This is a genomic window from bacterium, from assembly GCA_035529855.1.
Taxonomy (GTDB): Bacteria; RBG-13-66-14; B26-G2; order WVWN01; family WVWN01; genus WVWN01.
This window is the reverse complement of sequence record DATKVX010000042.1, coordinates 57,002-106,648: the sequence shown is the minus strand read 5'-3', so window position 1 is coordinate 106,648 and position 49,647 is coordinate 57,002. Positions and strand designations below refer to the sequence as shown.

The following is a 49,647-nucleotide window of genomic DNA, read 5'->3' as shown; positions in this document are numbered from 1 at the left end:
ATCATTATCGGTGGGCCGCAGGTTATTACGACGCGGTTCTCGGGAGAGGGGCGCTCTTCCTCCAGGATGGGCGGGACGAATGAGGTCCGCCCTCGCCATTCGGGAATAGGTTCGCCCGGGCACACCGGGTCCAGCGCCAGCGTTACGGTGATGTCGTCGCGCTCCTCGAGCTCGAGCAGCTCGCGTTCGTAGACGAGTTCGCACTCTTCCCGGGCGGCGTAGATGAGCTCTATCTCGTCGAAGTCGCCGCGGTTCTCGAGGCAGGTCCACAGCAGGCCGCGGAGCGGGGCCTGGCCTATACCGCCGCCGATGAACAACAGCTTCTTGCCCTTGAAGTCGTCGTAGGGGAACCAGTTGCCGTACGGGCCGCGGAAGGTTACGAGGTCCCCTTCGTTAAGGTTGTGGAAGGCGCGCGTGACCTTGCCGACCTCTTTGACCGTAATATCCAGGCCGTCGCGGCTCGGCGGCGACGCCAGGCAGAAGGTCGACTCGCCGGCGCCGTAGATGCCGAACTCGCCGAACTGGCCGCAGTTGAAGTCCGGCCGGGAACCGTCGTCGAAAGCGAGTTGGAACGTCTTCGTAGTCGGCGTCTCGTCGTCGACGGCGGCCACGCGGACGAGCCGCGGGACGTATAGACGCTCGGAGTTATTTCCCATGGCGCGCGCCGCCCGGCGGCGTGTTCTTCAGGCCGCCGAAATATTCGACCAGTTCTTTGATGTTAATTTTCACCGGGCAGTACGTTATGCAGCGGCCGCAACCGGTGCAGAGGAGCGGCCCGAACCGCTCCGGGTAATACCAGAACTTGTGGAGGAGTCGCTGCCGGTAGCGCTTGTATTGGCGGTCGCGTGGTTGGTGCGCCGGCATGGCGGTGAAGGTCCTCCCCGTGCAGTGGTCCCACGTACGCAGGCGGCGCCCTGCGACGCTGCCGCCCTCGTCCTGGATGTCGAAGCAGTGGCAAGTCGGGCAGGAGTACGTACATATCCCGCAGCCGATGCAGGTGCTCGCCAGTATCTCCCAGTCGGCGTGCTCGAAGGACTTCTCAAGGCCGGCTCGAGCGCTCTCGAGCAGCGGTTCCTTCTTCGCGGTTCCCGCGTTTTCCCGGAAAGCCTTTATCGCGGCTTCCGCGTCGCCGTCTTCAGCGCCGAAGAGGTCTCCGTAGCGTTCGACCAGCTTGCGGCCTTTCTCGGTCTGGACCTTTACCAGGTAATAACCCTCGAGCGGGTAAGCGACGGCGTCGACGCCGTCCTCGGCGTACGATATCCGGTCGCAGAAGCAGTCCTGCTGCAGGGCCGAGCAGGCGAGCGCGAACAGGGTAGTCCCGGCGCGGCGGCCCAGGTACGGGTCGTCGAGGTAGTCCCACTCGAAGACACGGTCGATGATTCCGAACGCGGCGGCGTCGCACATATTGACGCCGAAGAGGAGGACGTCGCGCGCCTCCGCCTCGGGCCCTTCCGCGCGGATTTTATCGTCTACGCGCTCGTACCGGACCAACGTTTCGTTCTGGGGGAGCGCGAACGCCTTGGCCGACATCGGCGGCTGCTCGTCGACGAACGCGACGTCGCCGAAAGCGGCGGGGCGGCCGTAGACGAGGTTGCCGTTGGCGTCGCGCGTCTTCGCGACGACGTCGTAGTCGGCCCGGGCGCGCTCGAAGAGCTCGGCGACGCGGTCCTTGTTCAATCTGTAATACTCGGCGGCCATCGGCTTACAGGATGAAGTCTTCCTTGTCGTCGCGCTCGTATTGCGTAAGCGCCGGTTGGGTCTCGGCGGTTTCGCCGGAGACGTAGCCGAAGCGCTCGGCGAAGTCGCGCGCGAGAACGTTGTTTAAGACGTCGACCGGGATTCCCACCGGGCACACCCGCGAGCACTCCCCGCACTCTATGCAGCGCCCGCCGAGGTGGACGGCCCGGATGATGTGGTAGTGGAGGTTGTTTTCCGGCGCGACGGATTTATCGAGCCATTGCGGCTTATTGTCTTCCGCGAAGCACTGGTGGCAGTAGCACAGCGGGCAGGCCAGCCGGCAGGCGTAACAGCGTATGCAGAGCGACATCTGACGGCGCCACCAGGCGAGGCGTTCCTCCGCCGACATCGCCTCGACTTCGTCGAGTAAAGGCCACCCCTCGGCGGGGGTGGGCGTGCTAACGCGCTCGCCGACGAAGACGTCTGAGGAGGGGGTGTTCCGCTCGAGGCAGCGGCGGCATTTCTCCTGCCAGAGGGGCTCGTCCAGCGAGGCCAAGTCGGCCTCGCCCTCCGGTAGCTTCCGGGGGTCGACCATCGCCGGGCAGGGAACGCCGACGACTACCAACTTGTCCCGCTCGAGCTGTCCCTCCGCGGCCAGGACGTTGAGCGTACGCACCTCGCACTGTTTGCATATCAAGCCGACGCGGAAGCCGCGCAGCTCCGGCAGGAAGTTCGCGAGGTTGTTGTACGACTTGCGGTCGAAAGTAAGGCGGCTCAGGTCGGAGTCCTTGGTCAGGAAAGCCGGGAACGTGTGGCCGTAGTCCTCCACGTAGCCGACGAAGTAGTCGATCTTGTCGTCGTCGAACAGCTTTTTGACCGCGGCCTGGAGTTCTTCCCTAATCGTCGCCATCCTCTTCGTAGCGGAGCGGCCCGGCCTCGAGCAGTTCCTTCGTTACGGCCCCGACGACGTCGGCCCACTTGCGGCCTTCCGACGCCGATACCCAGGAGACGCGGAAGCGGCGCGGGTCGATGCCGACGTGGTCGAGCAGTTTTTTAAGCGCGATGAACTTACGCCGGGCGTAGTAGTTGCCCTCGATGTAGTGGCAGTCGCCGGGGTGGCAGCCCGAGACGAGTACGCCGTCGGCGCCCTCGCGGAAGGCGCGGAGTATCATAAGGGGGTCGACGCGCCCGGAACACGGCACCCGGATAATGCGAACGTCGCACGGATACGGGATGCGGCTCGTACCCGCCAGGTCCGCGCCGGCGTACGAGCACCAGTTGCACAGGAAGCCGACGATGTTCGGCTCCCACGGCGGCGCCTTCTCGGGTGCTTTTTGCTTTTTTCCCTCAGCCACTGTTCTTCGCCGCCCGCACCCGGTCCAGGTAACCGCCGATTTCGGCGTAGACCTGGTCGTCGCTGAAGCCGTGTTGGTCGATGCAGTTGCCGGGGCACGTCGCGACGCACAGGCCGCAGCCCTCGCATTTGGCCTCGTTTATCTCCGAAACCGGCCGCGTCACTTTCTTGCCGTCGATAGTAATCGTAATTTCGGACTTCTCCGGCGCGCCGAAGGGGCAGACGTTGACGCAGTTCCAACAACCGGTGCAGATGAGCGGGTCCACGACGGCGACCGTGGGGTCGCGGGTGATGACTTCTTTCGAGAGCAGGCCCAATACTTTGGCCGCCGCGGCCGAACCCTGGGCCACCGACTCCGGGATGTCTTTGGGCGCCTGGCAGCATCCCGCCAGGAAGATGCCTCCGGTCGCGGTATCCACCGGCCTGAGCTTGGGGTGGGCTTCGTTGAAGAAGCCGTCCTTATCGGTGGAGATGCCGAGGGCCCGGGCGAGCTCCTCGGCGCCCTTGGCCGGCACTACGGCCGTGGCCAGGACGACCAGGTCCGCGGCCACCTCGACTTGTTCGCCCGAGAGCGTATCCTGACCCTCGACGATTACCTTTCCGCCCTCGTCGTAGACGCGGGAGACGCGGCCGCGCAGGTACTCCGCGCCCTCCTCGACGCACGCCCGCTTCCAGAATTCCTCGTACCCCTTGCCGCCCGCGCGCACGTCGATGTAGAAAAGATATGCCTGGGCGTCGTGGATGCGGTGCTTGAGGATGATGGCGTGCTTGGCGTTGTACATACAGCATATCTTCGAGCAATACTCTTTGTAGTTTTCGTCGCGAGAGCCGACGCAGTGGACGAAGACGACCACCTTCGGCTCCTCGCCGTTCGAAGGCCGTACGATCTTGCCCTCGGTCGGACCGCTGGCCGACGACATGCGCTCGAACTGCAGGCCCGTTATGACGTCCGGGATGGCGCCGTACCGGAACTCGCCCATCTGCGTGTGGTCGAGGAGGTCGTAGCCGGTCGCGACGATTATGGCGCCGACCTCTACTTCTTCGAATTCGTCCTCTTGCTCGAAGTCGATGGCGCCGCGTAGGCAGAACTTCTCGCAGGCGCGGCACTTGCCGGTCTTGAAGAAGACGCAGTTCTCGCGGTCGATGACCGGCTTGTTGGGGACGGCCTGGGGGAACGGGACGTAGATGGCGCTGCGGTTGCCGACGCCGAAGTCGAACTCGCTGGGGATTTTTTTGTAGGGGCACTTGAGCCAGCAGTCGCCGCAGCCGTTGCAGAGCTCGTGGTTTACGTACTTGGCCTTCTTGCGGATGGTTACCTTGAAGTTGCCGACGGCGCCGTCGACCTTTTCCACTTCGCAGTACGTGTAGAGCTTAATAAGCTCGCTGCGCGCCGCGTCCACCATCTTGGGGGTGAGGATGCACTGCGAGCAGTCGAGGGTGGGGAAGGTCTCGTCCAGGCCCGCCATCTTGCCGCCGATGGAGGGCGTCCGCTCGAGCAGGATGGTTTCGACGCCGCCGTCCGCGACGTCGAGCGCGGCCTGGATGCCGGCGATGCCGCCGCCGATGACCAGCGCGCGTTTGGTCACGGGGACCTTGATGGGCTCGAGCGCGACGCTCTGCGCCACGCGCGCCACCATCATGCGTACGGCGTCTACCGCCTTGGCCGTCGCTTCGTCGACGTCGGCGTGCACCCACGAGCACTGCTCGCGGATGTTGGCCATCTGCATGCGGTAGGGGTTTATGCCGGCCTCGGCGGCGACGGCGCGGAAGGTGGGCTCGTGCATCCGGGGAGAGCAGGCGGCGACGACGATGCCGTCCAACTTGTGCTCGCGGGCCGCGTCCAGGATTATCTTCTGGCCCGGGTCCGAGCACATATACTTGTAGTTGGTGGCGTAGACGACGTGGGGGAACTTGGCCGCCGCCTCGGTGACCTTCTCGGTATCGACCGTGGAGGCGATATTGGCGCCGCACCAACAGATGAATACGCCTACGCGGGCCATTATCCTTCGGCGGGTGCCGCCGCTTGGGCGCGGCCGGCGGTTATCTTTTTAATTAAAGGCGACGTGTCTACCATGATTTTACCGAAGCCGAGCTCGCCCACCGAGTAACCCATGCACAAACCCATCAGTTGGGTAAAGTAGACGGCGGGAACGCGGCCTTCCAGGCCGAGCTTCTTCAGAATAGCCGGCTGCCGCAGGTCGAGGTTGGACTGGCACATCGGGCACGCGACGACGACGGCGTCGGCTCCGGCTTTAAGCGCCGACGCGAGGATCTTGCCCGTCATGTGGTACACGACGTCGGTGCGCGACAGCGAGAACGCGGCGCCGCAGCATACGACGCGGCGGGGCCAATCCAATACCTCGGCGCCGCACAACTCCATAAGGCGGTCCATCGTCCGCGGCTCTTCCATATCGTCGAAGGCCGCGACGTCCTTGGGCCGCGTGAGCAGGCAGCCGTAGTAGCATACCACTTTAACGCCGCCGAGCGTGCCGGCGAGATTGGCCTTTATATCCTCTTGGGGTACGTCGTTGGCGATTATATCCAACAGGTGGCGGACGGCGACGCCGGCGCGGTACGGCCGCCCCAGGGCTTCCTCGACCTCGGCGCGGAGGTGCGCGTCTTCGCGCAGGTTCACGTCCGTGTAGCGCAGGCGGTTGTAGCAAGCCGCGCACGGGGCGACAACGGCGTCCTCCGTCGCGCTGGTTATGGTGTGGGCCGGCAGCGCGTAGGCGACGAGCTCTTTAACGGAGTGCGCGGACGTCGCGCCGCAGCACGCCCACCCCGGTATATCCACGAGCTCGATGCCCAGCGTCTTACAAACCGCTCGAGCCGACAGGTCGTACTCCACCGCGGTCGAGTGGAGGGTGCAGCCGGGGTAATAGCTAAACTTCACCGCGCGGCGCCTCCTCGCGGCTGTACTTGAAGATGCGGCGCACGGCGGCGTTGTCCGCGCCGCGGCCGGGGAAGAGTTTTATTTTCCCCTTGAAGACCATACCGGGAGCGGCGGCGAAGTCCTTGAAGAAGTGGCCGCTCAAAAGGTTATTGAGCATGATAAGGCCGGGCTCGTAGAGGCGGCCGAACCACTCCACCGTTTTGAGGAAAGCTTTGTGGAAGACGACGACGGCTCGCTCGCCGGACGTCACGCCGCGGCGGAACGCGTCGTGGCGGAGCAACTCCATTATCTCTTTGATTTCGACGTTGCGGGGGCAGCGCGCCGTACAAGTCTCGCAGCTGGAGCACACCCAGTAGGAGTTCTGCGCGAGCGCGCGGTCGTACAGGCCGAGTTGGAGGAGACGTATAACGCGGTTGGGCGGCTCGTCCATCGTGTACGCGGCGGGGCAGCCGGCGGAGCACTTGCCGCACTGGTAGCATTGGCTCAGCGGGTGGCCGAGATGCGCTTCCATCCGCGTTATATCAACGCTACTTTCCCGAGTTCCGGTAAGACGAATCACGAGCAACCCTTTTCGTCGCCATTATAGTAAAACCGCGGCGCCTTTGTAAAGGGCGAAATAGAACGTGAAACATTTCACATTCGTCCCTTTTATAAAGGCGGCGTTTCAACCGGCCGGTAATTATAAAACCCTCCGTTTAGGGAATCAACGAATTTCGACCTGTCCGGTGGGGTTAAAAGGGTAAACGGAATTAGGGCTTACGCGCGTCGGCCGCGTACGCGGCGCGCTCCCGGGGAATCGTGCCGACCGTTCGCAAGTCGGCGATCCGTTTTGTTATATCCTCGATTATAAATCGGGACTGTTTGGAGAAATGAATATACATTGCCGCCAGGCTTACGGTAGCGACGAGGGACCGCGGCGAAAAGAAGAGAAACCGGAAGAAGGTGATCCAATAAAAGAACGCTACGCTCGGTTTTACGCTGACGTGCGAGCTCGTTTTTACGAAGGCCCACAACATTTTCAATTTCGCCCGGCCGGAGGGGCGGTATTTGTTACGGGAGCGGAGGTTGGCGCCGGTCCGCGCCACGCGGGCGTAGTAGTTCTTCGGCGTATAAATGTGCTCCAGCACTTGGACGTAGTCCCGCAGGATATCGAGGCACGGCCGGGAGGGTACGAAGTTAAGGCCGCTGGAAGTTTGGTCGACGTCGCGGCCGGCGTCCACCAGCGTGCTGCCGTTCGACAATAGCCGGCCTTCGCGTTCCAGCCGCCGCGTCAGTTGCGTGTTGGGCAAGGCGTAGAGGGTGCCGACCATCGCCATACATATTCCGGTGTCTTGAATGCAGCTGATCAGGTTGCGGGCCGTGGATTCGTCCTCGTTGTCGAAGCCGATAATGAAGCCGCCGTTTACGATCATCCCGTAGGAGGAGATGGTTTTAATAGCCTCCGCCACGGTAACGTTGACGGCGAGTTGTTTGGAGGTTTTATCCAGGATGTGTTCTTCCGGCGTCTCGATGCCGATGAAGACGTAACGGAAGTCGTTGTCTTGCATGAGCGTGAGGAGCGTTTCGTTTTTCGCCAGGTTGAGCGAGGCCTCGGTGCTGAAAAAGAAGGGGTAACGCCGTTCCTCCTGCCAATCCCGCATCGCCCTCAAAACCGCGACGACCTCTGTGCGGTTGCCGATTAGGTTGTCGTCGACGAAGTCGACGTGGCCGCGATAGCCCAAGTCATACAGGTATTGGAGCTCGCGGAGGACCTGGTCGGCGGTTTTCGTACGGGGCTTCCGGCCGAAGAGTTCGATAACGTCGCAGAATTCACAGTTGTAGGGGCACCCCCGCGAAAACTGCACGCCGACGTGCATATAATGGGAAAACTTGATGAGGTCGAAGCGGGGGATTACGGCCCGGGTCATGTCGGCTTTCTCTTCCGCTTTGTACACTCCCGCGCGGGCGCCCCGTCTTGCGTCGGCCAGGAAAAGCGGGATCGTAACCTCGCCTTCCCCCAATACCAGATATTCGGCTTCTTTATAAACCTCGGGCTGGGAAGTGGGGTCCGGTCCGCCCACCGCCACCGGTTTACCCAGGCCCCGGGCACGCCCGATGATACGTAATACGCCGTCTTGCTGCGGCAACATCCCGCCGGTCATCACGACGTCGGCCCAGGCGAGGTGGTCGTCGGTTAGCTTCTCGACGTTTTCGTCGACTAATTTTATTTTCCAGGAGGCGGGTAACAGCGCCGCGACGGTCAAGAGCCCCAACGGCGGCGCCGGGTATTTCGCCCCTGCGATCTTGCACACGTCGGTATAGTTCCAGAAGCTGTGGCAAGAGAATTTAGGTTGTACTAAAAGGCACTTCGTTTCGGCTGTGAATAAGTTCAATGTGGTTTTTATCTCCTAACCGTAATCGGGGGCTGGGGCGTATGCCCCCCGATAACTAAGTCGCGGCCGCGTCGGCCGTAGTTGTTATGTTCGGGATGTACGCCGTCCCTCCCGGCTTTCGTATTCGTTAACTCTGCCGGTTCTTAATCTCTTCGATTAGGACCGGTACGACTTCGTATAGGTCGCCGACGATGCCGTACGTCGCGATCTTGAATATGGGCGCTTCCTCGTCTTTGTTTATGGCGACGATCACGTCCGCGGTGCCCATCCCGGCGAGGTGTTGGACCGCGCCGGAGATACCGCACGCGAAGTACAGTTTCGGGCTAACGGTCCGGCCGGTTTGACCCACCTGGTGCGCGTACTCGATCCACCCCGCGTCCACGGCGGCGCGCGAGGCACCGACCGCGGCGCCGAGCGTTTCGGCGAGTTCTTTTATTATCCCAAAACCTTCCGGGTTGCCCAGGCCCCGGCCGCCGGAAACGATTATATCGGCCTCGCCCAGGTTTACCGTCTCCGTCGCTTCCAGAAACGATACGACCTCGCCCACGTCGTCTTCGGCCGTTAGGTCAACGTTAAAGGCGACCGTCTCGCCGGTACGGCCGGCGTCGCGCTCGAGCGGTTTCATAATTTTGGGGCGGACCGTCGCGAACTGGGGCCGGGCTTCGGCCGTTATCCAGTCGCTCATTACGCGGCCGCCGCAGCTCACGCGCGTCTGCTTCAGAAGGCCGGCGTCGTCTACCTCCAGGGCGACGCAATCCGCCGTTAGGCCGGTTTTTAAATACGTCGCGGCGGCGCCGGCGAGGTCCCGGCCTTGCGTAGTCGCGCCGGCGAGCAGTATGGCCGGTTTCGCCTCTTGCGCCAATTGCGTGAGCGCTTTGGCGTAGGGACGCGGCCTGAATTCCTTCAACATGTCGTGTTCAACGGCGTAGACCTTATCCGCGCCCATCGGAAAGAGCTCGGCCGCGGCGTCGCCCGCGCCCGGGCCGAATATGGCCGCGGCGAGTTCGCCGCCCAGTTTGTCGGCCAGCTCGCGGCCTTTGCCGAGGAGTTCGGCGCCCACGGGCGTTATGGCGCCGTCGCGTCGGCGTTCGATGTAAATTAAAATTCCTTTGTATTCGTCGGCCATGGCTTCGTCCTGGGCTATATAATTCCCTGGTCCATAAGTTTCTCGGTTACGGTTTTAGCGGCTTCGGCGGGTTCGCCGGGTACGATCTCGCCGCCCGCGCGCGCCGGCGGTTGGTACAGGCGTTCCATCTTGGATAGGGAGCCGGCGGAGCCGACGCCGTCGGCGTCGAGGCCCAGCGCCGCAACGTCCCACGTCGGGACCTCGACCTTCTTGGCTTTCCGTATTCCCAAGAGCGACGGGTAGCGCGGCTCGTTGATTTCTTTTACCACCGAGATGGCGGCCGGCAGCGGCGCGCGGACCACTTCGCGGCCCGTCTCCAGCAGCCGCTCCACCGTGACCGCCTGGGCGTCGAAGTCGATATCGTCGATCTTCGCGACGAAGTTGAGCATGGGGAGCTCGAGCAGCGCCGCGACGCGAGGCGCTACCTGGCCGGTGTCGCCGTCAAAGGTCGCTTTGCCGAAGAAGAGGACGTCGTATGCGCCGACCTTTTCGACCGCCTTCGCGAGGGCGACCGCCGTCGCCCACGTATCGCCGCCGTCGAAAGCTTCGTCCAGCAGATGGACCGCGCCGTCGCAGCCCATCGCGAGCGCCGCACGGAGCGCCTCGTCGGCCGAGGGGGGCCCCAGCGTCACCGCGGTCACCGCGCCGCCGTGCTTTTCCTTCAAGCGGACGGCCTCTTCTACGGCGAACTCGTCGAAGGGGTTAATTATAAGGGGGACGCCGTCGCGTTTAATTGCGCCGGCGCCGAAGTCCACCTGGAGCTCTTGGGTATCGGGAACTTGTTTTATGCACACGATGGCGTGCATGGGAACCTCCTTGGACGCTAAACGCGCAATTATATGGAACCGGTTTCGCGAAATCAAGGTAAAACAAACGAGGGGACGCACGCGACGCGCGTATTCGTAATTTCTACTTGCAATACTCGCCGGAGATTATTATGATAGCGGTCACGTAACCAACCGATAAACGCCAAGGAGGGGCGAGATGAAAAAGATAACGTTGTTAGTACTTTGTATCGCAGCGGCGTTCCCGGCGTTGGCCTTCCAACGCGTGGTTTTAGGCGAACTCACCACGTCTACCTCTTGAGCGGCGTGCCCGGCTGCGGAAGCGCAGTTCCATCAGATTTTCGAGAATAACCGCGGCAGGTTCGCCGCGGTGGAGTACCATCCGACGTGGGGCGGCTCGGACCCCTTCGCCATCGCCGACGCCGATGCCCGTTGCGCGTATTACGGCATAACCGTTACGCCCACGGCCGCCTTCGACGGCGCCGTGACCGGTCAACCTTATCCGACGTGGCCGGCCATTTTCAACCAGCGTAAGAACGTCGCCAGCCCGCTCGAGATAAAGCTGAAGATAACGACTTCGGACGATAATTTCACCGTTAAGGCTACCATTAAAAGACAGGGCACGATGCCGAGTTCGGGCCTCCGTTTCCACGTGGCCTTAACGGAACAAAACTTGATTCATAGCGGCCGCTCTTATCACCACGTCCTCCGCAAGATGTACCCCAACGCCGGCGGGACGGCGTTCACCATCAATAACGACGAGACCAAGCAAGTCACCGTTAACGGTAAATTTACCGGTCCCTGGAAGCGGACCAACCTTCATTTCGTCGTTTGGGTTCAGAACCTCGGGACCAAAGCGGTGTACCAGGCGGGGCTGGCGACGTGGAGCGAAGTCGGCGTCGAACCCGCGTCCGTAGGCCGGATTAAGGGTTTGTTTAATTAAACCTCGCACCGGCGGCGTCCGGTCGCCGACGCGTTGGAGAGAATCGTAGGCCCTACAGTATACGATGACTGAAGGGGCGGCCTTCGGGCCGCCCTTTTTTAAACAGCGTTCGGGAGGGGACGCCATCGTCGCTTGAACCACAGCGCCACGTTCACCAGGCCGATAAGGACGGGAACCTCGACCAACGGTCCGATGACGGCCGCGAAGGCCGCGCCGGAGTTCAAGCCGAAAACGGCGACGGTTACCGCGATGGCGAGTTCGAAGTTATTGGAGGCGGCGGTGAACGAGAGCGTCGTCGCCTGGGCGTAGGGGGCGCCGGCCCATTTGCTCATGACGAAGGACAGGAGGAACATTACGACGAAATATATAACCAACGGGACCGCGATCCGGAGGACGTCGAGCGGTATCGCGACGATGTATCGCCCCTTTAGCGAGAACATGACGATGATCGTGAAAAGCAGCGCCGCCGGCGTTATCGGCGCGAGGCGGGGTACGATTTTCGCCTCGTACCAATCACGGTCCTTGAACCGCAGGAAGGCGAACCGCGTGATAATCCCGGCGAGGAACGGTACCCCCAAATATATGAAAACGCTCTTAGCGATTTGGCCGATGGTTACGGCGACGGCGGTACCGTGCAGGCCGAGTAAGGGGGGCACGACCGTGAGGAAGAAGTACGCGTAAACCGAATAGAAGAATACCTGGAATAGCGAGTTCAGCGCGACGAGCCCCGCGGCGTATTCGGCGTCCCCGCCGGCGAGATCGTTCCAGACGATGACCATCGCGATGCACCGGGCGAGGCCGATCATAACCAGGCCGACCATGTACTCGTGGAAGCCCCGGAGGAAAAGGACGGCGAGGGCGAACATGAGTATCGGCCCCAAGACCCAGTTTTGAAATAGCGATAGGCCGAGGATTTTAACGTTCCGGAAGACCCGGCCCATTTCCTCGTAGCGGACTTTCGCCAGCGGCGGGTACATCATGAGGATGAGGCCGGCGGCGATCGGAATCGACGTCGTACCGACGCTGAACCGACCCAGGACGTCGGCGAGCCGCGGGAGGACGTAACCCGCGCCCACGCCGGCGGCCATCGCCGCGAATATCCACAGCGTAAGGAAGCGGTCGAAGAAGCTGAGCGACTTAGCGCGGGGGGAGGGCATTAGCGTCTACCGTCCCGGGAGGCGGTACGTCGTACCGGGAGGGGAAGTCTTCATTTCTCGGCGGCGTAGTATTGCCGGAGGATTTCTTTGGCCCGGGCGCGCGTGGGCGTTTTCCCGTGCAGGACCACCTCGCCGTTGACGGCCACAGCCGGCGTAGACATAATGCCGCGTTCGGCGATCGTCGCGACGTCCGTGATATGTTGGATGTCCGCCGGGATTTCGAGTTCCGCGGCGGCGTTTATTATCGTCCGAAACGTCTCCTCGCAGCGGGGGCACCCGGGCCCGAAAATTTCGACTTTCATCTTTCCTCCGAACGTTAAGCGGTACCGGCGGCCTTACGATTACTTACGGCCGATTGCCGGCGGAGTTGCATTACGGGTATGGCGTAAGTCTATCGGCGTCTTGGCCGTCGTTTATTGCACTTTTGGATTTGCAGCCGGTCCGCGTTCGCCAGCGCCTCGGCGTCCTTTTTAAGGGCGTCGCCCGCGGCGGCTAAATTCTTAATCAACCGTATAAAGGGCGCGTTCTCGGCGTTCCTATTCAGTAAGTAGTCGGTCCAGGCGCCGCGGCGCCGGCTCTCGAGCAGGCCCACGTCTTTGAGTATACGGAGGTGGCGGGAGACGTTCGGTTGGTTGAGCGCCAACGCTCGCGACAGCTCGCACACGCACGCCCGCCGCGACGCGAGCGCCGCCAGGATGCGGACGCGGTTGGGCTCAGCGAGGGCTTTGAATATTTCGGCGGCTTTTTTCATGGTTATCATTTACTATATGATTATATAATCATATATATATTAGCCTAAAAGTCGGCTTTTGTCAAGTAATTTCGGGGGGTTAAGCGGGAAGGTTTATACGCGCGAGGTAGCTCATCGACCACATCACGGCGCCGGCCGCGACGGGCATCGAGAAGTTGTCGGCCCACCCGCGGCTCAAGAGCTCCGCCGCCGCGGCTGCGGCGGCGCCGGCCAAGGCCAGCCGCCAGTCCAGGAAAAATATCCCGATGGCCAGACATACGCCGAAGCAGGCGAGCGTTCCCTCCAACGTCTTCCCGGCCGCGAGACGGATGCGGCCCACCGCGCCGCCGACCAACGCCGCGGCTACGTCGCCGAACGCCAGGTAGAAGAGCGAGACGCAGGCGATTGCCTTGGGGAATATTAAAACGGCCAGGAAGGTGCTAACCAGGAACGGTATGGTCGCGTTCACCCGTCGGTACTCCGCGTCGCGCATAATAAGGCCGAAGACGGCGCCGAACGCCCGGGCGACCCGGCTGTTAGTGAAGCGGAGAACCTCTATGGCGACGGCGACCGCGATTATCGCGCCTACGACGGCTAACGTAAGCGATTTGGAAAGGAGGCCGAAGTAGTACAAAGCGGGGAACGCCGCTCCCAGCAAGTGCCAACTTTTACGCAGGAATAATTTCATCGCGGTTACGTCGTGGCCTCCTCCGCAGGGGTGAATACGGGGGGGGCGTTTGCTAAGTATATAATATTTCGGGCGGAGCCGCGAAAAAAAGGTAGAGGCTCCTTTTTTTATGTTAAAGTATCCGGCGTATTATGGCTGAGTTCACGGGCATATCGAAGATGCTGCCGGCCCTCGAGGCGGAAGACGTCGAACGGCTACTCGCGTACGTGGAGGGGCTCGACGATTTGGGCTCCCGACTCGACCAGCTTATGGACTTCGTCGAGTTAAACCGGCCCGACCTCAGGAGTATCGTCGCGGCCATCGCTCGTTCCTATAAAGGAGAGGGAGCCGCCACCGTCGAGGCCGTCACGACGGCCATATTAACCTTCCTCTTGTTGATGGATCGGGCGTGGGCGGACCTCTACGGCGACGCCTGGCCGGTGCATTAGCGGGTAGTTCTATGTCGAAGAAGCCTGTCCGGGTACGATTCGCGCCCGCGCCGACGGGACACCTTCACGTCGGCGGCGCCCGTACGGCGTTGTTCAACTACTTCTTCGCGCGCCGGCACAAGGGCGTTTTTATTCTCCGGCTCGAGGATACGGACCCCGCCCGCTCGAGCGAAGAATATTACCGTTCCATAATCGACGCGCTCACTTGGCTCGGCCTGGAGTGGGACGAAGGGCCCGAAGTGGGCGGCAAATACGGCCCCTACCGCCAGTCGGAACGCCGCGCCGTCTACGACGAGTTCCTGGATAAACTCCGGGCAAGCGGCGGCGCGTACGAGTGCTTCTGCACGCCGGAGGAGCTCGACGGGCGGCGGGAACGCATGCGCGCCGCGGGCCGGGCGCCGCGGTACGACGGCCGCTGCGCCAACCTCTCGCCGGCGGAGCGGGAACGTCTGACCCAACAGGGCCTCAAGCCGTGCCTTCGCTTTCGGCTGGACCAGGAAGCCGACCTGGCGTTCGACGACCTCATTCGGGGCCGCGTCGAGATCAAGGCCGCGGACCTGGACGACTTCGTAATAGCGCGGCCGGACGGCTCGCCCACGTACAACTTCGTATGCGCCGTGGACGACGCGACGATGGCGATAAGCCACGTCATAAGGGGCGAGGACCACATATCGAACACGCCGCGCCAGATCGCCGTCTCCCGCGCGCTCGGCTTCGAGCCGGCGGCGTTCGCCCACGTGCCCCTTCTCCTCGGGCCCGACAAGAGCAGGCTGTCGAAGCGGCACGGCGCGAAAGCGGTTTTAGAATACGAGGGGGAGGGGTACTTGCCCGAAGCGTTCGTTAATTTCCTCGCTTTGCTCGGGTGGTCGTATGGCGACGAGCGCGAGCTGTTCACGTTGAAAGAGCTCAAGAAGGTTTTTTCGCTCGAGCGCGTAACCAAGAAAGGCGCCGTGTTCGACGTCGATAAACTTAAATGGATGAACGGCGTCTATTTGCGGAAGCTCTCGCCGGAGGAATTGTTCCAGCGGGCACGGCCTTGGCTCGAGCGGGCGGGGTTGGTTGGGGCGGAGGACGACGAACGCGCGACCCTCGCCCGGGCGGCGCTGGCCCTGGAACACGACAAGGTGAAAACGCTTAGCGAAGCCCCGCACCTCGTCGAATTTTTCTTCACGGAGGAAATCGAATACGACGACCGCGCCGCTAAGAACTTGCTGAAACTTCCGGGGGGTGTGGATGTGTTGCGCGACGTTGCGGAGCTTTGCGCTACGCTGCCGGATTTCACGGCGGAGACTTTGGAGGGGAGCGTCCGGGCGTTGGCGGAAGAAAAGGGTATAAGCGCGGGTAAGATTATTCACGCCATACGGGCCGCGCTCTCGGGAAGGACGACCGGGCCCTCGCTCTTCGAGATGGCGGCGCTGATGGGGCAGGAACGGGTCGTTAAGCGGTTGATGAAGGCCACGTCGGTTTATAAGCGGTAAGAGAACCTTTTCGGGGGGCGGCTTCCGTAGGATAGCGCTCCCGCGCGGTATGAATACGGAATCCGGATTCGGCCGCGAACTATTTTGGCTCGCCGTCTTCGGCGTCGCGTTCGGTTACCTGGAAGGCGCCGTAGTCGTTTACCTCCGGACGATCGCGTACGCCGGGGGTTATTCTTTTCCGCTTGAGCCGATACCTCCCTTAATCCTCGGGACCGAAATGGGCCGTGAGGCGGCGACGCTCGCGATGCTGGCCGCGGCGGCGCTGGCGACCGGCGGCCGGGCCCTTTTAAAACTCGCGCGGTTCTTGTTCTGCTTCGGCCTATGGGATATATTCTACTACGTCGGCCTGAAGATACTTCTGGGTTGGCCGCCGTCGCTTTTCACGTGGGACGTGCTTTTCCTGATACCGGTCCCGTGGTCGGCGCCGGTTCTCGCGCCGGCGTCGGTCGCGGTTTGTTTCGTCGCCGTCGGCGCGTACGGCATCATCAGACGCGGCGCCGTTCGAACGCGGCTTTGGCAGTGGGGTGCCGCGGGGGCCGGCGCGGCCTTAATACTCGCGACGTTCGTCTGGAACGTCGGGCCGTGCGTGAGCGGCGCGCGGCTGTCTTCGTATCCCTGGCCGTTATTCGGGCTGGGTTTGGCCGCGTTCGCGGCGGCTTTCGCCGCGGTTTTTATTGAAACCGAACGGTTATCTAAACCGTGAAATAGGGTTTTACCTTGACAGGCCGGCTTAAATAGTTTATGCTTATGTGCCTTAATGGGGAGTCGTCTAGGGGTAGGACAGCGGATTCTGGTTCCGTATGCGGGGGTTCGAATCCTCCCTCCCCAGCCAAAAATACGCGCCCGCGTGGGCGAGCGCCTGCGCCGGGTATTTTCATACCTTTTTACGTTTGGAAGGAATTCTGATGAAGATATCGTTAATTGAGCCCGAACCTGCCGATTTTCATATCTACACGAAGTTCCCTCAACCGAGGTTAGGACTCCCGTTAATCGGGACGATTTTGGCGCGGCGCGGCCACGACGTCGACTTTTATTGCGACAGCGTCGCGAAACGTACGGCGCGCGATTTTTGCGACATCCTACGCTCGGACTTAGTGGGTATTTCGATAACGACCTCTACGGCGCCCGCCGGTTACAGGTTGGCGCGGACTTTAAGGTTGGCCAAGGTCCCGGTGGTCATCGGCGGCCCGCACGCCACCTATTGCCCCGACGAGGCGTTGCGGTACGGCGACTACGTCGTCCGGGGCGAGGGCGAGGGCGCCGCGGTCGAACTCGTAGAAGCACTGGAGGCCGGCGCCTCGCCGGCAGGTATTAGGAACCTGTCGTACCGCGTGGACGGAGAAACGGTCCACGAGCCGCTGCGGCCGCCGGTTCAAAAACTAGAGGACCTTCCCTGGCCCGATTTTACGCTAATGAAGGGCGCGCGACGGATGAAGGTGTATCCCATCGCGACGAGCCGGGGTTGCCCGCGCCATTGCGATTTCTGCGCCGTTACGCCGCTGTTCGGCCATAAAGTCAGGCGCCGGGCGCCGGAAGACGTGATCGAAGAAGTGCGGCGGGTAAGCCAACGCGATATGTTCATCGTAGACGATAATTTTACGGAGAACCGTCGATACGTACGGGAGGTACTCGAGGGTTTTGCCGGGCTTAAGAGCGCGCCGCGCTCTACGGCGCAAGCAGGCGTAGACGTCGGCCGGGACGAAGAGCTCGTGCGGTTGATGAAACGGGCCGGATGCGAACGCGTCGCGATCGGGTTCGAATCCGTGAACGACGAGACCCTGGCCGGGTACCGCAAAGGCCAAACCCGCGACGACATCGTACGCTGCATCGAGACGCTGCATAAGTACGGCATCTGGATCCACGGTATGTTTATGCTGGGGGGCGACGGCGACGGCCCGGATGCCGCCGCCCAGACCGTGGCCTTCGCCAAGGACCATAATATCGATTCCGTCCAATTCCTGGCGTTAACGCCCATACCGGGGACGAGTCTCTACAGCCGCCTCGAGGAGGAGCGGCGCGTATTCAGCCATGATTGGGCGCTCTACGACGGCCATCACGCGGTTATCGAGCCGGCGCGTATGACGCCGCTCGAGCTGCAAATGGGTTTGATTAAGGCCACGCGCGAATTTTATTCCTTGCGACGCGTATTACACGAAGTCCAGCGGTTCCATTGGTTCGCCGCAGTGACGACGTACTACGGCCACCGCTTGGTAAAGAAATGGCTGCGGCGGAAGGGCGACCTGCTTAAGATACTCGAGCGCCGTAGTCTGAACCGGGGCAAGAGCACTCCGCTCGGCTTAACCGGCGAGCGCGTGTCCGTTAGTACTATAAAATAAGCGACGCGGCGGTATCGCCGCCGCCCGAAAGCGAGTGTCGAACCGGCTCCCCGATAGGGAGCCGGTTTTTCGTAGGTCCCAACCTCCCGTCGGGCGGGCACCGCAACGGCGGCGTCTTTCAGGCGTAGTCGCCGGGGCCCAGCAGGTGAACATTGGCCAGCCGTACCCTTTTCAGGCCGGCGCCCCGCGCCGCCCGGTAACACCGCTCGGCGTGCGCGCGCGACGTCGTCGGCAGGTCCCGCATTTGGTGGGAGGGGTAGAACGCGAGCAGGCCGTAAGGGATATCGTCGTTCAACGCGGCAAGCCGGCTCGCGATAACGCCTACTTCGTCTTCGTCTACGTATCCCGGCACGAGGAGGGTGCTGGCGACGAGGGGCGGGGGAGCGGGTCGCCGGGGAACGTATTCGGCCAGCCGGGCCAGATTTTCCCACGTTTGCTTGTTGGACACCCCGGTAAGCGCGACGTGCAGGTTTTCGTCCGCGGCCTTGACGTCGACCTTGACGCAGCCGCCGCTTGCGAGCGCCATTTCCATCATTTGGCGAGCGCCGCGCGCCGATGCCGAGCCGTTCGTCTCCCAGCATATCCGCAATATGTGACCCGCTTTGTTCGCTTCTCGCAGCGCCAGGCGCGACGTGACGAGCGAGTGCTCGAGTTGCGAGGCCGGGTCGCCGCCGAAGTAGCAGATGCAGGCCGTCTTGTCGTCTACCGCGGCCGCGAGCTCGGCCGCGGACGCGGCGCCGTCGAGGTATTGGCCGCGGAAATGACTGTTCTGGCAGAAAAGGCAGTCGTACGTGCACGAGTGATAGAAGACGGCCACGTTCTTATAGCCGAACTCGGGCCCGTCGCGATACGCGTATTCCGGATAGCCGGCGCCGGTCTCCGCCGGGCACACCCACGAGCCGACGCAGTTAGTCGGCAGCCGGTCGTAATACCACGACAGGTATCCTTTTTTGGCGGTCGCCAAAACGCGCAGGCGGCCGCCGCGGTTTTCGACCATGCCGCAGTATCCGCGTTCGCCTTCGCCTATCCGGCACCCGTTGCCGCACCGCGGGCACGGCGGCCCTTCCCGGGGAGGAAACGCGGGGAGCGGGTAAGGGGCGCGCGCGCGGCGGTGCGCTTCCTCGACGTACGGCCGGGCTTCGCCGTGCCGCGTGACGATACATTCGCGGCAAACGGATAGCGCGACCGAGACGACGGGCGACTTAGTTCCGCAAAGTTTACATTCGGCCATATGCAGGATATAATTTAACATAGATTGCCCGTGACGTAACGTTGCGGCAGCCGGTGGCCGAGCTCGGCCGCTGTTTAATCCGAACGGCGGGACGTATTGCCCGGCGTTAAATCCCTTGAATGGTTCGTTAAACTTTATTAAAATGAGATCGCTTGAGGAGACGTTACCGAAAAGGCGGTGCGATGAAGGTAATAGGTGTGTGCGGTTCCCCCAGGCGGCAAGGCAATAGCGAGCAATTGCTCGACGTAACCCTCGGCGTAATCAACGCCGAAGGTATCGAGACCGAAAAAATCCTACTGGCCGGAAAACGGATTTTACCGTGCACGGCGTGCCTGAAGTGTAGGGAAGAGAAGGACGGCCTGTGCCACGGCCGCGACGACGACTTGCCGCCGGCGCTGCCCGCTATATACGACGCCGACGGCCTGTTGCTGGCGACGCCGGTCTATTTCGGCGCCGCGACCGCGGAGATGACGGCTTTCGTCGACCGCGTCGGCTACGTCTCGCGCGCCAACGGCGGCCTTTTAGACCGGAAAGTCGGCGCCCCCATAGTAGTAGCGCGTCGCGCCGGCCAGAACTTCACCGTCGCCCAGCTTAATTATTTTTTCCTGATTAACGGGATGGTCGTGCCCGGCGCCCGATATTGGCCTATCGCCTTCGGCGGCGCCCCGGGCGAAGCGTTGCAAGACGACGAGGGCGTCGCGACCGTAAAAGAATTAGGCCAAAACGTCGCCTGGCTCATTAAAAAGATTCGTAATTAGCATTTAGGAGCGTAAAGCTTGATAAATGAGGACATTAAGACGGAAGAGTTGATAGCGCTTATTAAGGCTTACGCGAAATGTTGGCTCGCGCACGACGGTTGTTGGTTCCTGTCGGTAGAGGAGGATTTGGGGACCGAGGAGGCGATAAGGTACGACCGCGAGGCGTGGCGCAAGTTCGCCCCCCTCGAGGCGCGCCGGGTGGTGGAAGCCCGCGGCATCGAGGCCGGCGGCGGCCTTCCGGCACTAGCGGAAGCTTTAAAATTCCGTATGTATAATTGGTTGAATGAACAAGATATAGTCTTATCAGAAAATACTTTAATAATCGAGATGAAGGGTTGCCGCGTCCAAGAGGCGAGGCGGCGGAAAACGTTGCCGGATTTCCCCTGTAAAACGGTCGGTGAGGTGGAGTTCGGCGAGTTCGCCCGGGCGGTGGACGAACGTATCAAAACCGAATGCATTAAATGCCCTCCGGATGAACTGGCGGAAGACGAGTTTTGCGCGTGGCGCTTTGAAATCGAAAGACCCGGTTAACCAAAACGGTAATATATCTAAATGTTAGATTAAGAAGGGGCTTATAGGAGATGGCGGGAGTGCCGAACGGGTCTGAAGTACGCAACGACGACCGTTTCGAGGAACGGTTTCGCCGGATGGTCGATGATAGCCCGGCGATATTGTGGGCGTTCGACGAGGTGAACGGCCGTATGATTTACGTCAACCCGGCGGTTGAGGAGGCGCTGGGCTACGACCGGGAAAAATTCTACGACCGGTCCACGTTTTGGCTCGAGCTGATACACCCCGGCGACCGGGCTAGAGTTTCGGCCGCCAACCACGTCATGCGAACCGAAAAGAAAGTAATCAGGTACGAAGTGCGGTTGCGGCTCGGCGACGGCGGATACGTGCGATTGAACGCGGTCGTTAAACCGATTTTGGACGAACGGGGGAATATAGTACGGACCGAAGGTGCCGCGATACCGGAGTACGAGTAGAAGGTAAAGGCCGTATTAAATCAGACGGCCGTCGGCCGTAATCGCGGTAGGGATAGAAGCCCCGGATATTCCGGGGCCTTAAAAATTTACCGGCCCATAAATAACGTTTGACAAGCGCAAGCGGTTTCTATAAAATGGCCCATCGTGGCCGCACGTTCAAACCCAAAGGAGGAGCGTGGAGAAAGGCAAACTCCTTTACGAGGGTAAGGCGAAGCATATATTCGAGACCGACGACGGGGGCGTCCTTTGGGCCGAATTCAAAGACAGCGCCACCGCGTTCGACGGCGTCAAGAAGGGCACGATCGAGCGGAAGGGCGAGTATAACGCGGCTATGTCGGCCAAGCTATTCGCCGCGCTCGAGCGCGCGGGGGTGGTTACCCACTTCGTAAAGCAGGTCGACGCACGTTCGCTGCTCGTGCGACGGCTCAAGATGTATCCGGTCGAAATCGTGATGCGAAATAAAATCGCGGGCAGCCTGGCGAAGCGTTACGGCCTTGAGCGGGGGACGCCCTTGAAGAAACCGCTGCTGGAATATTACCTCAAAGACGACGAGCTGCACGACCCGATGATGAACCGCAATCACGTCCTCGTCCTGGGTTATATGACGGAGCGGAAGTTGAGCCACGTCGAAGAACAAGCGGCCGAAGTGAACCGCTTTTTAGCGAGATACATGAAGAGACGGGGCCTCGAGCTCGTGGACTTCAAATTGGAATTCGGCGAGCGGGGCCGTAAGATATACCTCGGCGACGAGATCTCGCCGGATACGTGCCGCATATGGGACGCCGCCACCGGCGAAGTCTTCGACAAAGACAGGTTCCGTTTCGATTTAGGCGAAGTAGAGAGCCACTACGAGGAGGTCGTTCGACGGCTAACGGCATAACGCCGGCGGCGGGAGGGCAAGATGATCCTCGTCCTAATCGCGCTTTTACTGTTGCCGACGGCTATGCTGCCGCGCCAGGAGTTGTACCCGGTCGAGCGGGTGGAGGTGGAGGCGCGCGATGCGAGCGTACCGGACGATGCTCGCCGGGCGGTCGTCGTCACGCGGACGGGCGGGAAGTCCCCCATAAAAGTACTCAACGTTAAAATATACGAAAAAGAGGTCGAGTTCAAGGTCGTCCACGTCGAGTACATAGTCGTATACCACAGCCGCGACTACGTTATAGCGGAGCGTAAGGTCGACTTCGAATCCTTCGAGAAGATTTGGCTCGAGCTTAATAAAAACCGCGCTTTTATGTTGGAAGACGGACCCGAAGGCTCCCGGGACCAGCCTACTTATACCGTCAGGGTAAGAGAAGTTAAAAAGGACAATACGTTTACGGTAACCGGCCCCGAAGACCTGGAAGACAAAAGGTATTCCAATATTATTTCGGCGGTGGAAGATTTTTGGCGCGAGCAATTAACGATACAATAATAAACCTGGTTTTGTCCCTACCCGTATGAAAGAGCGCTATTATCCCAAAGAGGCTTGCGGCGTCTTCGGCATATTCGGGCATCCCGAGGCCGCGACGTTGACGTACCTCGGCATATACGCGCTGCAGCACCGCGGCCAGGAGTCCGCCGGCATAGTCGCGTCGGACGGTACAAGGCTACGCCAGTACCGGGCCTTGGGCCTGGTGAACGACGTATTCCGCGAAGAAGTGCTCAGGCGGCTGACCGGCTATGCCGCCATAGGGCACGTCCGGTACTCGACCCTGGGCGACACGTCGCTCGCGAACGCGCAGCCGGTAAAGGTAGATTACTTACGGGGTTCGCTGGCCGTGTGCCACAACGGCAACGTCGTGAACGCGCTCCCGCTGCGGGAGGAGCTGGAGCAGCGGGGTTCGATATTCACGACTACTTCGGACTCGGAAATTATAATCCACCTCATCGCGCACGACGAGAACCACGATTTAACGACCGCTATCCCCAACGCCCTGGGGCGTTTGGAGGGGGCGTATTCCGTACTCTTTTTGGAAGAAAACCGGCTCGTGGCGGCGCGGGACCCTCACGGCTGGCGGCCCCTGTGCCTGGGCACTCTCGGGAACGCGTTCGTGGTGGCGTCGGAGACCTGCGCCTTCGACCTCGTCGGCGCCAAGTACGAACGGGATATCGAGCCCGGCGAGATAGTGGAGATAACGTCCCGCGGCGTAAAATCGCTTCGGCCGTTTGAGGCCGTGAAGCCGTCGATGTGCATCTTCGAGCTGGTATATTTCTCGCGGCCGGATTCGTACATATTCGGCCGCGGCGTCTACGAAGCGCGTAAAACCCTGGGCGCGGCGTTGGCGCGGGAAGAAAAGCCGGGATTTACGGCGGATATGGTGATAGCGGTCCCGGATTCGTCGAACAGCGCGGCCCTCGGCTACGCCGACGAATCGGGCATACCGTTCGAGCTGGGCATCATTCGCAGCCATTACATCGGGCGAACGTTCATCGAGCCCGAGCAGCGCATCCGCGCTTTCGGGACGCGGCTGAAGTACAACCCGGTGCGAGACCTAATCGCCGGGAAGTCGTTGGTCATCGTGGACGACTCCATCGTACGCGGGACGACGTCGCGCAAAATTATCGACATCGTACGCAACGCGGGCGCGGGCGAGATACACCTCCGGATAAGTTGTCCGCCGTGGCGGTGGCCCTGTTTCTACGGCATCGATACCCCAACGCGCGAGGAGCTCATCGGCTCGAGGTTGGACGTGGACGAGATCGCGCGTTACATCGGCGTCGATTCGCTGAAGTACCTCTCGCTCGGCGGCTTGCGCCGCGCCATCGGCGGCGACGTACTAACGGAAGAGGGCGTCGCCGAGCGGTTCTGCTCCGCCTGCTTCACCGGCGAATACCCGACGTCGATATACGACCAGTTCGCGAAGGATATGATGACGCCGAGGTTGTTCGGCGACAAGATGTTCTAATGATGACGGCTGAGGAGACGAAAGAACCGCTCGGTTACGCGGTGGCGATATTCGTCGCGTTCGCGGCGTTGGTAGCCGCGGCGAACGTCGTCTTCGGCGGCCCGCCCGACGCGGTCGGGGAAGGGCGGGCCGTCGTCGGCGCGGTCCTGTTATTCGTCGGCGCCGTAACGCTGGTCGGCCTGGCCGCGCCGCTGTGGCTCGCCGGGCGGGGGCGTCTTACGTTGCCGGTGTGGCCTACGCCCGGTACCGGCGATAACGCGTTGGCGGTACTATTGGCGGTGTTCCTGTTCGCCCGGGTGGAGATGCTCGTCGCCATCTTCGCGGAAGGCCGGGCGTGGGGCCCGGCGGCGGTGACGTTTTTCGGCCCGGCGGCGATGCACCTGGCGTCGGTGACCGCGACGATCGGCGTTCTTTTACCGGCGTTCAAACGGCGGATGCCCGTGGCTCCGGCCGCGACTTTAGCGGCGCTCGCCTGGGTCGTATATCACGTGGCCCAGTTCCACGCGTTTCCCGAAGGACGTAATATCTCGCAGTTAGTGGTCCTCGCGGTTTTCGGCCTCGGCTACGCGTTGTATTATTTCTGGTCGCGGTCTTTAATTCTAACCGCGGCCTTGCAGCACCTCGTCGCGACGACTACTTTGGTTTATAAAGGCGACTATCGCTTCGGCTCGATAGACGTGCCTTTTTACTACTCGGTGGTAGTAGTCGGGGTGTTTTTAATTTTCATCGTCGCGAAGCGGCGTCGCTACGCCGCGGAACGGTTTACGCATTTCTGAGGGCGGCTCGGAGGTTAAACTTTAGTGGTTACGTACAAAGAAGCTGGCGTCGACCAGGCGGGCGCCGACCAGTTCGTAGGCCGGATAAAAAGGCTCTCCCACGTACTCGACGAATCGCGCGTAATAGGCGAGATCGGTTTGTTCTCCGGCCTGATGGACATAAGCGACCTCGGGTACGAAGAGCCCGTGCTGGCGGCCGGGACCGACGGCGTGGGCTCGAAGCTGGAGGTAGCGTTCGCCCTCGGGAATCACCACACCGTCGGTATCGACCTCGTCGCCCTGAGCGTCAACGACGTCATCTGCTGCGGCGCCCGGCCGCTTTTCTTCTTGGATTATATGGCGGTAGGCCGCTTGGACCTCGGCCAGGGCGAGGCCATCGTCAAGGGCATCGTCGAGGGGTGCCGCCAGGCGGGGTGCGCGCTCCTGGGCGGCGAGACGTCCCAGCTCCCCACGTTTTACCGCCCGGGCCGCTACGACCTCGCCGGTTTCGCCGTCGGGGTAGTGGAACGTTCGAAAATAATCGACGGCTCGAGGGTCCGCCCGGGCGACGTCGTCGTCGGCCTGGCGTCGTCGGGCGCTCACTCCAACGGTTTTACCCTCATACAAAAGATCATCGAGGAGCAGGGGTTGGAGTACGCCGAGCGTTTCGACGAGGGCCGGACGCTGGGCGAAGAGCTCTTGACGCCCATGCGGGTCTACGTTTCGGAGGTAATGCGGCTGCTCGAGGCCGGCGTGGACGTTCGCGCCGTCGCCCACGTGACGGGCGGCGGCATCCCGGGCAACCTCGTACGCGTCTTGCCGGAGGGGGTCGGCGCCCGGCTCGAGAAAAGCCGCTGGCCGGTACCCAAAATTTTTACGAAGATCGCCGAATGGGGCGGCGTCCCGGAAGAAGAGATGTGCGGCGTCTACAACATGGGGTTGGGGATGTTGGTCGTCGTGGGCCGCGGCGAGGAGGAGCGCGCGCTCGAGGCGTTGGGCGAGGGTATGGTCGTGGGCGAATGCACGAGCGGAGAGGGCGTAGCGCTGGTGTGACCTCGCGAGGATGCGGATAAGACGATGGGAGGTAAAAGCGGCGTATTAGCGAAGACTTTTTTTATATATTTAACCCTTTTCGTTCTCTTCGGGGGGTTGTACTTCGGTTGGGGTATAGCGCTGGGAAAGGCGGGCGGGTACGAGTACGTTAACGCGCTGCTTAACGCCGACCACAAACGCGTCGTCCGCGATCTTACGGTCGTGGCCGGCGATCACGACCGGACGGATGCACACCCGCTCTTCGTCTTACTTTTAAATCCCGTCGGCGTACTGCTCAGCGGAGGGTTTGGCTCCAGGCTCGTCGCGGCGGTAGCGATGAATTCGGCGGCCGGGGCAGCGTGCGTCGTTTTGACTTGTGCTTTCTTCCGGCGGGCGGGTTTCGGGTGGCTTTTCGCGGTACTCTACGCCGCGATACTGGGGCTATCGTCGACGCATATTTTTTTCGGGGCCACGCCCGAGACGTGGATATTCGCCGCGTTGGGGATAATATTACTCTACTTCTTGGCGGCCGTTACCCCGGGTCGTACGTCGGCGTTTGTGCCGGCGGCCGTATTCGCGGCGGGGATGGCCACGACCAACTTGGTACCCGCGGCCCTCGCGTTTGCGGCCGGTATTTACAAACGCGCTAGTCTTAAAGCCGTATTAATTAAAACAATAGTTTTCGGCCTGGTCGTAACCGGTTGCGTAGCGGTTCTCAGCGTAGCACAAAAGCTCCTGTATCCGCGCTCGACGGTTTTCTTTCTCCCGGAGGTTTACCGTTACGAATTCAGCACCTACTCGCCTATCGTCAAGTACTTCGGCGGCTTAGAACTAAATTACCTGTGGGCGAGGTTAAGGGCGGTGGCGGGGGTTTTGTTCCTGTATAACGTCGTCGCGCCCCAGGCCGTCGTCCGGTGGTATTCCGCGGGCGAATTCTGCCTTCCGCTTAAACCTTTCGTCGACGTCGATTTCGCGCGGTTCGGCCCGGTGGGATTTATCGCGGCGGCGTTTTGGCTCGGGTTAATAATTTGGGCCGCGTACTCTTTTATCAGACACAAAGAAAACCGGACGCCCGTTTTAATCGGGTTGCTGTTGACGTTGGCGTTTAACGTAGCATTTTATTTTTTTTACGGAACGACTTTATACGTGTACGCGATAAGCACCGCGTTTCCGTTGCTGGCTTCGGCGGCTTTGGCGCTGCGTCCGTACGGCCGGCCCGGGACCAAAGCGTTTTACGTACTCGCGGGCGCGTTAACGTGCTTTTTGGTTTTAGAGCTAGCCAACAACTTACGGTTTTTATACCAAATACTCGGCGCGTTCCGAGACTACCCGTTCCCCCTAACGCCCTAATTTGCGCGAGATACCGTATGGACCTTCCTAAAGATATAGCCATTTTACTCGAGCAGCTCGGCATCTCGGAGACGCCGCCGGTGCGCCTCCGGACGCGGAAGAGCTGGGACGAGTACTTTACGGGCATCGCCGCGCTCGTCGCGGAGCGCTCGACCTGCCTGAGCCGGAACGTCGGCGCCGTTCTGGTTCGCGAGCGGCGCATCCTGGCCACCGGGTACAACGGCGCGCCGGCGGGCTTGCCGCACTGCCCTTTTTGCATCCGGAAATTAAGCAACGTCCCTTCCGGCGAGCGACACGAGTTGTGCCGCGGCCTGCACGCCGAACAGAACTGCTTAATACAGTGCGCCCGCAACGGCGTCTCCAGCAACGGCGCGGCGATATACGTGTACGGCGGTACGCCGTGCGTGATTTGCGCGAAGATGCTGGTCAACGCCGGCGTGCGGCGCGTCGTCGCGACCGAGAAGTACCCGGACGAGCTCGGGTTGGCCATTATGGAAGAGGCCGGAATCGAAACCAAGGTGATAGGAGGGAATCAGTAATGGCGGCGCGCGCGGCGTTGGTCGCGGTTTACGATAAAACCGGCGCGGTAGAATTGGCGCGGGGCTTGGCCGAGCTCGGCTATCAAATAATCAGCACGGGCGGCACGGCGCGCCGTCTGCGCCGCGCCGGCGTCGAAGCGGTCGAAGTCGCCGACGTAACGGCCTTCCCCGAAATCTTGGGCGGCCGCGTCAAGACGCTGCACCCGAAGATATTCGGCGGCATCCTCGCCCGGCCTACGCCCGGCCACCGCAAACAGCTCGCCCAAAAGCGCATCAAGGCCATCGACGTCGTCGCCGTCAACCTGTACCCTTTCGAGGAGACGGTGAAAGGCGCGCGCGTTTCCGAACGGGAGGCGGTGGAACAAATAGATATCGGCGGCGTCGCGCTGCTGCGCGCCGCGGCCAAGAATTTCGAACGCGTCGTCACCCTGTCGTCGCCGTCGCAGTACGAGGAGGCGCTCGAGCGTTTACGGTCCGGCGGCAACGACGTGGGTTGGCGATGGGAGCTGGCGCGCGAGGCCTTCGGCGTGACGGCGCGCTACGACGCGGCCGTCGCCAACTACTTCGGCGGGTGGACGCCGCGGCGGAAGAGGTTCGCGGACCATCTACTTTTAGAATACGAGAAGATAACGGAAGCAACGTACGGCGAAAACCCCCACCAGCGGGCCGCTCTCTACGGTGGCGGGGCTGCCGGCTTTAAACAACTCGCCGGGCCGGCGCCTTCGTACAACAACTTCCTCGACCTGGCCGCGGCCGTCGATTTGGCGAACGAGTTCCAAAGGCCGGCGTGCGTCGTCGTGAAGCACAACAGCCCCTGCGGCGTCGCACTGGCGGATACGCCGGCGGAGGCTTTCCGGCGCGCCTGGGCCGCGGATGTGTTGTCGGCTTTCGGCGGCATTGTCGCGTTTAACAAAGCCGTGGACGACGACGCCGCGGCGGCCATGATGGCCAAGGGGACCTTTTTCCACATCTGCGCGGCTTCCTCGTTTAAGAAAGGCGTAGTGGAGTATTTACGGACCGCCAAGCGTTGGACCGACCGCTTGCGCGTTTTCGCGGGGAAATACACGCGGCCTCGCCTCGAGTACCGAAGCGTCCTCGGCGGCCTATTGGTCCAGGATACGGACCGGCGGCCCGCGGCGCGCGATCGGTGGGAGCAGGTGGCCGGGCCGGAGGTGCCGCCGGACGTAATAGAGGATTTGCGGTTCGCGTGGACCGTGGCCAAGTACGCGCGCTCCAACGCCGTGGTAATAGCTAAGGACTCGGTTACGTTGGCTATAGGCGCCGGGTCCGTCAACCGCCTGTGGCCGGCGGAAGACGCGGTTCGCCGCGCCGGCGAGGCCGCCCGGGGCGCGGTAGCGGCGTCGGACGGCTTTTTCCCCAAGCCGGATACGCCGGAAGCCCTCTGTCGCGCCGGGGTGCGGGCCATCGTTCAACCGCCGGGTTCCAAAGGCGACGAGGCCGTCGTCGAGCTCGCGAAGGAGTACGGCGTCGCGCTGTTCTTCGCGGCCAGGCGCCATTTCAGGCATTGAGGAAAATAGGGAAGTCGGATTTCTGCGTCGTCTAAGAGGATAGGGTATTATGGTCGCCAAAGCGTCGAAGAAAAAGAAATCGGTCCTCGTCGTCGGCGGCGGCGGCCGCGAACATACGCTCGCGTGGGCGTTCCATAAATCTCCCCAGGTCGGGAGGGTGTTCGCGGCGCCCGGGAACGCCGGTACGGCGCAAATAGCCGAGAACGTCGCCGTCGGCACGGGCGACATAGAAGCTCTCGCGAAATTCGCACAGAAAGAGAAAGTCGACCTGACGGTCGTAGGCCCGGAGGCGCCGTTAGCAGAAGGTATCGTCAACCGGTTCCGCGCCGCCAAATTACCCATCTTCGGGCCCACCAAGCAAGCCGCGCTCATCGAATCCTCGAAAATTTTCGCGAAGGAACTAGCCCTCAAGGCCGGCATACCGACGGCGCCGGCGGAGATATTCGACGACGCGGAAGCCGCTCGGCGCTATATCGACATAAGCGGCGCGCCGTGCGTGGTTAAAGCGGACGGCCTCGCCGCGGGTAAAGGGGTTACCGTCGCGATGACGGAGGAGGAAGCGTACGCCGCGGTCGAGGCGGCTATGGTCGAGAGGAAGTTCGGTCCGGCCGGAGATAGAATCCTTATCGAGGATTATATAGGCGGCGAAGAGGCGTCTATTTTGGCCGTCACGGACGGCGAGCATATAGCGGTGATGATTCCGTCGCAGGACCACAAACGTCTAAAAGACGGCGACGCCGGGCCTAATACGGGCGGGATGGGGGCGTACGCGCCGGCGCCCGTCATCGACGGGAAGACGCTCAAAACGGTTACCGAAACCATTATTGAACCGGCGATTGTCGCTCTGGCCGCCGAGGGGACCCCTTATCAGGGTTGCCTTTACGCGGGTTTGATCGTGGATTTCGAAGGGCCGAAATTGTTGGAGTTTAACTGCCGCTTCGGCGACCCAGAAGCGCAGGCGGTGCTCCCTTTGCTCCAGGACGACCTTTACGAGGTGTGCGCGAGCGCGACGGCCGGCAACCTTGGGTTTAATCATTTCGAGTGGAGGCCGGGGGCGGCCGTGGCGGTCGTCGCCGCGTCGAAGGGCTATCCCGGCGAATACGACAAAGGCCTCGTCATCAAGGGATTGGATAAGGTTGCCGCGATGGAAGACGTCATCGTCTTCCACGCCGGTACCGCGGAGGAAAGGGATAAGGTAGTGACCGCCGGCGGCCGCGTGTTAGCGGTAACCGCGCTCGGCGTTACCGTTGCCGACGCCATCAAGAAAGCGTACGAAGCTATGGGGCACGTACGGTTCGCCGGAATACAATACCGTCGCGATATAGGCTACAAAGCCGTGGCGCGGAGGAGGGGATAACGACAATGGGCAAGACGTCTCCAGTCGGTATCTTGGTGGGAAGCGATTCCGACCTCGACGTAATGAAGAGCGCCGCGGCGACGCTCGAGGAATTGGGCGTCGGTTACGAGTTACGCGTCGCCTCGGCGCACCGGACGCCGGCCCGGGTAAGGGCGTACGCCGAAGAGGCCGCGGGTCGCGGCGTTAAGGTTATTATTTGCGGGGCCGGGATGGCCGCTCATTTGGGCGGCGCGGTTGCCGCGTTGACGGAGTTGCCCGTAATCGGCGTGCCGATGCCGGGCGGCGTCGCCGACGGCCTCGACGCGCTGCTCTCGACGGTGCAGATGCCGGCCGGGGTCCCGGTCGCGACCGTTGCCGTCGGGAAAGCGGGGGCGGTCAACGCCGCGCTGTTGGCCGCTCGCATCCTCGCCCTCCAGGACGCGCAGCTCGCGGTCCGGCTTCGTGAATATCGCGAGAAAATGGCAACCGCGCTCGAGGGGCAGGACGGCGCGGGTTAAAGACTATGGCCGAAATCGTTAAATTGGATAAGGTGGGGGTAGCCGGTGGCGTGGGCCTCGTGGCCGCGGCGATAAACGCCGGGTACCTGGTAATATTGCCCGCCGATACCGTATACAGCTTGACGGCCGCGGTTTTTCGCCCCCAAGATATTCCAAAAATAAGAGACGGAAACGAAGTCACGCCGTGGCGCGAGCCGGTGGGGAAGTTATACGCGCTCAAGGGCCGGCCGGGACGCCAGCCGTCCATCATCTTGGCGCCCGACTGGCAATATGCCCGTTTGCTGGCGCGGCAGAATTTGGACCGTATCGAGGAGTTCTGCCGTCGCGTCTCCAACCCGGTTTCGGCGGTCGTCAACGCCAAATGGGATTGGCGGCCGCCGTTTACCAACGCCCGCGGCGGCGTCGCGCTCCGCGTCCCCAAAGGCGGCTTCATTAAAATCATCCTCAAATTCTGTAAGTTCGCTTTTTCGGTGAGCGCGAATTACGCGCGGGGGGAGGAGCCCTATCTCCTGGGGCAAGTTCCGGCGACGATATTGAAACGGTCGACCCTCGCGTTAGACGCCGGGTATTCGCCGTTGCGGAAGCCGTCCTTTATAGTGGATTTTACGGTCGACCCGCCCAGGCCGCTGAGGGGAGGAAAGGAGCTCGAGGAGGCTTTGCTACAGTTTTGGGAATAAAGGGCGCAGCGGATATATTTACGTTGATAAGAAAAAAGAGGCCGGGTTGCCTGTTCGTGTTCACGGGGCCGTCCGGCACCGGCAAATCCACGATCTGCCGCGCCGTTTTAAAGGACGTTTCCGGTATAAGTTTTTCCGTTTCCCACACGACGAGGCAACCCCGCCCCGACGAGGTCGACGGCCGCGATTATTATTTCGTTTCGGAAAAGGATTTCGAATCGTTAGTAAAAGAGGGCCGTTTCGTCGAGTACGCCGCGGTGCACGGTTATCGGTACGGCACGTCCCGCGACCAGCTGGAAGAAAAACTGGGCCGCGGCGACGCCCTACTCGACGTCGACGTCCAAGGGGCAAGTCAAATTAGGGCCCGTTATCCCTCCGCGCCGTCGGTTTTTATCCTGCCTCCTTCGTTGGACGAGTTGCGGGCCCGTCTAGTGGCTCGGGGGCAAAACGACCCGGCGGACATCGAACGCCGTATCTCCCAGGCGGAGCTCGAGGTCCGGGAAGCGGTCGATTTCGATTATTTCGTCGTAAACGACAGCCTGGAAGACGCGGTCGCCGCGGCGAAGAGCATAATCGAGGCCGAACGTCATAGTTTAAGTAGGAGGCTCGGCGTCCGATGAAGATAATTTTAGGCGTATCGGCGAGCGTGGCTATCTATAAGGCGGCCGAACTGGCGCGCCTACTTATCCGCGAGGGGGCCGACGTAACGGTCGTGATGACGTCGAACGCCGCTAAACTCGTCGACCCGCGTCTCTTCGACGCCGTAACCGGCCGCCCCACGATAACGGACTTGTTCGCCCGCGAACACGCGTTCGCCCACCTGGAAGCCGCCGAGGGGGCGGACGCTTTCGCGGTCGTGCCCGCTACCGCCAACGTGCTCGGAAAACTCAGCGCCGGCATCGCGGACGACGCTCTCACTACGGTGGCGCTCGCGGTCGGTTGCGGCCGCCTGGTCGCTCCCGCGATGAACCCGAAGATGTGGGCCAAGGCCGAGGTTCAGCGTAACGTCTCGACGCTGCGCGAATTCGGCTACGTCGTCGTCCCGCCGGAAGAGGGACGGACGGCATGCGGCGACGTCGGCGTAGGGAAGTTGGCGGACGTAGCCGTAGTAGGCGAGGATATCCTCCGGTTGGCCCACGGTAAAACCGCGCTGGACCGTAAAAAACTCGTCGTAACGGCGGGCCCGACGCGGGAGCGGTTCGACGCGGTCCGGATACTCACCAACCCCTCGAGCGGCCTGATGGGGTACGAAATCGCGCGGCGCGCGGCGCGGCGAGGCGCGGTCGTTACGTTGCTCTCGGGCGCCCGCGACGACCGGGCCGCGCTTGGGAGCACGGTTAAAGTAATCAGAGTGGAATCGGCGGCCGAATTGTACGAGGCGACCGCGGCGGCGTTCGAAGACGCGGACGCGCTGGTAATGGCCGCCGCCGTATCCGATTACCGGTTCGACGAATCCCATGACCATAAAGTTAAGAAAACCAGGGATAAAATTAATGTTACTTTAACCCCTACCGTAGATATAATTTCGGAACTAGCTGTAAATAAGGGTGATAGGTTGATAGTAGGGTTCGCCGCCGAAACGGATAATATAGTTCAGAACGCTAAGGATAAGCTGTTGAAAAAGAAGGTCGACTTGGTCGTCGCGAACGTCGTAGGCCGTGCCGGCGTTGGTTTCGGCTCGGAGAACGCGGAAGCGGCGATTATATCGGCCGATGGGGTAGAAGACATAGGCGAAATTTCGAAAGCGGAGCTCGCGGAAAAAATCCTCGACGAGCTTGAGCGTTTGTGGGGAGTACCTTAAATGACGGCTAAGCGAATCGTAAGAGCGGTGGCGGAGAACCTAAGGGCTTTAGGGGTGAGGGAGGTAATCGTCGAAACGGATGCGTCGACGTTGTTGGGGAAAGGCGCGGCCGGTGATACTTCTCCGGAAGAGGACCGTTCGCGGGAGGGCCTTATTCGAAAAGAGGCCGGCATAGTGGAAAAGTGTAGGAAGTGCGGTTTGGGTTCCCAGCGGACTCACGCCGTGTACGGCGACGGTAATGAATACGCCGAGATAGTGTTCGTAGGCGAGGCGCCGGGGGCGGAAGAAGACCGCCAGGGCTTGCCTTTCGTCGGGAGGGCCGGACAATTGCTGAATCGCTTGCTCGAGCAAGTCGGTTTGAAGCGGTCGGAGGTTTACATCTGCAATCTTTTAAAGTGCCGACCTCCCGAGAACCGGGACCCTCTACCGGAGGAGCTCGCGGCCTGCCGCCCCTACCTCGACAAGCAAATCGCCGTCATTAAGCCGCGGGTTATCGTATGTTTGGGTTTATACGCGGCCCAAGCGATATTGAACGTTAAGGAGTCGATGGCGCGGTTGCGCGGCGCCTCTCACAAAATCGGCGATATGACCGTCATACCGACTTACCACACGGCCGCGGCGTTGCGGTTCCCCGCATATAAACAACAGATATACGACGACCTCTGCCGCGCCCGCGACCTCGCGTACGGATAAGACGGCGTCCGCCGCCGCCAGCGACGGCGATAACGAATAACCGATTAAATATTTCGCGACGCGAACGGCTCGCAGCCGCGTTGGGCGCGGTGAGCCTCGCGTTTTTTTATTTCGTTCTCAGGTCCCAGAACCACCCGACCGACGCGGTATTGTACGCGCTGGCGGCGGACGTAAAAGACGCGTACCCTTTCTTTCACTGGCATCACCTCCTCTATACGCCGCTGACGTGGTTGCTCGTGCGCGGCGCCCGTTCGCTCGGTTACGTGGGCGGCGAGTTTACGCCTATCGCCGCGCTCTCCGCGACTTCCGCCGCTGCGGCGGCTACGTTATTTTACCTCTCGCTAAGGCGCCTCGGCGCGACCGTATCCGGGGCTTTCCTCGCGGCCGCGGCGGCGGCCCTCTCCGCGTCTTGGTGGTACTTCGCCGGCGAGGCCGAGGTTTTGGCTTTGGTGGCGTTGTTTTTGGCCGGCGGGTTGTATATTTTAACCGCGGCCCGGGTGAGCTATAAAACGATTTTCGCGCTGGCGTGTTGGCTCGGCCTGGGGACCCTTTTCCACCAGATCATAATTCTTTTTATCCCGGTATGCGCGCTCGTCGTAGGGTGGGGAAGAAGGGGGCGCTTCGCCAGGCTCGGCTTATTTTTGGCGGCGTACGGCTTTATAGTTATTATCCCGTACGTGCTGGTACCGGCACTCTATTACCGCGTCCGTGGATGGGGCGGGTGGGTCAAGTGGGTAACTCATTATTTCTGGTGGGGAGATTGGGGTTATTTTACGCGCGAGCGGCTGGCGCGAGGCTACTTGACGATGCTGAGCGCGGTGGCGGCGGGACCCAGCCCTTTCGACGCCGGTAAAACGCTTACGCTTGGGGCGTTGTCGCGAAATTACATCCCGGCGGTACTAGTTTTCGCCGGTGCTTTGGGCACGGTGGCCGCGGCGGCGCGACGTTTGTGGCGCGAGAAGCGGCGGTGGTTGGTCGCCGCGGTCGTTTGGTTCGCGTTCTTCCATATTTTCTTTTCCTGGTGGGAACCCGAAAACGCGGAGTGGTGGATAGCGACGACGATGCCGATATGGCTGCTCTTCGGCCTGGCCGTTCCGCCGCGCAGGGCGTTCCACGTGGCCGCCGGTTGCGCTTTGTGCGCGTTAGCGGTTTTGAATTTCAACCGTTTAATCTACCCGGCCACGCTGGCCGGCAAAAACGAGTCGGAAGAAGCGGCGCGCGTTATCGTATCGGCTACTGAACCGGGAGACGCGGTACTGATGTCTCACGTGGACGTCAATTGTTGGATCGACTACTTGAGCCGGCATACGCGGACGTTGCCTACCCCCCAGCCGTTTTGCGAACCGCCCGCCGACGCGGCCGAGAAACTCGAGGCTTCGGCGTCGTGCGGATTCCCGGAGTATACGGCGACCGGCGGGAATTTGTATTTCACCGATTTCGAATGGGACGACCCGACGTTGTACGGACGGCCCGGCGCGAGCGATGTACGCGTCGTATTTTTCAGGATGCTCAGAACGGGGGAGCCGGTGACCGTATTAAATTTCCCGGGCGGCGAGAGAGTGCTTTACCGTTTTACCGAGTACGGCGACGATATCCGCGACGTACGAATATTCGAGGCCGAAGGCTCGAGCGAAACCGCCGACCGCGCCGTCCTCGGGCAAACCGGCGACGTCGCCAAGGCCGACGTCTTTATAGCGAAAGCGGGCCGTTACGTATTGTGCGTTCAGGCCTCCGGGGCGCAGGCCGAGGGGATTTGGCCGGTTATGGAGGTCGCCGTCGACGGCGTACGACGCGGGACGGCCACCGTCGACGCGGCGTTCTGGCGTTTCTACGAGCTGGAGTGCGAGCTGGGCGCCGGCCCTCACGAAGTGGAAGCGGCTTTTCGCAACGATTACTACGACGCGGCGTCGGGAAGCAACCGCGACCTGTACGTTAACCGTATAGTAATTTACCGCCGTGAACCCGGAAAAATCAATTCCGGCTCAAAAACGATACGTCGAGGACGCTAAGGGAGGAGGCCGGACTATAGAAAGCGAAGCGAGGGTGTCGCATAAGTGGTTGATTATCAAGTGTTTACGGTAACCGCTTAACCTTTAGCGAGAGACGGAAGTAAGATTTTATGTTATAATTATGCAATATCGAATTGCGGCCGCTCAACGTGGCGCGATGGGGCCGCGATTCCATGTTAAGCGAGCGTGACAGGCGAAAACCGGTATATATTCGGCCGCGAACGTCATTCTACCAAGGCGGTCTGCCTCGTAACCGTCGTTACGGCTCTTCCTCCCGTTATCGGTTTTTGGGGGACCTTTGATATCGCGCGCGGCATTTTCGCGAGTGCTTATCTAACGGTATGCTTGTTCTGGTATATCGTCGTCCAGCCTAAATTGGTTTGCGCGAGTTGTGCCTACTACGACGGCGTATGCGCCCGGGGGTTGGGTAAAATCGCGGCGTTATTGTTCCGGCCCGGCGTGAGCCACGACGGTTGGGGGGCGAAGCTCGCGGCGTATTTCTGGCGTTACTGGTACGCCGGCGTACCCGCTTGCGGTTTTTTATATCTTTTAATTTTTAGATTTTCCTGGTTTACGGTTATATCCTGCGCGGCTTTCGGCGTCGCGGCCGTTGCGGCCTATTTAGTCTCCCGCAATTATTGCTGCGTTGATTGTCTGGTCCGCAATACTTGTTTTCGTTCGCCGTTTCGAGAGAAAAAGTAGAGGAGGCCACGGGTGACCGAAGACCCCGTACGCAGTTTGAAAGAAGTGGAGGGGGAGCTCGAGGCGCTGCACGCGGCCGAGGGCGAAGACGTCTTCAGCCTTTATTACGAACACGCCGACGTCGACGTCGCCGCGCACGAGAAAAGGCGGCGCGACGCGTTGTTGGCCCCGGAAGTCGCGGCGGCGTGCGAGGCGATACTGGCCGGTGACTACGACGCGTCCTCCCGAAGGCGGGCCAAGATCGTTTCCGATTGGGTTACGCTGGCGCGCGCGGAAACCGACGACGTAATAGACCTAAAAGAAGAAATCCAGAAAATCGTAATAAACGTCAAGCCGACGCTGGATGGAGAGGAAATCCCGCGCCACCGAAAGACGAGTATACTTTTTAAGGAGGCCGACCGGGACGTGCGGCGGCGCGCGTTCCAATCGGAGGGTAAACTCCGGGAGGAGCTATTCGAACGGGCTCGGCGGCTTTATCGCTTGCGGAACGACGCGGCCCAAGCCTTGGGTTATGAGGATTACCCTTCCTTAGCGTTGGAGGGAGAGGCGCTTACGTTATCGGAGTTAAAGGATTTAATAGATAAATACGAGCGGGCGACGAGGCAACCGTACGAAGAACTGATGGCCGAGGGGGTAGGCCGGTTTCAACTGGATAAGGTAGAACCCTGGGACGTGCATTACGTTACGGACCGGCTCTGCGCCGCCGACGATAAATATTTCCCCAACGAAGCCGCGTTGCCCTCGTTGGCCGACGTCGTCAAAGGGTTCGGCCTGGACCTCGAGGCGCTGGGCATCGCTTTGCACGCCGACGCCGATATACCTTACGGCGGCCTTTGTTTCGCGATACGCATCCCCGACGACGTCCGCATACTCCTTAATTTAAAGGACGGCATGTCCGATTTGCGGGTCCTGTACCACGAGTTCGGCCACGCCGTCCACCGCAAGTTCACGGCCGCGGAAAATTTCTCCCTCAAAGTCGGGGACGCCGGCTTCTTCGCAGAGGCGATGGCCGACACGTGGGCGTTATTGGTGGACAGGCCGGCGTGGCTGCGCCGGTTCACGAAGATGCCCGAGGACGAAATCGCGCGCGTAGCGGATGCCGCCGAGAAGTCCTTCGCGGCTCGGGTTCGCCGTTTTATGGCGGCGCAGAGCTTCGAGATAGACGCCTACAGGAACGCCGACGGCGACCTGGCCGCGACGTTGGACGACTACGCCGAACGTTTCCTCGGTTACCGCTACGGCGACGACGGGATGTGGGCGGAACAGTACTTCCCGCTCCTTTACCCGATGTACAGCAAGAACTATATGCTCGCGAGGGTGGTCCAGCGCGCCGTCCACGGTTATCTCGAGCGCGAATACGGCGAACCGCTGGGCGAACCCAAAGCGTTCGGGTTCCTGGCAGACCGGTTTTACGCGGACGGCGCGTTACGCACGTGGAAGGAGAAACTGGCGGCCGTAGGTATGGAACTCTAGCGCGCGTTTGGACGCGGCGTTATGCAAGCCAAGACCGTTAAAATAGGCGACGTAACCGTGGGCGGCGGCGCGTTCGCGCTCATCGGGGGCCCGTGCGTCATCGAGACCGAGGCGCTAGCCGTCGAGACGGCCCGGTACGCCGCGGGCGTTTGTGCCGAGCTGGGTATTCCGTACGTCTACAAGTCGTCGTACCTCAAGGATAATCGCTCGAGCCACGAGACGTACCAGGGCCCGGGGCTCGAAAAAGGGCTCGCCGTTCTCTCCCGCGTCCGCGAGGAGGTGGGCGTTCCGGTCCTCTCGGACGTACATACCCCCGCCGAGGTCGCCGCGGCCGGCGAAACCTTGGACTGCCTTCAACTGCCGGCTTACTTGTCGAAGCAGACGCAGCTGACGCTGGCTTTGGCCGCGGCCGGCAAACCGATAAACGTCAAAAAGGCTCAATTCTTTAAACCGGAACAAGTCGCGATACCGGTGCGGAAAATCGAATCCGCCGGTAACCGCGAAATCCTGATTACGGAGCGGGGTTCGGCTTTCGGGTACGGCGACATCGTCTTCGACCCCCGCTCGCTCGTTACGCTGCGGTGTTTCGGCTATCCCGTATTCTTCGACGTAACGCACGTAGTTCGGTTGCCCGGTGCGACCAGCGACGACCCGGAGGGGGGCTTACGCGATTACATCTTTCCGCTGGCGCGCGCGGCCTGCGGCGTCGGCGTAGACGGCCTTTTCCTCGAGTTTCACCCCGAGCCGAAGCGAGCGTTGTGCGACGCGGCGAGTATGTTACCCATGGCCCGGCTGGGCGAAGTGTTACGGCAGTGTTTAGAAATCCACTCGCGCGTGAAAGGATGGCCGGACAACTGATGGCCGACGACGTGAAGAAAGACGCCCGCCGGGTCGTAACCATCGAGGCCGAGGCGGTACGCGCCTTGGCCGACTATATCGACGACGGCTTCGTGGGCGCCGCGGAAGCGATACTGGCTTCCGAAGGCCGTACGGTCTTATTGGGAATAGGGAAGTCGGGCATAATCGCACAGAAGATCGCGGCTACGCTTTCGTCCACCGGCACGGCCTCTTTTTTCCTCCACCCGGCGGAGGGGGCACACGGCGATTTGGGTATGGTCCGCCCGGGCGACGTCGCCGTCGCCGTCTCGTACAGCGGCGAAAGCCCCGAAATATTATCCCTCGTACCGGCGCTTAAGGAGAGGGGAGCGACGCTCATAGCTATGACCGGAAATCCGGCCTCGTCGCTCGCGCGCGAAGCGGATTACGTCATAAAGACGGCGGTCGACCGCGAGGCGTGTCCTTTGGGGCTCGTCCCCACCGCCAGCACCACCGCCGCCCTCGTTATGGGGGACGCGCTCGCGGTGTGCGTCATGCGGAAACGTGATTTCGGGGAGGAGGATTTCGCCGCCGTCCACCCGGGCGGCACGCTGGGCCGGCGGCTGCTCTCCAAGGTGTCGGAGCTGGGGCACGCCGGCGACGAGATACCAAAGGTTGGCGAGACCGCTTCGTTCGCCCAAGCCGTAGCGGAGATAAGCGCCAAGACCTTCGGCGTCACCGCCGTCGTGGACGAAGAAGGCCGCTTGATGGGCGTGATTACGGACGGCGACGTGCGGCGGGCGTACGAGCGCGGCCTGGCCACGGACGAGCATAACGCGGCCGACGTGATGACGAAGGACCCCAAAACCATCGAGTTCGACGCTACGGGTGCCCGGGCTCTCCACGTTATGGAGAAGTATCAGATTACGGCTCTGTTCGCGCTCGACGGGGAGCGACGGCCGACGGCTATTATCCATATTCACGACATCCTGGGGCGCGGCGCCGCGACCGTGAATTTCGACTGATGGGAAGACGGGAAATACTAATTACTTTCTGCGCGGTGACCGTCGCGGCGTGGGCGACGGGCGGGTGCCGCGACGGCGACGAGGAGTTGCCGCCGCCGCCCAAGAACTTGCCCACGCAGGTCATCGACGACTTCACCCTCACGGAAACGAGCGGGGAGGACATCTCCTGGCGGTTGAAGGCCGAACGGGCGGATATATACGACTATGCCAACGAAGCTAAAGTATTCGTCGTACACGTGGACTTCTACGAGGACGGCGTCTATAGCTCGACGCTCACCGCCCGGGAGGGCACTATAGACCTGTTGCGCCACAATATGGAGGCGCGCGGCGACGTCGTACTGGTGTCGCGCAAGGACGGGGCCGTGTTGAAGACGGAGGAGCTCAATTGGGATTCGGACAAGGGCCGGATATACTCCGACGCGTATTGCACGCTGGAACGCGGCCGGAGCGTCATCCGCGGCCAAGGTTTCAAAGCCACGCCCGGCCTTGAGTCGTTTTCCACCCACGAGCTCGACGCCGACATTCTCGACAAGGAGATGCGCGGCTTGGACGCCGGAAGGAAACTTGGGGCCGGGACCGGCGAAGAACCGGGCGGAGGGCCGAAATGAGGTGCCCCTACTGCGCGAAGGTGGAGGATAGGGTAGTCGACTCGCGGGCGGTCGACGACGGCCACGTAATCAGGCGCCGCCGCGAGTGTCGGTCCTGCGGCCGCCGTTTTACGACGTACGAGCGGCGCGAAGACGTCCCCATGCTGGTTATCAAGAAGGACGGTACGCGCCAACCGTTCAGCCGCGAGAAAATAATCAAGGGTATCGTGACGGCTTGCGAGAAGAGGCCGGTGTCGCACGACGACATAGTAGCCCTCGTGACGAAAATCGAACGTGACCTCGGCGCGACGTACGAAGGAGAGATACCGAGCCGCGCGATAGGGGAACGGGTAATGGCGACCCTTCAGGAGTTGGACGAGGTCGCCTACATAAGATTCGCCTCCGTTTACAGGTCGTTCCGCGACGTCGGCGAGTTTATGGACGAACTCCACAAGTTGATGGGGCCGGGAGAAGGCAAGGAAGCCGTTGCCCCGCGGCGTTCCAAGAAGGCGGTCGGGAAGTAGCGGTGCCCGAATTAAGGAGAGACCCGGTCGTAGGGCGGTGGGTGATTATCGCCGCCGAGCGGGCGAAAAGGCCCCAGGATTTCTTACCTATCGAGAATACCCACACCACGTCGGAGGGTAAGCGGAATTGTCCTTTTTGCCCCGGCCGCGAGGACCAGACGCCGCCTGAGATTATGGCGTACAGGCCGGGTGAGTCGGCTCCCAATTCGCCGGGGTGGACGGTGCGCGTCGTCCCCAATAAGTATCCGGCGCTCCAAATCGAAGGCGAGCTCGACGCCCGAGCCGAGGGAATATACGACCGTATGAACGGCATCGGCGCGCACGAGGTCATTATAGAGACGCCGGACCACGACGCGACGCTGGGGGGGATGCCGCTGCATCAGTTGGAGGCGATGGTGCACGCGTTCGTGGACCGTATGGCCGACCTCGAGAAGGATACGCGCTTCAAATACATACAAATATTTAAAAACGTAGGTGAGGTGGCCGGCGCTAGTTTGGAACACCCCCACTGCCAACTTATCGCCACCCCCGTAGTACCGAAACGCATAACGGAAGAACTCGCCGGCGGCCTGGCGCATTTCGAGTATAAGGACCGTTGCGTCTTCTGCGATATACTAAGGCAAGAATCCGACGAGGGTGCGCGGCTAATATTCGCCGACGACCTGGTCGTGTCGTTCGTTCCGTTCGCGCCGCGCTTCCCGTTTGAGATCCAAATCGTACCGAGGCGGCACGTCTCTTCTTTTAAAAACATCGTCGAGGAAGAGGTAAAGCATTTAGCGAGCCATATAAAGTTGGTTATCGGGAAGGTAGACGGGTTGTTGGGTACGCCGCCGTATAACCTGGTGCTCCATACGGCGCCGTGCGGCCTCGACGAGTTGAAGCATTACCACTGGCATATCGAGATAATACCGAAATTGGCGAAAGTCGCGGGTTTCGAGTGGGGGACCGGTTTTTATATAAACCCCACCGTCCCCGAACAAGTGGCCGAACATCTACGGACTTATCGTGTTGACTGAGGTCCTTTATGGCTAAGTTAAAAGTAGTCCTGGTCGTTTCGGAGGCCGTGCCGTTCGCGAAAACCGGCGGTTTGGCCGACGTCGCCGGCTCCCTCCCCAAAGCGTTGGCGAAGGTGGGCGCTAAACCGGCGCTCATTATGCCGTACTACAAAGAGGTGGCCCGCGGCGGATTCGGTGAGAAGAGGGTGGGCCGTTTAGAAGTGCCGGTGGGCGCCAATAAGATAACGACTAACGTCTACGCGACGGTCATACCGGATACGGACATACCGGCGTTCTTTTTAGGGTACGACCCCTATTTCTACCGGGACGGCTTGTACCAGGAACGGGGGATCGACTACCCCGACAACGCGGAGCGTTTCACGCTGTTATGCCGCGGCGCGCTGGAACTTATGCTCGCCGAGAATATGCATCCGGCTTGTATAAACGTGCACGATTGGCAGACGGGCTTGATTCCGGTGTATATCAAGGACCACTACGCCGAGGAATTCGCCGGCACCGGTACGTTGTTAACGATACATAATACCGGGTATCAGGGTAATTTCGATAAAAAATATTTTCCCATCACCAACGTCAGCTGGAACCGGTTCGGAATGGACGACATGGAATTCTTCGGGCAATTCTCGTTCCTCAAGGCCGGGGTCGTACACGCCGACGTTATCAACACCGTCAGCGACCGTTACGCCGAAGAGATCCAAACACCCGAATTCGGCTTCGTTATGGACGGCGTCCTTCGCCAGCGCCGTGCGGACCTGCACGGCGTATTGAACGGCATAGATTACGCGATTTGGAATCCGAAAAAGGACCCCCATATAACCGCTAATTACCGCGCCGAAAACCTCAAGGGCAAAACCCTGTGTAAGCAGATGCTGGAGAAAGAGAACGGTTTCACCTTCGAGAATAAAAAGGCGCTCGTCGGTATCGTTTCACGCCTCGCCGACCAAAAGGGTTTCGATATCCTGGTAGACGGCATCGATAGTATATTACAGCTGCCGTGCCGCTACGTCTTGCTGGGGACCGGCGACCGGAAATACCACCGCCTATTCGAAGAAGTAGCCAAACGACATCCTAAAAAATTCTCGGCGCACTTGGTATTCGACGACGCGATGGCGCACCGCATATACGCCGGCTCGGATATGGTATTGATGCCTTCGCGTTACGAGCCGTGCGGTTTGGGCCAGATGATCGCGATGGCTTACGGTACCGTACCCGTAGTTAGGGGTACGGGGGGGTTAGCGGATACGGTAATAGACGCGGACTATAATAAACGGGAGGGCGTAGGCTTCGCGTTCGGGCCGTATACGGGCCGCGCTATGGTGGAAGCGTTGGAACGGGCGTTGGTGGCGTACGGCCGGCCCAGACGATGGCGTAACATAATACGGCACGGGATGGCCAAAGACTTCTCTTGGGAGCGGTCGGCGCGGGCGTATATGAAACTTTACCGTATGGCGAAGAAGAAGAAGATAGGGCTTAAGAAGAAGCCGCAACGTTAAAAGCTCCCTATTTGAGGGAGCTTTCAAAGTATATACGGAATTAAAATATTAAGTAATAATTCTTAACTAACTGGTATTAAAAGGGTAAAGGTAGATGAAAGGGGGTGCGAAAAGGCCAGATGTTACGTCCGATAATATATATTATGTTAATATAACATATCGGCTTTTACGACCCCTTTTATTTCTTCTTATGTCTGTTTGCCCGCGACCTCTTTTTCCGTTTATGCTTCGCGATCTTCTTACGCTTCCTTTTTTTAGGACAACCCATTCTTCACCTCAATTTACCGATTTACGGGCGCCATCCGGGCGTGGTTTCCTCTTCATTACGGCCTTCGTCGAGCAATTTCTTCAAGGCTTTCGAAGTTTTAAAGGCCGGCGTAACTTTGGGCGCTACGTAAACGCTTTCGCCCGTTTTAGGGTTTCGCGCCGTACGTGCGGGCCGGTTCTTCACGGCGAAAGAACCGAACCCGCGCAGTTCGACTTTCTCGCCGTGAGCCAACGCGTCCGTAATCGTCTCGAGGACGGCGTCGACGACGCTTACGGCCTCTTTTTGCGTTAAGTTATGTTTTTTCGCTATAGAACGCGCCAAATCCGCTTTAGTCATTCGTTATACCTCCGCGCGGTAAACGCGGTTGCCGCGATGACCGTTATTCGGTAAGGTTCCCGCCGCCCGGGCAGGAATATGCGGCGGGAACCGAGCTCTTAAGCGTCTATGGCCGCTTGTTTAGCCTTACGCCTCCGGCGTTGTATTATCCAAATGACGAGCCGTATTATCAATACCGATATTATTAGTAATATTATAAACGGCAGCAACACGATGACGGCCTGGACCAGGAAGATACAAATCCGGATGGCTATGCGGAAAGCGTCTTTAACGGCTTTGCCGAAGCTGTAGCCGGTAGGAACAGCGGCGTGCGGTTCTTCGAGGTGGATTGTTATGGTCGACAACCCTATTTGGGAGTCGAAGTAGCGGATTTGGCCTTTGAAACGCTCGATATTTTCGGTTACGCGTTCTATCTCCCGCTCCACTTCCAGGACGTCGGGTACGGTCCCGGTGCGCTTCGCCAGGATCTCGAGGTAGCGGCCGCGCGTAGCTTCCGCGTTTTCGAGGCGTGCCTGGACGTCTACGTACTCCTGCGTGACGTCTTCGGTGGTGCTACTCTCCGATACCAGCCGTCCTATTCCCCGCAAAGCCCTCACCGTTTCGTCGTACTTCGACGGGTGCACCTTTAACGTCACCGAGCCGAAGACGTACCCTTCTTCGGCCACGGCGCGGTTGGTCCCGACGACGAGCGCTTTCTCGGCCGCGGCTACGGCGTATACTTCTTCGAACCCCTTATCTACGTCGTCGACCTCGCACGTAATGTCGGCGGTTTTAATGAGTTTTAATTCGCCCGCGATGTCCGCGGCGTTGGCTTCCGGTACGCCGGCCGAAGCGTCGCCTACGTCGGTCGCCCGTTCCGTTCCGGGCACGTCGGTAGATGTGGTAAGCGTACCGCCGTCGCTGCTTTTGCGCTTCAAGTCTTCCGCGGGCGCAGGGGGCGCGGCCTCGGAGGCAACTCCCTCTTCGTAAAATTCTTTCTCGCTGGAAACGGGGGCTTTTTCGGCTTTCTTGGCACAGCCGACTGCCAGAACGAGTGCGAAACTCGACAATACTACGGCTAATTTACGCACGTCGCGACTCCCTGGGTTGACGATTTAGTCGTCCGTTAAGCAACGCCGGCCCTCTACATCGACGGCGGCCGGCTCTCTTATTTTTAATAGAGAGAATATTTCAACTCTACGCGGGTAGTTGGTTCGCCCACCCCTAAAAGCTCGGTGCGGACGCGTCCGAAAAGTAATTCGTAAAGAGATTGCTCCTTGGGCCTTTTCCTCACGATGGTGGGACGCCCTTTGACGCCGATCTCTCGCGCGACGTCTTTCAAGCATTTTTGGAAATTACCCAACTCGTCTACAAACCCCAGCTCTTGCGCTTGCCGGCCCGAGAAAATCCGACCGTCCGCGTATTCCATGACGTACCGGCGCACGCGGTATTTCGTGGGTTTCTTTACGCCGGCTTCTTCGAGCCTGTCGGATATGGTTTGACGCCGCGCGTCGACTACCGTGTCGAGGAACTGCTGGTAGACGTCGTCCACCGTTTCGCCGAGCAGGGCTTCTTCTTCGGGCGTCATAGGCCGGAAAGGCGAGCCGATATCCTTGTAGCGGCCGCTCTTGATGGTCTTGCTCGAGAGCCCTATCTTGCCGAAAAGGCCCTCCACGTTCGTGAAGGTCATTATGACGCCGATGGACCCGGTGAGGGTCCCCGGCGCGGCGTATATTTTATCGCTAGCGCAAGCGACGTAATACCCTCCCGAAGCCCCCAGCGTAGACATATACGCGTAAACTTTTTTGTTCTTTTCTTTAAGCCGTAGTAATTCCGCATAAAGCTCTTGCGACGGCGCTACCCCACCCCCCGGGCTGTCGATGTAGAGGACGACGGCGGCGATGGTAGGGTCGTCCCGGTAGGAGTGGATTATTTTAATCGTCTCTTCCGAAGATACTATCGACCCCTTTATATCCAATATCGCGATCTTCTTCCCCACGGGCGAATAAGCCTTAACCTCGGGGAGGAAGCGACAGAGTAAGGCCAAAGCTACGATTATCGTGAGCAGCGCGAACAGGGCCGCTCCCCCACCCATCAGCCACCATTTCTTTGACGACATAACCTTTTTGAAAACCTCCTCGTCGTACGTTCAGTAACCTCGAAGGGCCTGAAGGTGCTTCACGGCCAGCGCGTTTAGGACGGGGTCGTCGTCCAATACCAACGCCCGTTTCCAAAGGCGGATAGCTCGACCTACGTCGCCGGTGTCTTCGGCCAGAAGCGCCAACAATCGTACGCGCGAAACGTCGTCGTATACCCCTTCGTCTTTTTCCAGGATTTCCTCGGCCTCTCGGGGAAGGCCCTTTTCCTTTAGAACCAAAGCCAGATTATATTCCGCACGGCGGCTTAATGCGCCGCCCTCTTCCGCGACAAGACGGTACTCGCGCGCGGCTTCGCTCAGATACGCAAGCTTGTGCCATACTACCGCTACGTTGAACCGCGCGGGAGTGAAATCCGGGTCGGCCGCCAGCGCCTCCTCGTAGTACGAAACGGCCAGGTTGAGGTTTTCCCCTCGGTAGCGATTCCCGTCGGCGTCGAATTCGTACGTCAAAGCGAGGTTATACAAGATCGCCGGTTCTTCGGGGTATTCCGCGGCGATCTTCAGAAAAATCTCGCTCGCTTTCTTGCGGTCGCCGGCCCGGGCGAAACCCACCGCTTCGTCCAAAGCCGCGGTAAAAACTGGAGCGCTGTCTTGGCTGCGGCCGACGGCCGCGATTAATAAAAAAGCCGCCGCGACCGCAGTTACGAGAGGACTTCGGCTGGTCGGGAGCGATCTCAATCTTTCGTAAGACCTACTATACGGTCAATACCCTTCGAGAGGTTTGCTTCGCCCGTAACGTTTGCGCTGTTGGAGGATATTACGGCGCCGTTAGCCGTGCTGATAAAATCGACCGTAATAGTATATTTATTGCCTTTTTTGGTTACTTTCCCGCGGCAAGCTACCATCGCGCCGAGCTTCTTCCCCAGCTTCGCCGCGATAGCCGTCGACACCGGTTCGCCTTTGCCTATCTCAGAGCCCTCCATGATTTTGTCTATTTGTCCGGGTTCGACGACTTTATATTTTTCCAAGTAGGCCAGCGCCGTCATTAGGTAATGCGCGACTACGGGGCTAACGTATCCGCTAGCGCCTTCGGTTTCGAAATTGAAGACCGCTATTACGGGTTTGGTCGTTTTGGCCGGCGCCGGCGAAGGGTGGACCAGGGCCAACGCCGAGAGTAGCCATAGGATTCGGAAAACGTTTCTGGCCATCTATCCTCCTCGTACGATGCTGGCGGAATCGTTGCCGTATCCGGCCCCTACGGCGGCCGGGTGGTTCATATAACGCGCGAAGACGCGCATACGTTCGCGTAAACTCCGGAGATTTATGTATATCAAGTTCGCGTCGCTTTTACGTATCTCTTCGAGGTAGGCCTTGAAATACCCCGAGACGTCGGGGTGTTCTCGCACGAAGGAGTCGATAAGCAGCTCGTGGCGTAAAAACCGGTTAATCGAGCGCGAGTAAGAATAGGTGGTCTCCACGTGGTCGATGTACGCTTGCTCCACGTAGTCGATTTCCGGGGGCGGGTCCGCGCTATTTCCTCCCGCCGACAACCTGGCGAAGTAACGGGCGTGGAAAAGGCGGTCGACGAGCGACGTCAACAGGTTTTTTAACCGGCCCGGCGCTATCGATTCGGCTCCGTTTTCCCCGAAGCAGGTTAGGATCTCGTCGATTAGCTTACCGGCATTCGCAAACGCCGCGTCCCGGGCGTTGGCGAATACTCTCCGGTTCCGTAGTAGGACCTCCGTATTAGTAAACTTCATCGAGAATAGTACGTTGTTCGCGCAAGTAGTCTATCTCGTGAGATTCGGTCAATACCGTACCGGCCGCGCGATCGCCGACCCTACGCCCTTTAGGGTCCGTAAACGCGTACACGACGTCTAATATGTTTAGGAGAGGTACGAGCAACGTTATATTGCGGACTATCGAGTGGACCACGGTGGCCGGTCGGTCGTAGTCGTTAATTTTGACGACCCGTAAGCCCATAATGCGCTTGCCGATGCTCGCGCCGCCCGCGTCCCGTACGAGGAAGTAGAAGATACCCAGGCCGGCGATCGTACCCCAAAACCATTGTTGGTAATAATATTGGTCCGGCCCCGGCAAGTAAGGGTTCATATCCAAAAAGCTGAATATGAGGGCGACGATGAAGTACGAGAGGCTAATAAAAAATAGATCTACCAGTTGCGCCGCTACGCGCCTGATGAACGAAGGCCGCGAGAAATCCAACACGACCGTACGGTCGATCTCAACGCCTTTACCCTTCCCCAACGTAATCTCTTCTTCCTCCGCGGATACCTGTTTGAACTCCACTTCGTCGACCGAGATTTTCGGGGTTTTGGGTGGAGCCGGTCTTTCCTCCGGGGTCGGGGGCGGTATGGTTAGCGATACCAGGTCCCCCACTTGGGGTTCGGGGATACTTCTTTCGGGCGGTGATAACGCCGGTTCGCCGGCCGGGACGAGGGGCCGGGTCGCCACCGGCGGCGGGGGCGGCTTCGGCCCCGGGGGCGGTGCGAGGCCGCGGTCCGGGGGCGGCGCCGGCGCGCGCTCCAGCGGCGCGGCGGGTTCCGGCGGCGCGGTCGCCACCGGCGGCGCGGTCGGGCCCCCCGGCGGCGCCGGAATCGAAGGTTCTTCGGCGAACATAGGAGGCGGGACTTCCGGTTCCGGCGTTTCTAAATCCGCGAAGACGTCCGCGAAATCGGCTACTTCCGTGAACTTTAACCACTTCTTCGATTGCGGTTCCCAAACGTAGTGGTCGCGGTTAAACTCGCCGTTCAGTATCTTTTCTTCGACTTCGCCGAATTCGAACGGGCCGAAACGAGCACCCTCCTTACCGAGGTAATACTTTTTTACGGCTTTCCGGGGTACGGCTCCGGTGAGGAATTCCGCGAATACGGCGTGTTCGGAAGCCTTCAACCACCGGTTGGATTCGGCGTCCCAAACGAAATGGGAGCCTTTGAACCGGCCGCGCTCGATTTCCTTGATTATAGCGTCCTTGGGGAACGGGCCGCCGGTCTTGCCCTCGACGTTGATAAAGTAACCCTCTTCCTCCACGGACGCCGCGACGGCTTCCTGTTCGAAGATCGCGGCCAACTCGGCGTGGAATTTTATTTTAATCCACCTGCCCTGCTTCGCTTCCCAGACGTAGTCTTCCTGCGATACGGCCTTATCCCTAACAAGCTCGCGGAACTCGGCGATGCCTAGCGGGCCGCGCTGATTCCCGTTGATATTTAAATAATACTCCATAGTAGCTCCGGGGACGGCATCCCTGCG

Annotated in this window: 53 protein-coding genes and 2 tRNA genes (1 of these 55 running past the window's edge); 32 read left to right on the top strand and 23 right to left on the bottom strand. The window is 60.5% G+C overall.

The features are described 5' to 3' along the window. From VMX79_04375 to VMX79_04330, 10 genes are all read right to left on the bottom strand, one after another. Positions 1 to 656: heterodisulfide reductase subunit F (locus VMX79_04375; protein HUV86327.1), on the bottom strand; the 656-nt coding region annotated here is incomplete at its 3' end. Then, positions 646 to 1,698, bottom strand: coding sequence for a 4Fe-4S dicluster domain-containing protein (locus tag VMX79_04370; protein ID HUV86326.1), 1,053 nt, complete (start codon positions 1,696 to 1,698; stop codon positions 646 to 648). The genes VMX79_04370 and VMX79_04375, both read right to left, overlap by 11 nt. A gap of 4 nt (positions 1,699 to 1,702) precedes the next feature. Further along, positions 1,703 to 2,587: a 4Fe-4S dicluster domain-containing protein gene (locus VMX79_04365; protein HUV86325.1), complete on the bottom strand. Its 885-nt coding sequence runs from the start codon at positions 2,585 to 2,587 to the stop codon at positions 1,703 to 1,705. Further along, on the bottom strand, positions 2,574 to 3,032 hold the full coding sequence (locus VMX79_04360) for a hydrogenase iron-sulfur subunit (GenBank protein HUV86324.1): 459 nt from the start codon (positions 3,030 to 3,032) through the stop codon (positions 2,574 to 2,576). The genes VMX79_04365 and VMX79_04360 overlap by 14 nt, the downstream gene beginning before the upstream one ends. Beyond that, positions 3,025 to 5,031, bottom strand: a complete 2,007-nt coding sequence (locus VMX79_04355) for a CoB--CoM heterodisulfide reductase iron-sulfur subunit A family protein (protein ID HUV86323.1) — start codon at positions 5,029 to 5,031, stop codon at positions 3,025 to 3,027. The genes VMX79_04360 and VMX79_04355 overlap by 8 nt, the downstream gene beginning before the upstream one ends. Then, positions 5,031 to 5,924 carry a CoB--CoM heterodisulfide reductase iron-sulfur subunit B family protein gene (locus VMX79_04350; GenBank protein ID HUV86322.1) on the bottom strand — a complete coding sequence of 298 codons (894 nt, stop codon included), beginning with the start codon at positions 5,922 to 5,924 and terminating at the stop codon, positions 5,031 to 5,033. The genes VMX79_04355 and VMX79_04350 overlap by 1 nt, the downstream gene beginning before the upstream one ends. Continuing rightward, the gene (locus VMX79_04345; protein HUV86321.1) at positions 5,914 to 6,435 is read right to left on the bottom strand and encodes a 4Fe-4S dicluster domain-containing protein; all 522 of its coding nucleotides are present in this window, start codon (positions 6,433 to 6,435) and stop codon (positions 5,914 to 5,916) included. Before VMX79_04345 ends, VMX79_04350 begins: the two co-directional genes overlap by 11 nt. 238 nt (positions 6,436 to 6,673) lie before the next feature. After that, positions 6,674 to 8,296 carry a radical SAM protein gene (locus tag VMX79_04340; GenBank protein HUV86320.1) on the bottom strand — a complete coding sequence of 541 codons (1,623 nt, stop codon included), beginning with the start codon at positions 8,294 to 8,296 and terminating at the stop codon, positions 6,674 to 6,676. Positions 8,297 to 8,423: 127 nt separating this feature from the next. Further along, positions 8,424 to 9,422: an electron transfer flavoprotein subunit alpha/FixB family protein gene (locus VMX79_04335; GenBank protein HUV86319.1), complete on the bottom strand. Its 999-nt coding sequence runs from the start codon at positions 9,420 to 9,422 to the stop codon at positions 8,424 to 8,426. 14 nt (positions 9,423 to 9,436) lie between these two features. Beyond that, entirely contained in the window at positions 9,437 to 10,228 is a 792-nt protein-coding gene (locus tag VMX79_04330) for an electron transfer flavoprotein subunit beta/FixA family protein (protein HUV86318.1), read from the bottom strand. 349 nt (positions 10,229 to 10,577) lie between these two features. On the opposite strand from VMX79_04330, the gene VMX79_04325 reads away from it, so the two are divergent. Next, positions 10,578 to 11,150: an Omp28-related outer membrane protein gene (locus tag VMX79_04325; GenBank protein ID HUV86317.1), complete on the top strand. Its 573-nt coding sequence runs from the start codon at positions 10,578 to 10,580 to the stop codon at positions 11,148 to 11,150. 98 nt (positions 11,151 to 11,248) lie between these two features. On the opposite strand, the gene arsB is transcribed toward VMX79_04325, so the two are convergent. The 4 genes from arsB to VMX79_04305 all read right to left on the bottom strand — a co-directional run bounded on the left by arsB (position 11,249) and on the right by VMX79_04305 (position 13,725). After that, positions 11,249 to 12,307, bottom strand: coding sequence for an ACR3 family arsenite efflux transporter (gene arsB / locus VMX79_04320; protein ID HUV86316.1), 1,059 nt, complete (start codon positions 12,305 to 12,307; stop codon positions 11,249 to 11,251). 50 nt (positions 12,308 to 12,357) lie between these two features. Further along, entirely contained in the window at positions 12,358 to 12,609 is a 252-nt protein-coding gene (locus VMX79_04315; protein ID HUV86315.1) for a thioredoxin family protein, read from the bottom strand. A gap of 89 nt (positions 12,610 to 12,698) precedes the next feature. Further along, positions 12,699 to 13,058, bottom strand: a complete 360-nt coding sequence (locus tag VMX79_04310) for a metalloregulator ArsR/SmtB family transcription factor (protein HUV86314.1) — start codon at positions 13,056 to 13,058, stop codon at positions 12,699 to 12,701. Positions 13,059 to 13,137: 79 nt separating this feature from the next. Beyond that, on the bottom strand, positions 13,138 to 13,725 hold the full coding sequence (locus VMX79_04305) for a hypothetical protein (protein ID HUV86313.1): 588 nt from the start codon (positions 13,723 to 13,725) through the stop codon (positions 13,138 to 13,140). A 131-nt stretch (positions 13,726 to 13,856) separates the two neighbouring features. Between VMX79_04305 and VMX79_04300 the strand changes: the two genes are divergently transcribed. The 5 genes from VMX79_04300 to VMX79_04280 all read left to right on the top strand — a co-directional run bounded on the left by VMX79_04300 (position 13,857) and on the right by VMX79_04280 (position 17,967). After that, positions 13,857 to 14,153 carry a hypothetical protein gene (locus VMX79_04300; GenBank protein ID HUV86312.1) on the top strand — a complete coding sequence of 99 codons (297 nt, stop codon included), beginning with the start codon at positions 13,857 to 13,859 and terminating at the stop codon, positions 14,151 to 14,153. An 11-nt stretch (positions 14,154 to 14,164) separates the two neighbouring features. Then, complete coding sequence (gltX, locus tag VMX79_04295; GenBank protein HUV86311.1) at positions 14,165 to 15,631, top strand: glutamate--tRNA ligase; 1,467 nt, start codon at positions 14,165 to 14,167, stop codon at positions 15,629 to 15,631. A gap of 49 nt (positions 15,632 to 15,680) precedes the next feature. Next, on the top strand, positions 15,681 to 16,334 hold the full coding sequence (locus VMX79_04290; protein ID HUV86310.1) for a hypothetical protein: 654 nt from the start codon (positions 15,681 to 15,683) through the stop codon (positions 16,332 to 16,334). Positions 16,335 to 16,389: 55 nt separating this feature from the next. Beyond that, positions 16,390 to 16,463 (top strand) — tRNA-Gln (locus VMX79_04285). A 73-nt stretch (positions 16,464 to 16,536) separates the two neighbouring features. Further along, the gene (locus tag VMX79_04280) at positions 16,537 to 17,967 is read left to right on the top strand and encodes a radical SAM protein (protein ID HUV86309.1); all 1,431 of its coding nucleotides are present in this window, start codon (positions 16,537 to 16,539) and stop codon (positions 17,965 to 17,967) included. A 118-nt stretch (positions 17,968 to 18,085) separates the two neighbouring features. Here the strand turns inward: VMX79_04280 and VMX79_04275 are convergent, their stop codons facing one another. After that, positions 18,086 to 19,219, bottom strand: a complete 1,134-nt coding sequence (locus VMX79_04275) for a radical SAM protein (protein HUV86308.1) — start codon at positions 19,217 to 19,219, stop codon at positions 18,086 to 18,088. Between the two features lie 161 nt (positions 19,220 to 19,380). On the opposite strand from VMX79_04275, the gene VMX79_04270 reads away from it, so the two are divergent. The 26 genes from VMX79_04270 (at position 19,381) to glgA (ending at position 43,699) form a co-directional block, all read left to right on the top strand. Next, positions 19,381 to 19,956, top strand: a complete 576-nt coding sequence (locus tag VMX79_04270; GenBank protein ID HUV86307.1) for a flavodoxin family protein — start codon at positions 19,381 to 19,383, stop codon at positions 19,954 to 19,956. An 18-nt stretch (positions 19,957 to 19,974) separates the two neighbouring features. Further along, entirely contained in the window at positions 19,975 to 20,487 is a 513-nt protein-coding gene (locus tag VMX79_04265) for a DUF6125 family protein (protein HUV86306.1), read from the top strand. A 59-nt stretch (positions 20,488 to 20,546) separates the two neighbouring features. Then, on the top strand, positions 20,547 to 20,942 hold the full coding sequence (locus tag VMX79_04260; GenBank protein HUV86305.1) for a PAS domain-containing protein: 396 nt from the start codon (positions 20,547 to 20,549) through the stop codon (positions 20,940 to 20,942). A gap of 175 nt (positions 20,943 to 21,117) precedes the next feature. Beyond that, a complete protein-coding gene (gene purC, locus VMX79_04255; GenBank protein ID HUV86304.1) occupies positions 21,118 to 21,822 on the top strand; it encodes a phosphoribosylaminoimidazolesuccinocarboxamide synthase in 705 nt (234 codons plus the stop codon). A gap of 21 nt (positions 21,823 to 21,843) precedes the next feature. Then, positions 21,844 to 22,353 (top strand): hypothetical protein, encoded by a 510-nt coding sequence (locus VMX79_04250; GenBank protein ID HUV86303.1) that lies wholly within the window; start codon positions 21,844 to 21,846, stop codon positions 22,351 to 22,353. 25 nt (positions 22,354 to 22,378) lie between these two features. Further along, a complete protein-coding gene (gene purF / locus VMX79_04245) occupies positions 22,379 to 23,827 on the top strand; it encodes an amidophosphoribosyltransferase (GenBank protein ID HUV86302.1) in 1,449 nt (482 codons plus the stop codon). After that, a complete protein-coding gene (locus VMX79_04240) occupies positions 23,827 to 24,603 on the top strand; it encodes a hypothetical protein (GenBank protein ID HUV86301.1) in 777 nt (258 codons plus the stop codon). The genes purF and VMX79_04240 overlap by 1 nt, the downstream gene beginning before the upstream one ends. A gap of 24 nt (positions 24,604 to 24,627) precedes the next feature. Next, entirely contained in the window at positions 24,628 to 25,635 is a 1,008-nt protein-coding gene (gene purM, locus VMX79_04235; GenBank protein HUV86300.1) for a phosphoribosylformylglycinamidine cyclo-ligase, read from the top strand. A gap of 24 nt (positions 25,636 to 25,659) precedes the next feature. Next, entirely contained in the window at positions 25,660 to 26,964 is a 1,305-nt protein-coding gene (locus tag VMX79_04230) for a hypothetical protein (GenBank protein HUV86299.1), read from the top strand. A 17-nt stretch (positions 26,965 to 26,981) separates the two neighbouring features. After that, the gene (locus VMX79_04225; GenBank protein HUV86298.1) at positions 26,982 to 27,503 is read left to right on the top strand and encodes a dCMP deaminase family protein; all 522 of its coding nucleotides are present in this window, start codon (positions 26,982 to 26,984) and stop codon (positions 27,501 to 27,503) included. After that, the gene (gene purH, locus VMX79_04220; GenBank protein ID HUV86297.1) at positions 27,503 to 29,032 is read left to right on the top strand and encodes a bifunctional phosphoribosylaminoimidazolecarboxamide formyltransferase/IMP cyclohydrolase; all 1,530 of its coding nucleotides are present in this window, start codon (positions 27,503 to 27,505) and stop codon (positions 29,030 to 29,032) included. Before VMX79_04225 ends, purH begins: the two co-directional genes overlap by 1 nt. A gap of 49 nt (positions 29,033 to 29,081) precedes the next feature. Continuing rightward, the gene (gene purD, locus VMX79_04215; GenBank protein HUV86296.1) at positions 29,082 to 30,389 is read left to right on the top strand and encodes a phosphoribosylamine--glycine ligase; all 1,308 of its coding nucleotides are present in this window, start codon (positions 29,082 to 29,084) and stop codon (positions 30,387 to 30,389) included. Between the two features lie 5 nt (positions 30,390 to 30,394). Continuing rightward, entirely contained in the window at positions 30,395 to 30,886 is a 492-nt protein-coding gene (purE, locus tag VMX79_04210) for a 5-(carboxyamino)imidazole ribonucleotide mutase (GenBank protein HUV86295.1), read from the top strand. A 5-nt stretch (positions 30,887 to 30,891) separates the two neighbouring features. Next, complete coding sequence (locus VMX79_04205) at positions 30,892 to 31,563, top strand: Sua5/YciO/YrdC/YwlC family protein (GenBank protein HUV86294.1); 672 nt, start codon at positions 30,892 to 30,894, stop codon at positions 31,561 to 31,563. Further along, on the top strand, positions 31,554 to 32,183 hold the full coding sequence (gmk, locus tag VMX79_04200; GenBank protein HUV86293.1) for a guanylate kinase: 630 nt from the start codon (positions 31,554 to 31,556) through the stop codon (positions 32,181 to 32,183). Before VMX79_04205 ends, gmk begins: the two co-directional genes overlap by 10 nt. After that, the gene (coaBC, locus tag VMX79_04195; GenBank protein HUV86292.1) at positions 32,180 to 33,364 is read left to right on the top strand and encodes a bifunctional phosphopantothenoylcysteine decarboxylase/phosphopantothenate--cysteine ligase CoaBC; all 1,185 of its coding nucleotides are present in this window, start codon (positions 32,180 to 32,182) and stop codon (positions 33,362 to 33,364) included. Before gmk ends, coaBC begins: the two co-directional genes overlap by 4 nt. After that, positions 33,365 to 34,057 (top strand): uracil-DNA glycosylase, encoded by a 693-nt coding sequence (locus VMX79_04190; protein ID HUV86291.1) that lies wholly within the window; start codon positions 33,365 to 33,367, stop codon positions 34,055 to 34,057. It abuts the gene before it with no gap. An 89-nt stretch (positions 34,058 to 34,146) separates the two neighbouring features. Next, positions 34,147 to 36,066, top strand: a complete 1,920-nt coding sequence (locus VMX79_04185) for a carbohydrate-binding domain-containing protein (GenBank protein HUV86290.1) — start codon at positions 34,147 to 34,149, stop codon at positions 36,064 to 36,066. A 186-nt stretch (positions 36,067 to 36,252) separates the two neighbouring features. After that, the gene (locus VMX79_04180) at positions 36,253 to 36,768 is read left to right on the top strand and encodes a hypothetical protein (GenBank protein ID HUV86289.1); all 516 of its coding nucleotides are present in this window, start codon (positions 36,253 to 36,255) and stop codon (positions 36,766 to 36,768) included. Between the two features lie 12 nt (positions 36,769 to 36,780). Further along, complete coding sequence (locus VMX79_04175; GenBank protein ID HUV86288.1) at positions 36,781 to 38,241, top strand: M3 family metallopeptidase; 1,461 nt, start codon at positions 36,781 to 36,783, stop codon at positions 38,239 to 38,241. A 21-nt stretch (positions 38,242 to 38,262) separates the two neighbouring features. Continuing rightward, positions 38,263 to 39,099: a 3-deoxy-8-phosphooctulonate synthase gene (gene kdsA / locus VMX79_04170; protein HUV86287.1), complete on the top strand. Its 837-nt coding sequence runs from the start codon at positions 38,263 to 38,265 to the stop codon at positions 39,097 to 39,099. Continuing rightward, the gene (locus VMX79_04165) at positions 39,084 to 40,082 is read left to right on the top strand and encodes a KpsF/GutQ family sugar-phosphate isomerase (GenBank protein HUV86286.1); all 999 of its coding nucleotides are present in this window, start codon (positions 39,084 to 39,086) and stop codon (positions 40,080 to 40,082) included. Before kdsA ends, VMX79_04165 begins: the two co-directional genes overlap by 16 nt. Further along, positions 40,082 to 40,690, top strand: a complete 609-nt coding sequence (gene lptC, locus VMX79_04160; protein ID HUV86285.1) for an LPS export ABC transporter periplasmic protein LptC — start codon at positions 40,082 to 40,084, stop codon at positions 40,688 to 40,690. The genes VMX79_04165 and lptC overlap by 1 nt, the downstream gene beginning before the upstream one ends. After that, on the top strand, positions 40,687 to 41,193 hold the full coding sequence (gene nrdR, locus VMX79_04155) for a transcriptional regulator NrdR (protein ID HUV86284.1): 507 nt from the start codon (positions 40,687 to 40,689) through the stop codon (positions 41,191 to 41,193). Before lptC ends, nrdR begins: the two co-directional genes overlap by 4 nt. 2 nt (positions 41,194 to 41,195) lie before the next feature. Beyond that, a complete protein-coding gene (gene galT / locus VMX79_04150) occupies positions 41,196 to 42,209 on the top strand; it encodes a galactose-1-phosphate uridylyltransferase (GenBank protein HUV86283.1) in 1,014 nt (337 codons plus the stop codon). 8 nt (positions 42,210 to 42,217) lie between these two features. After that, on the top strand, positions 42,218 to 43,699 hold the full coding sequence (gene glgA, locus VMX79_04145; GenBank protein ID HUV86282.1) for a glycogen synthase GlgA: 1,482 nt from the start codon (positions 42,218 to 42,220) through the stop codon (positions 43,697 to 43,699). Between the two features lie 289 nt (positions 43,700 to 43,988). Here glgA and VMX79_04140 read toward each other — a convergent pair whose 3' ends face one another. From VMX79_04140 to VMX79_04105, 8 genes are all read right to left on the bottom strand, one after another. Continuing rightward, positions 43,989 to 44,303, bottom strand: a complete 315-nt coding sequence (locus VMX79_04140; protein HUV86281.1) for an HU family DNA-binding protein — start codon at positions 44,301 to 44,303, stop codon at positions 43,989 to 43,991. 98 nt (positions 44,304 to 44,401) lie between these two features. Next, positions 44,402 to 45,373: a DUF4349 domain-containing protein gene (locus VMX79_04135; protein HUV86280.1), complete on the bottom strand. Its 972-nt coding sequence runs from the start codon at positions 45,371 to 45,373 to the stop codon at positions 44,402 to 44,404. 83 nt (positions 45,374 to 45,456) lie between these two features. Next, positions 45,457 to 46,401: a signal peptide peptidase SppA gene (gene sppA / locus VMX79_04130; protein HUV86279.1), complete on the bottom strand. Its 945-nt coding sequence runs from the start codon at positions 46,399 to 46,401 to the stop codon at positions 45,457 to 45,459. 30 nt (positions 46,402 to 46,431) lie between these two features. Then, positions 46,432 to 47,004, bottom strand: coding sequence for a hypothetical protein (locus VMX79_04125; GenBank protein ID HUV86278.1), 573 nt, complete (start codon positions 47,002 to 47,004; stop codon positions 46,432 to 46,434). 110 nt (positions 47,005 to 47,114) lie between these two features. Continuing rightward, a complete protein-coding gene (locus tag VMX79_04120) occupies positions 47,115 to 47,588 on the bottom strand; it encodes a hypothetical protein (GenBank protein ID HUV86277.1) in 474 nt (157 codons plus the stop codon). Beyond that, the gene (locus VMX79_04115; GenBank protein ID HUV86276.1) at positions 47,589 to 48,140 is read right to left on the bottom strand and encodes a hypothetical protein; all 552 of its coding nucleotides are present in this window, start codon (positions 48,138 to 48,140) and stop codon (positions 47,589 to 47,591) included. Beyond that, positions 48,127 to 49,620 (bottom strand): GYF domain-containing protein, encoded by a 1,494-nt coding sequence (locus tag VMX79_04110; protein HUV86275.1) that lies wholly within the window; start codon positions 49,618 to 49,620, stop codon positions 48,127 to 48,129. The genes VMX79_04115 and VMX79_04110 overlap by 14 nt, the downstream gene beginning before the upstream one ends. A gap of 25 nt (positions 49,621 to 49,645) precedes the next feature. After that, positions 49,646 to 49,647, bottom strand: a tRNA-Arg gene (locus tag VMX79_04105); it runs 72 nt beyond the window's last position.

Excerpts from the sequence above, each read along its gene's own strand:
- arsB (HUV86316.1), bottom strand. The coding sequence starts at position 12,307 with ATGCCCTCCCCCCGCGCTAAGTCGCTCAGCTTCTTCGACCGCTTCCTT.
- VMX79_04140 (HUV86281.1), bottom strand. The coding sequence starts at position 44,303 with ATGACTAAAGCGGATTTGGCGCGTTCTATAGCGAAAAAACATAACTTA.
- VMX79_04275 (HUV86308.1), bottom strand. The coding sequence starts at position 19,219 with ATGTTAAATTATATCCTGCATATGGCCGAATGTAAACTTTGCGGAACT.
- VMX79_04345 (HUV86321.1), bottom strand. The coding sequence starts at position 6,435 with ATGGAAGCGCATCTCGGCCACCCGCTGAGCCAATGCTACCAGTGCGGC.
- VMX79_04300 (HUV86312.1), top strand. The coding sequence starts at position 13,857 with ATGGCTGAGTTCACGGGCATATCGAAGATGCTGCCGGCCCTCGAGGCG.
- VMX79_04230 (HUV86299.1), top strand. The coding sequence starts at position 25,660 with ATGGGAGGTAAAAGCGGCGTATTAGCGAAGACTTTTTTTATATATTTA.
- VMX79_04270 (HUV86307.1), top strand. The coding sequence starts at position 19,381 with ATGAAGGTAATAGGTGTGTGCGGTTCCCCCAGGCGGCAAGGCAATAGC.
- VMX79_04365 (HUV86325.1), bottom strand. The coding sequence starts at position 2,587 with ATGGCGACGATTAGGGAAGAACTCCAGGCCGCGGTCAAAAAGCTGTTC.
- VMX79_04370 (HUV86326.1), bottom strand. The coding sequence starts at position 1,698 with ATGGCCGCCGAGTATTACAGATTGAACAAGGACCGCGTCGCCGAGCTC.
- VMX79_04110 (HUV86275.1), bottom strand. The coding sequence starts at position 49,620 with ATGGAGTATTATTTAAATATCAACGGGAATCAGCGCGGCCCGCTAGGC.
- purF (HUV86302.1), top strand. The coding sequence starts at position 22,379 with ATGAAAGAGCGCTATTATCCCAAAGAGGCTTGCGGCGTCTTCGGCATA.
- purD (HUV86296.1), top strand. The coding sequence starts at position 29,082 with ATGGTCGCCAAAGCGTCGAAGAAAAAGAAATCGGTCCTCGTCGTCGGC.
- nrdR (HUV86284.1), top strand. The coding sequence starts at position 40,687 with ATGAGGTGCCCCTACTGCGCGAAGGTGGAGGATAGGGTAGTCGACTCG.
- VMX79_04355 (HUV86323.1), bottom strand. The coding sequence starts at position 5,031 with ATGGCCCGCGTAGGCGTATTCATCTGTTGGTGCGGCGCCAATATCGCC.
- glgA (HUV86282.1), top strand. The coding sequence starts at position 42,218 with ATGGCTAAGTTAAAAGTAGTCCTGGTCGTTTCGGAGGCCGTGCCGTTC.
- lptC (HUV86285.1), top strand. The coding sequence starts at position 40,082 with ATGGGAAGACGGGAAATACTAATTACTTTCTGCGCGGTGACCGTCGCG.
- sppA (HUV86279.1), bottom strand. The coding sequence starts at position 46,401 with ATGTCGTCAAAGAAATGGTGGCTGATGGGTGGGGGAGCGGCCCTGTTC.
- kdsA (HUV86287.1), top strand. The coding sequence starts at position 38,263 with ATGCAAGCCAAGACCGTTAAAATAGGCGACGTAACCGTGGGCGGCGGC.
- VMX79_04280 (HUV86309.1), top strand. The coding sequence starts at position 16,537 with ATGAAGATATCGTTAATTGAGCCCGAACCTGCCGATTTTCATATCTAC.
- VMX79_04120 (HUV86277.1), bottom strand. The coding sequence starts at position 47,588 with ATGGCCAGAAACGTTTTCCGAATCCTATGGCTACTCTCGGCGTTGGCC.
- VMX79_04290 (HUV86310.1), top strand. The coding sequence starts at position 15,681 with ATGAATACGGAATCCGGATTCGGCCGCGAACTATTTTGGCTCGCCGTC.
- gltX (HUV86311.1), top strand. The coding sequence starts at position 14,165 with ATGTCGAAGAAGCCTGTCCGGGTACGATTCGCGCCCGCGCCGACGGGA.
- VMX79_04315 (HUV86315.1), bottom strand. The coding sequence starts at position 12,609 with ATGAAAGTCGAAATTTTCGGGCCCGGGTGCCCCCGCTGCGAGGAGACG.
- VMX79_04205 (HUV86294.1), top strand. The coding sequence starts at position 30,892 with ATGGCCGAAATCGTTAAATTGGATAAGGTGGGGGTAGCCGGTGGCGTG.
- VMX79_04250 (HUV86303.1), top strand. The coding sequence starts at position 21,844 with ATGATCCTCGTCCTAATCGCGCTTTTACTGTTGCCGACGGCTATGCTG.
- VMX79_04335 (HUV86319.1), bottom strand. The coding sequence starts at position 9,422 with ATGGCCGACGAATACAAAGGAATTTTAATTTACATCGAACGCCGACGC.
- VMX79_04310 (HUV86314.1), bottom strand. The coding sequence starts at position 13,058 with ATGAAAAAAGCCGCCGAAATATTCAAAGCCCTCGCTGAGCCCAACCGC.
- purE (HUV86295.1), top strand. The coding sequence starts at position 30,395 with ATGGGCAAGACGTCTCCAGTCGGTATCTTGGTGGGAAGCGATTCCGAC.
- VMX79_04115 (HUV86276.1), bottom strand. The coding sequence starts at position 48,140 with ATGAAGTTTACTAATACGGAGGTCCTACTACGGAACCGGAGAGTATTC.
- VMX79_04305 (HUV86313.1), bottom strand. The coding sequence starts at position 13,725 with ATGAAATTATTCCTGCGTAAAAGTTGGCACTTGCTGGGAGCGGCGTTC.
- VMX79_04330 (HUV86318.1), bottom strand. The coding sequence starts at position 10,228 with ATGCACGCCATCGTGTGCATAAAACAAGTTCCCGATACCCAAGAGCTC.
- VMX79_04225 (HUV86298.1), top strand. The coding sequence starts at position 26,982 with ATGGACCTTCCTAAAGATATAGCCATTTTACTCGAGCAGCTCGGCATC.
- VMX79_04240 (HUV86301.1), top strand. The coding sequence starts at position 23,827 with ATGATGACGGCTGAGGAGACGAAAGAACCGCTCGGTTACGCGGTGGCG.
- VMX79_04165 (HUV86286.1), top strand. The coding sequence starts at position 39,084 with ATGGCCGGACAACTGATGGCCGACGACGTGAAGAAAGACGCCCGCCGG.
- coaBC (HUV86292.1), top strand. The coding sequence starts at position 32,180 with ATGAAGATAATTTTAGGCGTATCGGCGAGCGTGGCTATCTATAAGGCG.
- purH (HUV86297.1), top strand. The coding sequence starts at position 27,503 with ATGGCGGCGCGCGCGGCGTTGGTCGCGGTTTACGATAAAACCGGCGCG.
- VMX79_04190 (HUV86291.1), top strand. The coding sequence starts at position 33,365 with ATGACGGCTAAGCGAATCGTAAGAGCGGTGGCGGAGAACCTAAGGGCT.